We start from the raw sequence: 57,671 nt of genomic DNA, 5'->3' as shown, positions 1-57,671 counted from the left end.
GAAGGCCGACGCCGAGCGCGCCCAGGCCATGCTTCAGAACTCAGGGGGCCAGGCGGTCACACCCCAGATGTTGAGCAAGTTCGCCCGCGCCGCGCGCCAACATATCCGGCTTGAAGGCGGCGGCTACCGCCGTGACCATCTTCGCGCGCTCGCCCAGCGCGTTGAGGTCGCGGATGGCGAGGTTCGGATCATGGGATCGAAGTCCCGGCTGCTACAGGTGCTGACCGGGAAAAATAGCGTAAATTCAGTGCCCACTCAGGGACTGAAGTGGCGGAGGGAGCGGGATTCGAACCCGCGATACGGTTTCCCGTATACACACTTTCCAGGCGTGCGCCTTCAACCACTCGGCCACCCCTCCGGATTTCGCTGATCTGAGGAACCCTGAAATTTTGCTTCAGGCGGTGTACCTGCCGACGCAAAATTTTCAGTCTCTGAAGCGCATCAAATTGTTCATTCGATGCTGAAAAGCCGCGCTTGGCTCGGATTTTTTGAACAATCCTGCCCGGCGGCAAATCGCGAATGGCGCGCACTATAACCAGCCGGAGACGAAGCGCAAGCGGGAACTGATGCCGTTTTTTGAAGATTCTTGGTTAAAGTGTGCAGGGTTTCCGCGCGCTTCCAAAATCAAATGGGCAGGTTGAAGACGCGGTGGGGGACGAATTCCCCCTGTTCGATGGTTCCGACCGCGACGATCACATTGCTGCAGACCAGATAGACGGACCCTTCATGGGGGATATCATGGCCGCGCAGCAGAATGGACTGGCCGCGCCGTACCTTCGCCGCCGCATTTCGGTCCACGGCAAGTCTCGGCAATTCCGCGAGGCCGGCCTCAATGGGAAGCAGGCCATAACGCTCCGCAGCGCCTTCAAGCAAGGGCGTCAGCCCGATCGCATCGGATTCGAGGAAGGGACCGACGCGCGTGCGCCGCAATGCGGTGACATGGCCGTAGCAGCCGAGCAGGCGCCCGAGATCGCGGGCAATGGCGCGGACATAGGTGCCCTTGCCGCAGCGCGCTTCCAGCACGGCTGAATCGCCATCCATGCTGACGAGGTCGAGGGCATGGATGGTGACGGGGCGTGGCGCGAGATCCGGTGTTTCGCCGTCACGGGCAAGATCATAGGCGCGCTCACCATTGATCTTGATGGCCGAATAGGCTGGCGGCGTCTGTTCGATCGTGCCAATGAAGCGCGGCAGCAAGGCCGCGACTTCGCTTGGCTGCGGCCGGAGTTCCGATTGCTGCGTGACGCGGCCATCGGAATCATCCGTATCGGTCTCGATGCCGAAACCGATGGTGAAACGATAGGCTTTTTCCCCGTCCTGGACATAGGGCACTGTCTTGGTCGCCTCGCCGAAGGCGACGGGCAGGATGCCTGAGGCGAGCGGGTCGAGCGTACCGGCGTGCCCGGCTTTCTTGCCGTTGAAAATATGTTTCAGCCGCGCGACGGCATGGGTTGAAGTCATTCCGATGGGCTTGTCGAGGATGACCCAACCATTGACCTCGACGCGTTTGGAACGGGGAGCATTCATCGTCTTTGAATTCAACCTTGCTGTTGCGTGCTGGAACCAGCCGATGGCGCTGTTGCAGCGGTGCCGCGAAAGCGGCGATCCTGACAGGGAAACTCTGACGCTGTCTCTTCTGGAATGGCGTCAATCCATCCGCAGAGCGCAATCGGTTTTGCGCTCTGGTGCATTAGAGCCGTTCGGACATGTCCGAACGGCTCGTTGAAAACTGCCGTGTGTCGATGGTTGCAAAGGCACCGCCCCGCAGCCGCCGAAACTTGGTCTTAGTTGGGCGTATTGTGCGCCTCGCCTTCGGTCGCGTCGAGATCGCGTCGTACGTTCGGGGAGGCGAGCAGCGCATCGATCTTGTCGCCGTAATCGAAGCTTTCATCGGCTTTGAAGCGGATATCCGGCGCATAGCGCAGATGAATCCGCTGCGCGATTTCTCCGCGCAGAAATTTCTTGTGCCGGTCGAGCGCGGCGATGACGCTATTGATGTCCTTGCCGCCGAGCGGCATCACGAAAGCCGTGGCGAGTTTCAGATCCGGACTCATACGGACGTCAGGGACGGTGATGACATGGCCTTCGAGCACGGGGTCGTTGACCACGGAGCGGCTCAGAAGATCGGAAAGAGTGTGACGGATCAGTTCGGCGACGCGCAACATGCGTTGCGATGGGGCGCTGCCGTGCTGATGATGGGCTCTGGACATGGAAGAAACTCCCGTGTCGTCTCCGAAAGCGCGGTGTAACCGGCGCCGGCTCGGAGAAGATCATCTTTCAGGTGAACGAAATTGGGTCTGACTTGATCCGAAGAACGAAAAGCTTTGTTAAGAAAATGCTTCTACCACTTCTTCGAACCGAAACAGGCTCCTTCAATCGATCCGAAACGGATCAGTGAAACCGGCAACTGACGCTGGTCAGAGCCGTCGTAGCGGCCACGCGGGGAAGGCCCCGCGTGGGATAAGCGCCGCGGCACGGGATGCAATGATGCGCCTTTGCTCCCGGGAAAAACGGGAAAGGACATTCAAGGCTGATCGGATGTGTCTCGCAAAGAGTCTTCGCGAGCCCTTTGCATCCTGATCATTCCGCCTTGCTTGCCGGGCGCCTAGCAATGCCGTGTGTCGTGGACCGCTCCGGCAATACAATTCTCCGGATTTGAAGTCCAGTGAAGGCGCAAAGATTCAATCGCGTCTCGAACTGTCCTGCTTCTTTCGCCAAAATTCCAGGTATTTTCGATTGGAAGAGAATCGCTAAGCGGTTCAAACTCTTTGAAAATACTCTGGTTTCTTGAGTGAATCCGTTCGCGGACAGGCAAGCAATTCCGTCTGCCGCCCGGTTCATCCTGCTTCCATTATCGGGAGTGTCGGGGATCTTTCCTTAAGATGTGGTTAATCCCGGATTCTCGATTCGGATAGGTTACGCACCGGCGCGACCGATGGCGCGACCGCAAGGGCGGGACGGATGGAAGGTCCCTCCGTCCCGATTGTCTCAGAGCGACCGTTTGATCTCGTGCACGATGTAGCACTCGATCACATCGCCCGCGCGCATGTCCTGGTAATTCTCGAAGGCCATGCCGCATTCCTGGCCAGCCACGACATCCTTGACCTCGTCCTTGAAGCGTTTCAGCGTCGAAAGCTTGCCCTCGTGGACGACGACATTGTCGCGGATCAGGCGGACATGGGCACCGCGCTCGACACGGCCGTCGGTCACGCGGCAGCCGGCCACCTTGCCGACCTTGGAAATGTTGAAGACCTCGAGAATTTCGGCATTGCCGAGCATTTCCTCGCGCAATGTGGGCGCGAGCAGTCCCGACATGGCCGCCTTCACATCATCCACGAGATTATAGATGATGTTGTAATAGCGGATTTCTATACCTTGCTGCTCGGCAAGTGCGCGGGCCTCCTTGAGAGCACGCACGTTGAAGCCCAAAATCACCGCGCCCGCCGCCTGCGCCAGCGTGACGTCCGATTCGGTGATGCCGCCGACACCGGCATGGATGATCCTTGCCGCGACCTCGTCGGTATTGAGCTTTTCGAGCGTCGCGACGACCGCTTCGACCGAACCTTGCACGTCGCCCTTGATGACGAGCGGGAATTCCTTCCGGCCGACATTCTTGAGCTGGCTCATCATATCGGCGAGGGAGCCGCGCGCCAGGCCGCCGCGCACGGCCGCCTGTTCACGCCGCTGGCGCTCGCGATATTCGGTGATCTCGCGGGCACGCGCCTCGGTTTCGACCACCGCGATGCGGTCGCCCGCCTCGGGAGAGCCTGAAAAGCCGAGAACCTCGACGGGCATGGAGGGACCAGCGTCGCTCCGGTTGCCCCCCTTGTCGTCGATCAGGGCGCGGACATGGCCCCAATGGGTGCCGCCCACGATAATGTCGCCGACATGCAAGGTGCCGCGCTGGACGAGAATGGTCGCGACCGGTCCGCGTCCCTTGTCGAGCGAGGCTTCGATGACGGTGCCTTCTGCCGGGCGGTCCGGATTGGCTTTGAGATCGAGCAATTCCGCTTGCAGGGCGATCAGTTCGAGCAATTTGTCGAGATTGATCTTCTTGGTGGCGGAGACTTCCACTTCCAGCGTTTCACCGCCGAGCGATTCCACCTGAACTTCATATTGCAGAAGTTCCGACCGGATCCGCTCCGGCTTGGCATCCGGTTTGTCGATCTTGTTGATTGCCACGATGATCGGCACGCCAGCGGCCTTGGCATGGGCGATGGCTTCCGCTGTCTGCGGCATGACGCCGTCATCGGCGGCGACGACCAGCACCACAATATCCGTCACTTTCGCGCCACGGGCGCGCATGGCGGTGAAGGCGGCGTGGCCGGGCGTGTCGATGAAGGTGATCGGCGAGCCGCCCGGCGAGGTGACCTGATAGGCACCAATATGCTGGGTGATGCCGCCGGCCTCGCCGGAAACCACATTGGCCTGCCGGATCGCGTCGAGCAGCGACGTCTTGCCGTGGTCGACATGGCCCATAATGGTCACGACCGGTGGCCGCGGCAGCAGATGGTCCTCGGCATCGACCGTATCGAACAGGCCTTCCTCGACGTCGGATTCGGCGACGCGCTTGACGGTATGGCCAAGTTCCTCGGCGATGAGCTGGGCCGTATCGGCATCGATCACATCGGTGATCTTGGCCATCTGGCCTTGTTTCATCAACAGTTTGATCACGTCGACGCCGCGTTCCGACATGCGGTTGGCGAGTTCCTGAATCGTGATCGTCTCGGGCAGAATGACTTCGCGCGAGATTTTTTCCTTCGCCTCGCTGACATGGCCGCGCAGGCGCTGCTGGCGTCTGCGGAAGGCCGCGACGGAACGTGTGCGCTCCTCTTCCTCGCCTCCGGTTGCTGTCGCGACGGTGAGGCGGCCGCGAGATTTCTGTTCGGCGCCTTTGGTCGGCCGGGGCGGCACGATGACCTTGGTCGGCATGCCGGGACGGCGAATGACACGTTTAGTGTCTTCTTCCTCAAGATTGGGCGCGCGGCCGGGGGCCGCTGGCGCGGGGGCGGCCGCCGCCGCCGTGACGGGCGGCTTGCGGGCAACCGACGGGCTTGCGGCGGGAGCCGGTTCGCCGCCGCTGAGCCGCCGCTTGGCTTCCTGCTCGGAACGGCGTTTGGCTTCCTGTTCCTGCAGACGGCGGGCTTCTTCCTCGGCCTTGCGCGCCTCGGCTGCCGCGCGCTCCTCGCGCTCGCGGGCTTCTCTTTCCTCACGAGCCTTGGCTTCGGCAATGGCGCGCTTGCGATCTTCTTCCTCGCGGATACGAGCACCCGACAGGGCGCGCATGCGCGCCTCGCGCTCCTCCTCGGTCAGGGATCGAAGCACGACGCCGCTGGGCGTAGTGCGGCCTGCACCAGATTCGCCACGGCCCGATCCGCGGCCGCCGGATTGATTCCGCTGGGGACCGCCGGATCTCTGCCCACCTGGCTGGTTGCGCTGTTGTCCGGAGGCTGCGCCACCGCCACGCTGCTGCGATGATGCCGCGCCCGCTCCGGCTGAACGCTGGGCGCCCTGACCTGCTTGCGAGGCCGATGCACCGCGCGATGCGGATTGTTGCGGCGCAGCTGGTGTCCGTCCGGCAGCTTGCCCGGACGATGGCCTGGCCGCAGTGGATTGCTGGCTGGTTGGGCTCGGTGCCGCCGGGCGCGGGCCAGCAGCCTGCTGACCGGTTGTGGCAGCATCGGCAACAACCGTTGTGGCTTTCGGCGCGACACCTGCTTGCGCGGGAGTCGCTTGTGCAGAGGTGGCTTGCGAAGGTGTTGCTTCCGAACTCGCCGGCTGAGCGACGACGGCTTGGGGGGCCGCAGCTTGAGCGGAAGTTGCCTGGGCCGATGCGGCTGCCGGCGATGGCGCAGCCGCTTGGGTGCTTGGTGCCGGTGCGGCGGCCGGAGCCTGTGGCGGCACCGGTGCAGCCGGAGCCGATGCACCGGTGGACACCGCGCTCGGGGTGACCGAGGTGCCGGCCTTTGCTTGAGCGGCTGCGGCTTGAGAAGGCGCAGCCGGGGCGGAAGGCTGAGGCGGAATGGCTTGTGCGGGCCGTGCCGGTGGTGTCGCCGCTTCTGCGCGGTGCGGTGCGGCAGGAGCAGCCGCCTGGCTTTGCGCGGCGGCGGGAGCAGCAGCATCACGGGCTGCGTGGCCATCCCCACCCGGCGCGGTGGGGCGGCGCTTCACCTTTTCAACCACAACAGCTTTACTGCGCCCGTGCGGAAAACTCTGGCGCACGGTTCCGGCCTCGACCGGCCGCTTCAGCGACAAGGTCTTGGTTGGCGTCACGCTCAAAGTATTCTCGCCCGAATTCTTCGATTCACTCATTCGTCTTGCGTCCCGGGGCCGCGCCCATTCAATTTCATACCGCCGGAAAATTCATCTGTCCGTCTCTCGCACCGAAACCCGCTCATGACCTCTTCATAGGGAATGCGGGATGTTTCGACGCCGGGGAATTCGCCGACCTTACCTTGAAGTCCAGTTCGGAAAAATCGTTCACGTTTCCTGGTTCGGCTCGATTCCTTCCTGCGAGACTGTGTCGTTCAAGGTTTTGTCTGTCAAAATGCCTGTTTCCAATCGGTTTTCGAAGATTTTCCGCTCCGGCGGCGGCCTTCCCTCCAGGGAGACTGCGGCGCTATGGTCCAGGCGATAGTTTTCCCATTTTTGGCAGCGTTTGAGAAAAGCTTCGCTCGCCGGACCTTTCACCAGCGCAGCATGTATCACATTTGACCGCCCTAATGCCAAATCCAATTGCTGGGATGTGAAGAGTTTGATTTGTGGAATTGGCTTTGTGGCTTGCGCGGCATTCATTTGCCGGCGCATGACTTGGCCGAGTTTGCGAATTCCATCTTCGCCACCGTCCACCGCATGGACGAGCATGGCGGCTGTTCCATTTTGCAGCAGGGCTTCGACCTTGCTGAATCCGCAGGTGACGAGACCGGCCTTGTTGGCGAGCGATAAAGCCTGGAGGCAGTCGCGTTCCAGGAGCAGGGCGATTTCCTCGCTGAGAGCCGGAGAAGTCTTGACCTGTGCCTTGAAACCTCGGGCGAAAGCCTGTTTGCGAACGGCTTCGGCGACGGCCCGGGCGGACGCCGTGACATAGACGCCGCGACCCGGAAGCTTGTAGCGGAGATCCGGCACGACCTCAGCCTGCGGCCCGACAACGAAGCGGATCATGGCTTCGGGTGTGCCCTTGGTTCGGGTCACGATACAGGTGCGCTCTGGTCCGTCCGCCGTATCGGCGTGCAAAACTTTCCCCAAGGATTTCTCCTGCTTTTCAAGTCTGTCTTCAATTCATCGGAAGCATCCGAACGAAAGTGGTGAACGATAGTGGGGCAACCTTGTGTGGCGTAAGCCACGCGTACCTTTACTGAAGCAAAGGTACGGCTGCCTTATTGCAAGGCCAGGCAAACCTTGACGGCTCGCCTGAAACCCCATTCCATCCGCGGCGCATCGCTTGGCGATTCAGCCGCACGAAAAGTTCAATATACCACCATCCCGAAGGATAATCTGGTACATTCTCGCAAATCATTGGAAGGAAATGATTTGCGAGAACGGAATCCGCAATCCCGGCGGCATTCGGGTATATTATACCAAGTCTTCCTAATCCCTGGCTGTCGGGATCAGAGCGGTCCGGCGGGAAGCCGCCGTCCTCCAGCCGCGGATGCCGAATCCCGGCGTCCTCCTCAGGGAGCTACGCTTGTCGAGATTTGGTATTCTGAAATATTCGGAGCAGAGACAAAAGTTTGCCTCATGCTCTAGAGCATCGGACTTTCAAATAAAATCCTGTCCGACGCTTTCTCTTTTCGAAAAAGCATCAAATTCCTCCGAAAAGTGGTAGTCGCTTTTCGGTTTGATACTCCAGTCAGTACCACGGGAAAATTCCGTCAGGTCCTCTGTAGAGCAAGAATCGAGCAATGTCCTAAAGCGACTTGCGTGGCGAAAACCACGATCAATTTTGCCGTTTCAAGGCAAAATCAATTGCTCAATTTCAAGTCTAAGCAAACTTTGGAATGTTTGCTTAGAGCGTTTCTGAATGACCCAGAAACGCTGAGCTCAAAAAATTAAAGCATTTTCAGGGTAATGGAACCGCCAAGCGATTCAGCATTATCGAAAAATGTTCTAATGCAGGCTCTGTTCGTGCGTTTCGGCGACGCTATCACCCTCGTCCTGCTCGTCGGTCTTGGGCATGGCGTCGATCCACCCGGCCTTTACACGCGCGCGCATGATAAGGTTTTCGGCTTCCTCGCGCGAGAGTTCGAATCCATCGAGGAAGCCCTGATGGCGCGTCGTTTCGCCATCCTTGCGTTCGGTCCAGCCGACGAGATCGTCGGTGGCGCATCCGGCGAGATCCTCGACGGTCTTCACGTCATTTTCACCGAATTTCACCAGCATGGCGTTGGTCACGCCATCAATGTCGAGGAGTTCGTCCGAGACGCCGAGTTCACGCCGACGCGCTTCATGTTCGGCCTCGATGCGGGCGAGATAGGCGTTGGCGCGTGCCTGAATCTCGATCGCCGTCTCTTCGTCGAACCCTTCGATCATGGCGAGTTCGCTCGGCTCGACAAAAGCCAATTCCTCGACGGAACGGAACCCTTCCGAGGCAAGCAATTGGCCGACCACCTCGTCGACATCGAGCGCGCTCATGAACATCGCCGTGCGCTCGGTGAATTCCTTCTGGCGGCGTGAAGATTCCTCTGCCTCGGTCAGGATGTCGATGTCCCAGCCGGTCAATTGGGATGCGAGGCGGACATTCTGGCCGCGGCGTCCAATCGCCAATGATAATTGGTCATCCGGCACGACAACTTCAATACGCGAGGAATCCTCATCGAGCACGACCTTGACCACTTCCGCCGGTTGCAAGGCGTTGACGATGAAGGTCGCGGCATCGGGAGACCAGGGAATGATATCGATCTTCTCGCCCTGTAATTCATTGACGACGGCCTGCACGCGCGAGCCGCGCATGCCGACGCAGGCGCCGACCGGATCAATCGACGCATCGCGCGAGATCACCGCGATTTTGGCGCGAGAACCGGGATCACGCGCGACCGCCTTGACCTCGATCACGCCGTCATAGATTTCCGGCACTTCCTGGCGGAACAATTTGGCCATGAATTGTGGATGGGTGCGCGAGAGAAAGATCTGCGGTCCACGCTGTTCGCGGCGCACGTCATAGACATAGGCGCGCACGCGGTCGCCGGGCCGGAACACCTCACGCGGGATCATCTCGTCGCGGCGGATGGTCGCTTCGCCGCGGCCAAGGTCGATGATGACATTGCCATATTCGACCCGTTTGACCACGCCATTGACGATATCGCCGATGCGGTCCTTGTATTCCTGATACTGGCGATCACGTTCGGCTTCGCGCACCTTCTGGACGATGACCTGTTTCGCCGATTGCGCGGCGATGCGGCCGAAGTCGAAGGGCGGCAAGGTTTCGGCGATCCAGTCGCCGATTTCGGCAGCGGGGTTCCGCTTGCGGGCCTCTGCGAGCGTGATCTCGACCGCGTCATTCTCGACATCTTCCACGACATGCAGCAGCCGCGAAAAACGGATTTCCCCGGTCTTGGGATTGATTTCGGCGCGCACCTCGGTCTCCTGACCGTAGCGCGAGCGCGCGGCTTTCTGGATCGCATCTTCCATGGAAGCGAGGACGATTTGCCGGTCGATCGATTTTTCGCGGGCCACCGCGTCGGCGATCTGCAGAAGCTCGAGCCTGTTGGCGCTCACAGCCATTGTCGTTTCTCCTATTTGGGCGCGGGCTTGCGGGATGCGTCGTGTGACGTGTCTTTTGGCGCTTTCGTTCCCCTCTCACCGTTCTGGTCCGCTCGCGTGGCGCGAGCCGGCTGCCGGGCGAGATCGCGCTGGCCGGTTTTGCTCTTCTTGAATTCCGTTCGGACGCCCGCGGGCACGAGTGGCTTGATTCTGCCGCCCGCAGGGGACGCCTTCGCCTCCGCCGGCGCACGATGTTGTGCGAAACGGCCGGGACCCCGCCGTGGCGGAGCAGGGGGAGCATCGGTTTCATCCCCGCCCATCTCATCGTCGCCTTCGTCTTCCCCGCCGCTTGCGGCTTGAGCCGCCTTGGCGGCGCGTAATGATTCCCGAATGAGCGCCTCGGTCAGTACCAGCCGGGCTTCATTGAGATCAGCGAGCGGGATGAGGACGCCGGGGTCTTCCTCGGGTTTCGCATCGGTCCGGGTCAGACGCAAAAGCCCTTTGCCGGTTCTGCCCGGTACCGTCTCGTCAACTGGAACCTCGATCGCCTCGATGAGCCCGCGGAAGCGCCGGCGTCCGTCAAGGCCGTTCTTGAGTTCGATCTTGGCTTCCTCGCCTCGCGCCCGCACGAAATCCGATAGACGGACCAGCGGCCGGTCGATGCCTGGAGAGGAGATTTCGAGATGATAGGCCTGTTTGATGACATCTTCGACATCGAGAACAGGCGACAGCGCTTCACTGGCCTGTTCGCAGGCATCGACATCCATCGTTCCGTCCGGCCGCTCGGCCATGATCTGCACGGTCGTTCCGTTCTGGCCGGAAATCTTCACACGCACGAGGCGCAGACCAAGATCAATGAGAACCGGAGCAGCGACGGCGGCGACTCGGGCGGCAATCCCCGTCTCCTCAATGAGGCGGGGCTCCCGCAAGGCCTGGCCGGCCTCGAAAAGAGGGGTTCCTCCGGCAGTGGCCGGAACGGAAGCCTGAACTTTATCGTCGAGTTCCAAACGCGGTAAATTCCCTGAAGGTAGTGTCATCTTCGATTGTTCGAACGGATGCCGAGTTTGCAACCGGCTTCCTGGTGAGCGGTCCCGTCCGTAATGCCACGGAGCGTTCACGCAGCTGGAACAGGCGGCATCGAATGGAGCCCAACACCATGCAGCGGTCCGGCAGGCTGTAGCGATCGGAGGCTTTCCCGGTTTCGCCCCATCTTCTGCGTGGCAAAAACCGAATTCCTCTCAGCACCGTCGGAACCGTCGAGGAATTTCGCCGGCTACGCCCGTGCTGCATTTGGGCTGATGCCCATTCTCCGTTCGTCGTTCCTACATTGGTTTCTCCGTCGGGAATGCCACCGCTTACGCGTTGGATACGACGGAAAAGGTTCTTGGACCTGTGAAGCCGACCTTTAATTATTTTAACGCACATTTTGTTTTTGGGCGACTGAAAAGCCGTCACATCATGGGCTTGTCGGAGGCAACCGGAACTGAGACCTCTCGATTTGTAGCGGGATGGATTCCAAGCCGCCGGACGTCACTTAAGAGCAGGAGGTCATAGGTCCCGCCTGCCACGAGATGGGCTTCTGTGCCACGGACACGAAATCCAAACGGCACGAGAAGAATGATGAGCATAAAAAAGAGCGGGTCCGGAAGAACCCACTCTGCAAAAGAGTCTGAAATGATCAAATTTACACATGCGATACTGATGAAGCAGAAATAGCGGCAAACCCTGCATGTTGCAAGGGGGGGTTCCCATCCCGTTGTTGAAGAGGCCGCGTTCAGTCCTGCGGCTTTAGTGAGCTCCGCGATCGAGCGCGCTCGATCGCTAAGGAAGCACTCCTCACCGCCTATGCCGTCCTTTCCTCGTGCGAAATTCGCGCTTTGTGCGGGGCTGGCACGAAGGAGATGGGGAAATACCGCCTGACTGGAGGTCAAGCGGGCGATGATGGGCCGCGCCGCCAGGGGTCTGCTTCAACCGGGAAGCGGCTTGCCGTGGCGCGATTTGCGGCTCATATTTTGAATTAACCTTTTTCGAGGTCCCCCCAGAGAGTTTTTCCAAGGTGTTTTTCCTGAGCAAACTTTTGCAGGTTTGCTTACACTCAAAACGTCAGGCAACCTTGATTGCGCTTTGCACGAGCACAATCGTTTGGGCTTGTGCTACTACGAAAGGGCGGCTTGGCGAGGGGGGCTTTTTGTAACCTCCGTCAAACGTGCAAATCCTACGTCGGGCAGACGGGCGGATGCCTTTGTCCTCGCGCAATGCGCCGCCGCTGCCCACGCCATCCAACTCCGGCCTTGAACCGGACGTTTTGGAGAGAATCGATGTTTATCCAGACTGAAGCCACGCCTAATCCCGCGACTTTGAAATTCCTGCCCGGGCGTCCCGTCATGCAGCTTGGCACGCTCGACATGCGTGATGTCGAGGGCGCGCGGCAATCGCCGCTCGCCGAAGCCCTTTTCGCGCTCGATGGCGTGAGCGGCGTGTTCTATGGCGCAGACTTCATTTCGGTCACGCAAAAGGACGCCGATTGGCAGGATCTGAAACCGGCCGTGCTCGGTGCGATCATGGAACATTATCTTTCCGGGGCGCCACTCCTGACGCCGGAGGCGGAACTCACGGCGCATGGCGACGGTGAGGAATTCTATGCCGAGGCCGATGCGGCGACCGTCGAGACGATCAAGCAGCTCATTGAATCCCATGTCCGCCCCGCCGTGGCCAAGGATGGCGGTGATATCAAATTTCGGGGCTTTCGTGACGGCACTGTCTATCTGGCGATGAAAGGATCATGCTCCGGCTGCCCGTCCTCCTCGGCGACCTTGCGGCATGGCGTTCAGAACCTCTTGAAACATTACGTCCCGGCGGTCGCGAGCGTCGAACAGATCTGAACCGTTGATCGGCGTGGAAACAAAGGATAGAGCGTTTCAGATATATCGGCCGTTTCCACGCCTTTTCCGCTGGTTTTTGCAAAACAAGGGTTCTTTTTGCGGGATATGCGCTAAACTTGCTGCACCCTCCGGAATCAGCCCTGAACTATCGGACACGAACTACGCAGCATGAAAATTCTCGCCATTGATACCGCGCTCCCTGCTGCTTCCGCTTGTGTCCTTGATGCCGACGATCTCGCGCCTGAATCCTTCGAATCGATTCCCATGGAGCGCGGTCATGCGGAAGCCTTGCTGCCACTGATCGACCGCGTGATGGCGCGGGTCGATGGCGGTTTCGCGGCCATCGACCGCGTTGCCGTGACTGTTGGTCCGGGCTCCTTCACCGGGCTTCGGGTCGGCATAGCGGCTGCGCGTGCCATCGGGCTCGCCTGCCGCGTTCCCGTCGTCGGTGTCTCGACGCTGGCGGCTCTGGCCGCACCGCTCATTCTCGCGGACGAGCCGGGAACCGTGGGTGTTGCGATCGATGCGCGGCACGGTCAGGTCTATTTCGCGGGTTTTGGTGGGGATGGGCGCGCCTATCTGGCGCCGCGCATCATGAGCGTGAAGGATGTCGCCCGCGCTCTCGGCAATGGTCCGGCACGGCTCGCAGGTTCTGGCGCGGCAGCCGTTGCCCAGGAGGCGCGAGCCAAGGGGTTGAATGTCGAGATTATCGGCAATAGCGTCGCGCCCGATATCGCCTATGTCGCCCGGCTCGGCCTGATCGCCGATCCCGCACATGCGCCGGCGCGTCCCGTCTATCTGAAGGCGGCCGATGCCAAGCCGCAACAATCGAAAACCGTGCCCCTCGCCGATCAGGCTGAGCAAACCCCCCCGGCGGAAGCGGCGCACCCTGCCGAATCGGCCACGGTCGACGAGCCCGATAAGCCCTCTAGCGAACCTGATAAAGTGGCGGATGCGGGGACCGATTAACGCGCCCGTCAGTTCTTCCGGGAGGGGACACAGAGCCGGCCATGATCTGGGCAAGGCTGGCTTCGCTGGATTGCCGCCCGCTGTGACCAGCGAACAGGAACCGCTTGGACAGCCATTTGGACGATCAACTCATCATTAGGCGTCTCGACAGGATGCACGCCTCCGCCTGCGCTGCCTTGCATGCGACGGGTTTTTTGCACCCTTGGGCGGAAGCCGAGTTCGAATCCCTGTTGCTGGCTCCGGAGGTTTGCGGAGGCGGTCTTTTTCTGCCGGATGCCATGGGACAATCCGTGCTTATCGGTTTCGTCCTGTCGCGCCATGCGGCCGATGAAGCCGAGATCCTGACCATCGTGATGGCACCATCCCATCGTGGGCGTGGCCATTCCAACGCCCTTCTGCAAGCGCATATCGAGGCCGTGGCGCATATTGGTGCCACCTGTCTGTTTCTTGAAGTCGATGTGGACAATGCGCCGGCGCGCGCCCTCTATGGCCGTCATGGCTTCGAAAAAGTCGGCGAACGCAAGGGCTATTACCGCAGGCCGGATGGCAGTCGGTCGACGGCGCTGGTTCTGCGCAGGAATTTCGTCTCCGCGCCGGACAGCGGGAAAAGCAAATGACAGGGGATGGATTGGACTGTTTGGGGAAATTGACATAAGATAATGCTAGCAAAGTGCTAATGCCGGAAAGAGGCTGAAACGGCAGTCGGAAACGGTAAAGGCATTGTTGCGCGGAAGGTGAGGGCGAGCCCGTTCAGGCAGGACTTCGTTGCTCCCCTACGCAGACTTGCAGTCAGGCTTGCGGGCAGCCTTGCCCAGGTAAGCCGGTGTTTCGAATTTCAGGCAGCATCGCGTTTGCTCCACAACAGCAAACGCGATCGTGGCTTCGTCACGTATGGCTGCTTAGGCAGGAAAGGCCCAAGGCGAAAGCGCGTGCAGAATAATGGCAAAGCCGAATTTTCGGCGATCGCGGGGATGGTGCCGGACGCGAATGATTCGCGGCGTGGCGATACCCATGAGCGGCAGAATGAGAGGCGAGAGGGAGGGCAGGCTGGCCGCATGTCGCCCGACCAGACCCTCGAGCCGGCGCGTGTGGCTTCCGGCAACAGCCGCAAGCTGTTCGTCAAATCCTATGGCTGCCAGATGAATGTCTATGACGCCTCGCGCATGGCTGATCTTCTGGCGCCGGAAGGCTATGACGAAACGACTGTCCCGGACGATGCCGATCTCATCATCCTGAACACTTGCCATATTCGTGAGCTCGCCTCGGAAAAGGTTTTTTCCGAACTCGGCAAGCTGCGCCTTTTGAAGGCGGCGCGGCAGTCAGAGGGCAAGCCACCGGTTCGGATCGTTGTCGCGGGCTGCGTCGCGCAGGCGGAGGGCGAGGAGATTCTCCGCCGCCAGAAGGCCGTCGATCTCGTCGTCGGACCGCAGACCTATCATCGTCTGCCCGATCTTCTCCGGCGCGTCGAGGGAAAACCGGGCCTCGTCGATACGGATTTTCCGGCCGAGGATAAATTCGATCATCTCGTTGCGCCCTCACCGGAAAAGACTGCCGTTCGCGGCGTGAGTGCCTTTGTGACCGTGCAGGAAGGCTGCGATAAATTCTGCAGTTTCTGCGTCGTTCCCTACACGCGCGGGGCCGAGGTCTCGCGGCCGGTCGAGGCTGTCCTTGCGGAAATTAAGGGGCTCGTCGCGGCCGGCGTGCGCGAGGTGACGTTGATTGGCCAGAACGTCAATGCCTATCATGGCTTTGATGCGGCAACAGGCGCATCCGCTTCGCTCGCGACCTTGATCGCCCGCGTCGCGGCTTTGCCGGAGCATGTGCGTATTCGCTACACCACGAGCCATCCAAACGATATGGGCGCCGATCTCATCGCGGCGCATAGCGATGTCGTGGCCTTGATGCCGTTTCTGCATCTGCCGGTTCAGGCGGGCTCGGACCGGATTCTCGCGGCGATGAACCGCCGTCACACGGCGCGTGACTATCTGGACCTCGTCGCATCCATTCGCGCGGCGCGACCGGATATCGCTTTATCCTCCGATTTCATCACCGGCTTTCCAGGCGAGACCGACGCCGATTTCGAGGCGACGCTGGCGCTTGTCGAGGAAGTGGGTTTCGCCAGCGCCTTTTCCTTCAAATATTCGCCGCGCCCCGGCACGCCCGGCGCCGACCGGTCCGATCAGGTTCCTGAGGATGTGAAGGCTTTGCGGCTTGCGAAGCTTCAGGTGATGCTCGAGGACCAGCGCCAGGCGTTCAACCGGGCGACGGTCGGGCGGGTGCTGCCTGTCCTGTTCGAGAAGCCCGGCCGGCATGCCGGGCAGATCGCGGGCAAATCACCCTATCTTCAGGCCGTTCATGTGGAAGGCCCGAATGTCTTGATCGGACGCGTCGTACCGGTTGAAATTCTCGAGGCCGGACCCAATTCTCTGCATGGAAGATTAATTCCGGGGCAGGACGCCACCGGAAGCAGGGATTGGGAGCAGGATATCAGGGGGCTCGACGCAGCAGTGGTGGAGGCATCGGTTTGAGAATTTCGGACCGGCCGGCTTCCTTTACGCGGGGTGACGCCAACCCGAGAAGCGATGGGCGACGGCCTGTTCCCCAGGGCACGGGGCAGGGTGCGGCTCAAGGCATGCCACAAGGAGCGCAGCAGGCAGGGCAGGTGGCCGAAGTCACGCTCGCCTTCGACGATAATCGCTATGCCCTTCTGGTTTTCGGTCATTACGACCAGAACATCGCTCAGGTGGAGCGCAGGCTCGGCGTCAGCGCCCATGCCAATGGTAATCACATCACGATCAAGGGACCGCGCGGTGCCTGCGAGCAGGCGCGTCATGTGTTCGAGATGCTTTACGAACGGGTCAAGCTTGGCCATCCGGTCACGCTTGGCGATGTCGATGGCGCCATTGAAGAAGAATGGGCACAGGGGAATCTTTTTCCCGGTGAATCCGAGACTGTCCGGCCGGGTTTCGAGCAGATCTCGATCCGCCGCCGCGGCGTCGTGCGCGCCCGCACGGAAGCGCAGGATCATTATCTGCGGACGCTCAAGCAATCCGAACTCGTCTTTGCCGAAGGACCTGCCGGAACGGGCAAGACCTGGCTCGCCGTAGCTTTCGCCGTCTCACTTCTGGAACAGGGCAGGGTAGACCGCCTGATCCTGTCGCGTCCGGCTGTCGAGGCCGGTGAGCGGCTCGGCTTTCTCCCCGGCGACATGCGCGACAAGGTCGACCCCTATCTGCGGCCGATTTTCGACGCGCTGAACGATTTCATGGATCCACGCCTGCTCGAACGCGGCCTGCAGACCGGCATGATCGAAGTCGCGCCGCTCGCCTTCATGCGCGGGCGCACCTTGAGCAATTCCTGCATCCTACTCGACGAGGCGCAAAATGCGACCTCGATCCAGATGAAGATGTTCCTCACCCGCCTCGGCGAAAATTCGCGCATGATCGTGACGGGGGACCCGACGCAGACCGATTTGCCGCCCGGACAAAAATCCGGCCTCAGCGAGGCGATCACGCTTCTGTCCTCGCTCGAAGGTATCGGTCATGTCGTGTTTCGGGAGGCCGATGTCGTGCGTCATGATCTCGTGCGCCGGATTGTCGGCGCTTATGAAGCCGCCGCGCGCGTCGAGACGGTGACGGAAAAAGGTTTTGGACGGAGATAGGAATCCGCGCGATCGGTTTGAATCGCTTGATTTTTGATGATGAGGCAGAGCTGGAGACGATGACATGGTGCCGCTGATCGAAATCGCGGTCGAAAGCCCGCGCTGGAGCGAGGCGGGAGGCGAGGGCGACGACCCCCTCAGTCTTGAAGGTCTCGCTGAAACGGTGATCGGCGCGGCTGTTGCCCGCACCGCGCCCGACTTGCATGAAGAGGCTGAAATCAGCCTGGTCTTTTGTGACGACGCCTTTATTCGAGGACTCAATCAGCAATGGCGCGGGCTGGACAAGCCCACGAATGTTCTCTCTTTTCCGACCGATGAGGCGTTGAGCGAGGCGCGCCTTTTGGGCGATGTCATTATCGCCTTTGAAACCACGGAGCGGGAAGCTCTGGAGGAGAGCAAGCCGTTTCGCGCGCATCTTTCCCATCTCATCATCCATGGTTTTCTGCATCTTCTCGGCTTCGATCATGAGACGCCCGAGGAAGCCGAAGAGATGGAAACGATGGAACGGGCGATCCTGGGGGATCTCGGCATAGCGGATCCCTATCAGGGCGCGCTTCTCGCCGAAGAGCAGCACGCGGCCGCTGTTGCGCCGGCGCGAGGCGAGAGCAAGGTTTGCGACCAGACGATCGAGGCGGCCGGCGAGAGATGAGCGAACGCGATACCTTTGCGGGCGAGGCGACCGCGCCTGAACGTTTGGCGCCACCCCGTCCCAATCTGATCGACCGGCTGCGCATTCTGTTCGGCCTCGGTGGACCGAGCATTCGGGATGATTTGCAGGACGCTTTGAGCGATACCGCCGGTGATACGGACATTTCACCGCAACAGCGCACGATGCTGAAGAATGTCCTCGCCATGCATGAAGTGCGTGTCGAGGACGTCATGGTGCCACGCACGGACATTATCGCTGTCTCTCTCGACACGAGCTTGGCCGAGGTTCTGGACACATTCCGCTCGGCCGGCCATTCGCGCCTGCCGGTGCATGGCGATACGCTCGATGATCCGCGTGGCATGGTGCATATCCGCGATTTCATCGATTACCTCGCGGGGCTTGCCCTGCCTGCGGCGGGAGAGAGCGGCGCGGGGGCGATCGCCGCCACGGCCATGCCGGTCTCCACCTTCGCGGGTCCCCATGCCCGCGACATCGGGACGACCACGCTTGCCGAGGCCAATATTCTGCGGCCGGTGCTTTTCGCGCCGCCCTCCATGCCGGCGCTCGACCTTCTCGTGAAAATGCAGGCGACACGCACGCATATGGCTCTGGTGATCGACGAATATGGTGGCACCGACGGCCTCGCCTCCATCGAGGATATCGTCGAGATGATCGTCGGCGATATCGAGGATGAGCATGATCTCGACGAGACGCCGAAGATCGAGGAGACGGAGGAGGGCGCCTTCATCATCGATGCCCGCGCCTATCTCGATGCCGTCAGCCTTGCGACGGGGATCGATTTCCAGGCGCTCGATATCAGCGAATCCTTTGATACGCTTGGAGGCCTTGTCACAGCCCTCATAGGCCATGTGCCGGCGCCTGGTGAAATCGTTGAAGAAGGACCGCTGACGTTCGAAATTCTTGAGGCTGACCGTCAGAAGATCGGCCGAGTCAAGATTTCCGGCGCGCCCGGTGCGCGAGCGGCGCTGACGCATGAAGGTGGCAAGGCCTGAGGCCCGTATGATCGGCAGGAGAGCGGAACCGCCAAAAATGGCGTGCAATCCCGCCGGTCGGCGGGTGACATGATCTTGGAACAAGCGACGGATTGCAGAAAATGCATCCGTCGCCTCATGAAGCCAATGGGGCAGGCGATATTCAAAGGGTGATGCTCAAGGAAAGCCGGATCAAGTGAACGCTATCGCGCAACAGGAGAGCCGCATGACATCCGGCGGAGGCTTGGCGCGACTTCTCGCGCTGGTGCTCTCGGTCAAGGGACGGCGGCGCGCGTTGCTGGCTTTTCTCGCGGGCGCCAGCGGCGCGGCGGCGATGGCGCCGCTGAATTTCTGGCCGGGTATGGTCTTTGCCATGAGCATGGGCCTGTTGCTGGTCGATGGGGCCGCCCCGCCCGCCACAGCAACCGCCGCGATGCGGAAAACCGCATACAAACGGGCTTTCTGGATCGGCTGGATTTGGGGCTTCGGCTATTTTCTCGCCGGCCTCTGGTGGCTCGGCGCCGCCTTTCTCGTGGAGGCGGAGGATTTCGCCTGGGCTTTGCCGCTTGGTGTCATCGGCGTGCCGATGGGCCTTGCTCTATTTCCGGCTTTTGGTTTTGCCTTCGCGCGGTTTCTATGGACGCCGGGGCCTGGTAGGCTTTTCGCTTTCGCGGCCGGGCTTGGCGCTTCGGAATGGTTGCGCGGCCATGTGCTGACGGGTTTTCCATGGAATGCGTATGGCATGGTGCTCGGTGGGCATCTCGCCCCGGCACAGGCGGCCGCATTGATTGGTGGCGAGGGACTGACGATCCTCACCATTCTTCTTTGCGCCGCGCCGGCTTTGTCGTTCCCGGGCAATCCGTGGAACGGTGGCGCAAGAAGCCGCAAAGCGTTGCTCACGCCGCTCGCCGCTGCTCTTTGCGGCGTGGCGACACTCGTGGGCTTCGGCCTGTTACGGCTCGAAAGCCATCCCACCCATTATACCGAGGGTGTCGAACTCGCGATCCTGCAACCGAACGAACAGCAGGGGCCGAGTTTTTCGCCGGAGAACAAGGACGCCATCATCGGCCATTATCTCGCTTTGTCGCAGCCGGTCTTCGACGCGGCGCGGAGCGATAGCAAGGCGCGGCTCCTGATCTGGCCGGAATCGGCCTTTCCCTTCATCCTCTCGCGGGATCGCGATGCTCTTCTGCGCATCGGCGGCCATCTCACCCCCGATCTCTGGCTGGCGACGGGGGCGGCGCGCCTCGATACTGATGACAAGGAACGGCGTTATTTCAATGCGCTTCAGGTGATTGGCGAAGGCGGCCTCATCATCGATAATTACGACAAGGTCCATCTTGTCCCCTTCGGTGAATATTTGCCGCTGGACGGTTTGCTGCGCCGGCTGGGCCTGCATAATTTCGTTCACGTTCCGGGTGGTTTTACCGCTGGAGAGGCGCGGATGAGACCGCTTTTCGTCCCTAATCTTCCGCTCGCGGCTCCGCTCATCTGTTATGAGGCGATCTTTCCCGGAACAATTGTTCCCATTCAGGTACCCTCTGCGGAACGTCCCGGTTTCATGCTGAATGTCACCGACGATGTCTGGTTCGGGCATACGGCCGGCCCTTATCAGCATTTTGAACAGGCGCGGTTGCGGACGATAGAAGAGGGGCTCCCCCTTGTGCGCGGCGCCAATACCGGCATTTCGGCGATTGTTGACCCGGTCGGCCGGATCGTCGCCTCCTTGCCGCTCGGGGCCGAGGGATTGCTGCGGGGGCCTCTGCCAGAGCCAATCGCGCCGCCGCTTTATGGCCGCCATCCGGGTCTTATGCCGGTGCTGGTCTGGCTGTTCGTCCTTGGCGTGGCCTATGGCCTGCGTCCCTGGCGGAAACGTCCGCTGGAAACGATGGGCGCTTAACATACCACTATTCCAAAGGGATAAGGGTGTACCCCGCAATGCCCGTGGAATTCGGGTATACCAAGTCCTATTGATCCCAACCTGTCGGGATCAATGAGGTCCGGCGCGGAGCATCGATCGCCGGACTTCGCAATTGTTCAGAAGCTATCGTCTCCGGCGGAGTTTTCGCAAAACTATCCGGCCGAATGGATTGGCGTGGCGGTGAAATGAAAAGCGGAGACCGCTTTGCGGGACGATGCAACGCGCTTGCAGAATTAGAGAATGGTGTCGATTTGACAGGGGGGAGCCAGAGGGTTCGCCAAGCGATTCGAAACACATTGAAAACGTTCTAATTTCCAAAGTGGAGTAGTTCCGGTATTCGAGCGCGCCGTCGAAGCAGATTTTTACGAACGGCAATGGCGTTGGCGCGCGGTTCCGGCCAGATTTGGTGGAGTGAATTGATCAAGGTTGAAACCTTTTGATCCACTGAGGAATTAATTCCGACAGCAGTTTCACTTCGAATAGAATCTCGGCCTTATTGAAGAGGCTTGAAAATGCTCTAGTTTCTTAAGTGGAATTGTTTCGAAACAACAGAGTTTCTGATGATCTCTGATGCGTTCTGGGATGGTAGCTGAGGATGTCCTACCTAGGATAACGGACAAACGTGTTATAAAACGTCATGAAAAATTATCCAATTCGGCAGGGAGGCGAGCATGAGCAGTTCTTTGTAAGCTCCTGCGTATTGAAATTTTTCCCCATCACAAGCCATAGTTTATACAGGCATACGATTTCTTTCATTAGACTAGGGGCTGTGAAAGAGATTATATAACTATTATTAGATGTCCCAATACAGAGACATACGGGCCTCGTGCATGGTCAATTCAACCAGTTGTGTATGCAGCTTTTACTTGTTCAACTTTAGCGTACATAATGCAAAACATCGGATGGTCAAGCTGAAACAGATCCGATACTATCGTTTTGATGGATGAGGTCTCATTGATTCCATAATGTTCTGACTGCTTTGCGCAGGCGATCGGGCGTCGTTTCCACAAAATCGGTTCGGCCTCCTCGTAGACGGGCAGCAGGTCCGCTCATCGAACAATTCCCTAGAGTGAGAAGTGACGAATTTCGTGCGCGTGCGCGTATGTTCGTGAGAAGGGTCATAAGTGCGTGAAAAAAATTCCCAACCCGATCGATTGCCATGTGGGTGGCAAGGTCCGCATGCGGCGGGTCATGTTGGGCATGAGCCAGGAAAAATTGGGAGAGGCACTGGGTCTGACCTTTCAGCAGGTGCAAAAATATGAAAAGGGCACCAATCGAATAGGCGCGAGCCGTCTGCAGCAGATTTCGCGCATTCTCGATGTTCCCCCAGCTTTCTTCTTCGAAGGGGCTCCTGCCTTCGAGGGAATGCCGCGTGCCGACACGACGCCGGCGCAAGAGGAAGGATCACCTTCCTATGTGACGGAATTTCTCTCCACTCCCGAGGGATTGAACCTCAATCTGGCATTTCGCCGGATCAAGGATCCGAAAATCCGCAAGAGAATTGTCGAGCTTGTCATGACGCTCGCCGGAGACGACGAGCAGACGGCGGGGGGAAGCGCCGGGAGTTGATGCGTCCTCGCGTATAGGCCGGTTTTGGGGACCTGCGCCTAAAGATAGAACTCCGACACAGTCCCGCATAAACGCAGGCATGATGCTGCCTCGTGTCCTTCGTCTTTTGTCCAAACCTTGCCGCGTCCTTGATCTTCCTCCTGATTTCTTCCTTGGCTTCACCTGCTGCATTGGCTCTGACCGGGGCCGTTTCAATGTGACGTGGGCGCAACAATCAGTTTCTGCGCGTTCTCTATAACGAACGAATTGATGGAATCGGCTTGACCAAACGAACGAATTACCAGACAGTGCCGGCCATTAAAGTCATCTCTGGCGCAGCAGAGTTGAGGAGAAATCTGGGTGGCACGCGCAAATTATCTTTTCACCAGTGAATCGGTGTCCGAAGGTCATCCCGACAAGGTATGCGACCGTATTTCGGACGAGATCGTCGATCTTTTCTTTCGTGAGGGGGAAAAGGCGGGAATCGATCCCTATCAGATCCGCGTCGCCTGTGAGAATTTGGCGACCACCAATCGTCTGGTAATTGCCGGTGAGGTACGCGGCCCGCAACTGTCCGAAGAACAGATCATCGAAACAGCGCGTAATGCAATCAAGGATATCGGTTACGAACAGGCGGGATTCCATTGGCAGAATGTCGATGTCGAGGTCTTGCTGCATGCACAATCCGCCGATATCGCACAGGGTGTGGATTCCGCCGGCAACAAGGATGAAGGTGCTGGTGATCAGGGTATTATGTTTGGCTATGCCTGCCGTGAAACACCCGAATTGATGCCGGCGCCGATTTATTATTCCCATAAGATTCTGGAAGTCCTCTCCGCCGCCCGCAAGAACAAGATCGGCGACGCTGCCAAGCTCGGTCCCGATGCGAAAAGCCAGGTCACTGTTCGTTATGTGAATGGCAAGCCGGTCGGCGTAACCCAGATCGTTCTGTCGACGCAGCATGTCGATGAGACCTTGTCCTCGGAAGATGTTCGGGCGATCGTCGAACCCTTTATCCGCAAGACCTTGCCGGAAGGCTGGATCACCGAGGAGACGGTCTGGCACGTCAATCCGACCGGTAAATTCGTGATCGGGGGTCCGGATGGGGACTGCGGCCTGACCGGCCGTAAAATCATCGTGGATACTTATGGTGGTGCGGCACCCCATGGCGGTGGCGCTTTTTCCGGCAAGGATCCGACCAAGGTTGACCGGTCGGCGGCCTATGCCGCGCGTTATCTCGCCAAGAATGTCGTTGCTGCGGGCCTTGCCGAGCGTGTCACGATCCAGCTCGCCTATGCCATTGGCGTTGCTGAACCTTTGTCGGTCTATGTCGATACGCATGGCACCGGAACCGTGGCCGAGGAAAAGCTCGAAGCTGTGCTGCCTACGCTCATGAGGCTCTCGCCCCGCGGCATCCGCGAACATCTCCAGCTCAACAGGCCGATCTATGCGCGGACCTCGGCCTATGGCCATTTCGGCCGGGCGCCGGAAGCTGACGGGGGCTTTTCCTGGGAGCGGACCGACCTCGTGGACAAGTTGAAGGCCGCAATCGCCTGAGGCATTTTCGTCGATTTCCATGCCAATTGTCATGAACGAAGATGAGACGCCACCCGCTTCCGGATCGGAAGCGGGTGCTATATTTGAGACGACCCTTTACGGTCGCCGGCGCGGTAAAAGACTGCGGTCCTATCATTCCGCCTTGATGCGGGACCGATTGCCGGATTTCGCATTCGACGCTTCGCATCCGATCCAACGGATCGAGGATGCCTTTCCGCATGCGCCGAAGGACATCTGGCTGGAAATCGGTTTCGGCGGCGGCGAACATCTGGCCGCCGTCGCAGCGCAGCATCCGGAACGGGGTTTCATCGGCTGCGAGGCTTTCCACAATGGCGTCGCCAAAATGCTGGCGCTGATCGAAGCGGATGCCTTGAGCAACATTCGCCTTTTCGAAGGCGATGCCCGCAAGGTTCTCGATGTGCTGCCGGCGCAGAGTCTCGCCGGCATATATTTGCTCTATCCAGATCCCTGGCCGAAGCGGCGCCAGCGCAAGCGCCGTTTCATTTCGGATGCGATGCTGGAAAGTCTCGCCCGTGTGCTGCGGCCGGAGGCGCCTTTATGTTTCGCGACCGATATCGACGATTATGCCGGCTGGACATTGGCGCGTATTCTTCGCTCGCCCTTTTTCGATTGGCCGGTGCAGGAAGCGGTTCAGTGGCGTAAACCCTGGGAAGGGTGGAGCGGCACACGCTATGAGGCCAAGGCCGTGCAGTTCGGGCATCATCTCGCTTATTATACTTTCTTGCGCAAACGGCTGGCTGAAGGGATCGTCTGTGGATCAGCTGCCGCCGAGGCATGATCTCTCGCATCTCATACGAGATAAAAAATAATTATATAGCGAATCGCGATTCCGGGGTAAGGTTATTTTACCTTAGCTCTTCGCCTTGGCATCACACGGCTTTTATCGTTCGAGCTGCGCATCGATCGAGATCGTAGGGTGCAAGGCGATCGTAGCTCTTGCGGGAGCTGTCGCGTGTCTGTTTCGCCTTTGCCCGTCCCCAGCGTTCCGGGTCAGATGGCACCGGCTTATTTTCCGGTGCCGCATCGTGGCGCGGCCTTCCCCGGCCTGGAACCCTCTGGCGAGCAGGCGGCTCTGCCGGTGGAGCTCGGTTTTCTGGCCGGAGCGGGGGTGCCACTTGGGCATCTCATCGAGGCTGGACGGCACGCGCGTGATCAGAATGTTGCCCCGGAGCGGGCGCTCTTCGCGATGGGGATGATCGACGAGGTCTTCTATTATCAGGCGCTCGCGGCTCATCTCGATCTCGCCTTTGTCCGCGGTCCCGTGCGGCTTGCCGAGGATTTGCGTTATCCGCGTGACCTTTATGCGGGATATGCGCGGCTTGACGCGGATCAGGATGATCCCGGCGGCAGTCGTGGTTTCCCGCCTCGCCCGGTGGTGCCCGACTGTTTTCTCGCGGCGCCGCGTGACATGTTCCTGCGCGAATTGCTGGAGATTGGACCGCGCCACATGGATGCGGTGCCGCGCCTGCTTTTGACGACACCCGCGCATTTTTCCTATCTCGTGCGCCGGGCGGCCTCTTTGCAGATCGGACTCGAGGCGAGTTTCGGACTCTCCGATTTTGACCCGGACCTTTCGGCGAGAACGATGCCTCTCCAGCAAGCGACATTACGCAGGCTGATCGCGCCGCCAATTGCCGCCGGTGGTTTTGGCCTCAAAATCGTCGCCTGCGGATTTGCCGCCTCCTTTTGTCTTGCCGTGTTGTTTTTCGGCTTGCTGCTCATGCGTCTCGCCGCGGCCGCAACGAGCCTTGGCCTGCGTCCCCTCTGGCGTCCGGTCCTCGCCGATGCGGTCCTGCCATTTTATTCGATCGTCATAGCCTTGCATCGCGAGGCGCGCGTCGTGCCGCAGCTTGTCGATGCCCTGGAGCGTATCGACTATCCTGCAGCCAAGCTCGAGATCAAGCTCGTCATCGAGGCTGATGATGAGGAGACTCTTCGGGCCTTGCGGGCCGTCGATCTCTCGCCGCGTTATGAAATCATTGTCGCCCCGCGTGGCGCACCCCGCACCAAGCCGCGGGCGTTGAATGTCGCCTTGCCGCTGCTGCGCGGTGTCTTCGTAACGGTCTTCGACGCCGAGGATGAACCCGATCCCCTCCAGCTCCGGCATGCGGCGGAACGTTTTCTGGCCAGTCCGCGCCGGCTCGCCTGCCTGCAGGCGCGGCTCGTTATCGACAATATTGAGGATTCCTGGCTCACCCGCCTTTTCGCCATCGAATATGCAATTCTGTTCGATGTCCTGCTTGAAGGCATGTCGGAACTGCGCCTGCCGCTGCCGCTCGGCGGCACGTCCAATCATTTCCGCACTGATGTGCTGCGGGCCGTCCGTGGATGGGATGCCTGGAACGTCACCGAGGATGCCGATCTCGGCATGCGTCTCGCCCGCCATGATTACCGGGCGGCGACCCTCGCTTCAGACACTTTGGAGGAGGCGCCGGCCCATCTCGACGCCTGGTTTTCGCAGCGCCGGCGTTGGCTCAAGGGCTGGATGCAGACCGCTCTCGTGCTGATGCGTGATCCGCGCCGGCTTCTCGCCGAGTTGGGGCCGCGGCAGGGGGTTGCGCTTGTGTTGTTGCTTGTCGGCCTCGTTCTTGCGCCCCCGCTCTGGCCAGTTTTCACCATCATTGCCCTTGTCGAATGGATAGGCAATGGCCCGCCGCATCCGGAAAACTGGATTGATATCGCCGCCGCCACGCTGTTTCTTGCCGTCGCCTTTCTGGGCGTTCTTTCGACAGTCTGGATCAGCTGGCTCGGCGCGCGCCGTCGGCGTCTTGAGGGTTTCTGGATTCTACTGCCTCTGCTCCTGCCCTATAATCTTTTAATTTCCTTCGCCGCATGGGCGGCGCTTTATGATCTTTTGCTGCGGCCGTTTCATTGGCGCAAGACGGAACACGGACTTGCAAGACGCCGTATGTCGCGCCGCTATACCTCAGGCGAACTCGCCAAATGCGAAAAACACGAGCGCTTCGTGTGATCAATTCGGTGAGCTCCGGAGTCACCGGCTTGGGAGTCACCGGCTTGTTGATGGTTATGCCAAAGGGAGACGAGGCAGACTCATTGTCTTTTGGCCTTTGTGACTGCCGGACGGTGGCCTCCGACCAAGTCTTCTTGTCGCGTGAAACAGAGTCCGGTAGGGATAGGGAATAATCGCTGTCCGGCCTCTGTAATGTTGACGACTTTCAGTATCGTTTCCCCCGTTTTTGCGCTTATTCTTGCTGGATGGGTGGCGCGAAGGCTTGGCGTTCTTGGTTTACACGCGACGACAGAGTTGAACAGATTCGTCGCCTTTTTGGCGCTTCCCGCGCTTCTTTTCGATATTACAGCGCATGCTCATTGGTGTGACATCTGGCAGCCGGGATTCATTGCTGCCTTTGGCCTTGCCAATCTGCTCATTTTCGGCGCGATCCTGCTTTTGCGTCTGCGCGGGTGTCCGCTCGCGGATGCGGCGATCGACGGGTTGAATGCAGCCTATGGAAACACCGGCTATATTGGCTTTCCTCTCGCCATGGTTGCTTTCGGCGCCGCCGCAATGCCGCTCGCGCTGACCGCGGCAATGATCACGATCTGTTTCACCTTCGCCCTCGCCATCATTTTCATTGAAATCGACTTACAGAGTGAACAGCGCCCGGCTCATCTCGTGATGAAGGTCGGTGGAACACTCATGCGTAATCCATTGCTCGTCGCGCCTGTGCTCGGCGCCTGTTTTCCGCTGACTGGGGCGAGCCCACCGGCCTCCGCCGATACATTTCTGAAATTGCTTGGTGGTGCCGCTTCACCTTGCGCGCTTGTCGCCCTCGGTCTGTTCCTCGCCGAACCGAGACAATCGGTCGCGCGCGATAGGAAGGTGATGGTTGCCCTCGTCCTGACCAAACTGGTTGCCCAGCCAGTGCTTGCCTTTGTGTTGGCTGGTCCGGTTTTCGGCCTGTCGCCGCTTTCGACCCAGGTCGCCGTTCTGTTTGCCGCCTTGCCGACAGGAACTGGGTCGTTCATGCTGGCGAAAGTCTATGAACGCGAGGTGGGGACGATATCCGACGTCGTTCTTGTGTCGACGATCGTTTCCATCGGGACTCTTTCGCTTTATCTCGCGGCCATTGCGCCAGTGAGCGCGCCATGAGCCGAAGAGCTCAACAAATGGCGTGGATTGCGAGCCGTTTGCGCCCCGGAGCCTCATGTTGCTGGTCGCAAGCTTGCATGATGGCTCTTTGCAAGGGCCTTTCCGCCCTATAAGGATGGGTCTCGGGTCAGGATGAGGACCGGTACCGTTGGGCCGGTCTTGTCCGATGCCAAACCCGGTGTCGAGCCGAGGCTGCCGCAATCGACAGCCTCCAGATGCCCCCGTCTCCCGTCATGCTTTTTCCTGCGTGGCCTTTTTGGCCTCACCAGCGGAGTTTTTTCATGGAGCGTCCCCGTATTTTCGTTATTTTCAAGGAACAAGATATGCCCGCCTTGAATGCGCTCCTTGAAGGCAACAAGAACAACGAATTCGATTTCGATTACGACAAGAGCTTGCCGAGAACGCCGTTCCACAGCCCCGAGGCGGCCCCGCTCAAGGAAGAAATTACCGAACGCATCAAGGCGGCGACGCATCTTTTCTGCATTATCGGCAAGGACACCGGCAATAACGAGTGGATCAACTGGGAAGTGCAGACCGCTTCCGTCAAGGGCAAGAAGGTCATCGGGGCAAGGCTTCACATCAAGAACAAGAGCCCGGCGGCACTCCTCAATTTCGGATCGCTCACCGCCAAGGATTGTTCCTTCGATGCGCTGAAGGAAGCGGTCGAATTGTCCTATACGCGGTCTTTCTGATTATAGGGCCTTGCACATCAACTTGGTCGCCATGCGCGCTTGAGATGTGCGGCGCCTGAAAACTTTAGATCTGGTCAGATGACGCCTGTCGTGAAATCACAAGCGCAGGCTCTGGACTGAACGACAGTCTGGCCGAACCCGCCCGCGCTTGCTGCGCGGGCGCGCTGCTTTTATCAACCATGTTCCATTTCAACGGATAGAGGACCTCAATGTCTGCCGCCGCGCCGCTTTCCTTGCCCGAAGCACTCGCCTCGGCCAATGCCTGGCCTTTTGAGGAAGCGCGCAAGATCATCAAACGCATCGAGGTGACGGGGCAGAAGGAGGTTTTGTTCGAAACCGGCTACGGTCCCTCCGGCCTGCCGCATATTGGCACCTTCGGCGAGGTCGCCCGCACCACAATGGTGCGCCATGCCTTCCGGATCCTGACGGAAGACAGAATCAAGACGCGGCTCCTCGCCTTTTCCGATGATATGGATGGTCTGCGCAAGGTGCCGGACAATATTCCGAACAAGGAGCTCGTCGCCTCCGCGCTCGGCAAGCCGCTGACGCAGGTGCCGGATCCTTTCGGCACGCATCCGAGCTTCGGCGCGCATAATAATGCGCGGTTGCGGGCCTTTCTCGATTCCTTCGGTTTCGAATATGAATTCGCATCCTCGACGGAATATTATACGTCTGGCCGGTTCGATGCCGCGCTTCTGCACATGCTGGCGCATCTCGACGCCGTCATGACGATCATGCTGCCGACCTTCCGTGAGGAGCGGGCCGCCACTTATTCTCCCTTCCTGCCGATCCATCCGCGCACCGGCATTGTCATGCAGGTGCCGATCGAGAAGGCCGATGCGGGGGCAGGCACGATCGTCTGGCGCGATCCCGAAACCGGCGAGGCTTTCGAGACGCCGGTGACCGGCGGCCATTGCAAGCTGCAATGGAAACCCGACTGGGCGATGCGCTGGTATGCGCTCGGCGTCGATTATGAAATGGCCGGCAAGGATCTGATCGATTCCGTGAAATTGTCGGGCCGCATCGTACAGGCGCTCGGCGGCAAGCCGCCGGAGGGTTTCAATTACGAATTGTTCCTCGACGAGAAGGGCCAGAAAATCTCCAAGTCGAAGGGCAATGGCCTGACGATCGAGGAATGGCTGACTTATGCGAGTCCGGAGAGCCTGTCGCTTTTCATGTATCAGAAGCCGACGGCGGCCAAGCGTCTCTATTTTGACGTCATTCCGCGCACCGTCGATGATTATTTGAGCTTCCTCGACGCCTATCCGCGGCAGGCGTTCAAGGAACAGCTCGGCAATCCGGTCTGGCACATCCATTCGGGCGAGCCGCCAGCACCCGAGACATTGACGCATGATAATCAGGCGACGACGATCTCCTTCGGCATGTTGCTCAATCTCGCGGCCGTCGCCAATAGCGAGGATCCGGCGGTGCTTTGGGGCTTCCTGCGCCGCTACGCGCCCAATGTCTCGCCGCAAAATCATCCGCGCCTCGACAAGCTGGTTGGCTATGCGGTGCGCTATTTCCGTGATTTCGTGCGTCCGTCCAAAACCTATCGAGACCCCGACGCTGTCGAGACGGAAGCCCTGAAATCCGTGCTCGTCATGCTGGAAGGCTTGCCGCAGGATGCGAGCGCGGAGGTGATCCAGACGGCGCTTTACGATGTCGCTCGGGCCATCCCGCGCTATCAGGATTTGAAGGCGAAGGGCGCGACGCCGGAACGGCCGGGCGTTTCCAACGACTGGTTCTCCATGCTCTATGCGGTCCTGCTCGGCGAGGCGCGTGGTCCGCGTTTCGGTTCCTTCGTCGCGCTTTATGGTATCGCCGAGACGCGCGCCCTGATCGAAAAGGCGCTGCGCGGCGATCTTTCGCGCGAGCATGCCCTTTTCTTGCAAAGCCAGTAAGTTCGCGGCGCGGATGCCCTTTCGCGCCGCATTCTTGCAGGAGATCTGTCCATGGCTTTTCCAGAGCCGCTAGAAGCCGGCGCGGATTGGGCCGACGCCAAGGCTGTCGCCATTCTTCTGCATGGCCATGGGCAGACGCCCGAGACCATGCGCGACCTTGCCGCTGAAATCGCCTGTCCGCAGGTCCGCTATATTCTGCCGGGCGTTGAGGGTGGTTTGTGGTATCCGAAAAATCTGCTTGAGCCCTATGAGGACAACGAACCGGCGCTCAAGGCGGCGATCGCTCATTATCTGGCGATCATCGAGAGCCTGAAGGCACGCGGCGTCGAGCAGGATCGCATTGTGCCCGGCGGCTATGCGCAAGGCGCCTGCGTCACTGCTGAATTTCTGGTGCGCAATCCACGCTCTTATGGCGGCGCCATCCTGCTCACCGGCGGCCTGATCGATGTGGCGGCCATCGGCCGGAGGCCGGGTTCCGGGCTTCTGGCGGTGCCGGTCTATATTTCGGGCAGCGAAATGGATGCGATCATCCCCGTCGACCGCGTGCGCGGCGTGATCAAGACTTTGCAGGCGGGCGGCGCGCTCATCCGCTCGCATGTCTTCACCGATCGGGCGCATGAAATCAGCCCGGAGGAGATTTTCGAGGCGCGCAAGCTTTTGGAGGATGTCAAAAAGGCTGCCGAACCCTTATGACAAGCCTGATCAGAGGATGCATGAGGACAGTGGAATGGCGCTGATTTAAAAGATCGTTCCCAAGGATTTATGGCAGGCCTCCGAGGACAAGGGCCGCTTCGATGGCGCCCCCGCCGATATGGCCGATGGCTTCCTGCATTTTTCTTCCGCCGAACAGGTTGCCGAGACCGACGCGAAATATTTCAAGAACCAGGAGGATCTCATCCTCGTCGCGGTCGATACCGAACAGCTTGGGGAAAAGCTGCGCTGGGAGGCCTCGCGTGGCGGAGCCCTGTTTCCGCATCTTTACGGCTCCATGAAGCTCGATGCCGTGGTTTTTGCCAAACCCTTGCCGATCAAGGACGATGGCACGCATGATTTCACCGGGCTGCTCGACGCGCCATCCGGTGAAGCCGCCCCAAAACCATGAGCCACAAATGAACGTCGGCGCGATGCTTCAACGCCTGCTTTTCTGCCTCGATCCCGAACAGGCGCATCGCCTGGCGCTGTTCGCGCTTGCCCATCTGCCGGCGCCAAGCCACGGCAAGCCTGATGATCCCATGCTCAGGGTCGAGGCTTTCGGCCTCTCCTTCAGCAATCCGCTCGGGCTTGCCGCAGGCATGGACAAAAACGGCGAGGTGCCGCTTGCGGTGCTGCGACTGGGTTTCGGTTTTACCGAAATCGGCACCGTCACGCCGCTGCCGCAGCCGGGCAATCCGCGCCCGCGCCTGTTTCGCCTGACGAAGGATCAGGCGGTCATCAACCGCTTCGGTTTCAACAGCGAAGGCCATGCACGAGTGCATCGGCGCCTCGCGCCGGTCTTCGCGACGCCTGGACGCCGGGGAGTGATCGGCATCAATATCGGCGCCAATAAGGAGACGCTCGACCGCGCCGCCGATTACGTCAAGGGTATCCATGCCTTTGCCGATTGCGCCGATTATTTCACGATCAATATTTCCTCGCCGAATACGCCGGCTTTGCGGGATTTACAGCAGGCGATGGCGCTCGATGATCTGCTCGCCCGGGTGCTTGCCGCACGCGATGAGGAGGCAGAAAAACACGGCCGCCGTCCCGTGCTCGTCAAGATCGCGCCCGACCTCACCTTGAACGAACTTGACGAGATTGTCCAAGTTTCCAGACAGCGCAAAATCGACGGGCTGATCATCTCCAACACGACGCTCTCCCGGCCTGCCTCTCTGCGAGATAAAAGAGCGCATGAACAGGGCGGCCTTTCCGGCCATCCGCTGTTTAATTTTTCGACCCTCATGCTGGCGGAGACCTTTTTGCGTGTCGAGGGTCAGTTTCCGCTCATTGGTGTCGGCGGCATCGACAGTCCGGAACGGGCGCTTGCCAAGATTGAGGCGGGCGCGAGCCTCATCCAGCTCTATTCCGGCCTCGTCTATCAGGGGCCGGGCCTTGCGCGCCGCATCACCACTGCGCTGCCGGGCCTGTTGCGGGCTGCCGCCTATCCGACGCTCGCCTCTGCCGTCGGCGCGAAAGCCGAGGATTGGGCGGCCGGGAAACTGCGCGCGGATAATGTCCGGTAGCGCCAGGCAAGTGTCAGCCCGCGGCTGAGGAGAAAAACGAGCAGGGCGAGCCACAGCCCATTGTTGCCGAGACCGCGCAAGGCATAGAAACTGGCGAGATACAGCCCGAGTGCCATCAGCATCATATTGCGCATGTCTCGGCTCCAGGTGGCGCCGATGAAAATGCCATCCATCTCGAAGGCGAGACAGCCCGCAAGCGGCGTCAAAGCCGCATACATCAGATTGTCCCGCGCAGCATGACGGACAGGTTCATTCGTGCTGAGCATGTCAATGAACAATCCGCCGAATGTCATCACGCATACAAAGGCGACGACGGCGAAGAGAAAACACCAGAAGGATGTATAGGCAACGCTTTTGCGGAACCCGCGCGCATCCCCGGCGCCGAGTGATTGTCCCGCCATCTGTTCGGCGGCAGTGGCGAAGCCATCGAGGAAATAGGCGCTGGTCAGAAACAGGTTCATCAAAATCGCATTGGCGGCGAGGCGTACATCGCCCTGTTTCGCGCTTTGTGCGGTGAAGAAGCCGAAGGCGAACATCAAGGCCATGGTGCGGATCATAATATCGGCATTGAGCCGGAACAGGCTCAAAAGCTTGTCCTTCGCCAGCAGCATTTCCGGCGGGATGCCACGCAACGCCAGGCTTTGGCCGCGCAGCAACAGGAACAGGCCAAGCATCGCGCCGGAAAATTCGGCGATTAATGTTCCGAGCCCTGAGCCCTCGATCCCCATGCCGAGCCCGTGCACGAAGGCGACGTTCAGGATTATATTGAGAAGATTGATGAAGACCTGGACCGAAAGGGCGATATCGGTGCGCCCGCGTCCGGTAAAGGCGCCGACCGCCGCATAATTGATGAAGACGAAGGGTGCGGAAAAAATCCGGATGTCGAAATAGGCGCGCGCGCTTTGGGTCACCTCCACACTCGCGCCAAGCAGCGAGAAGCCGATGGTGGCAATCGGCTGTTGCAGCAGGATCAGCAGAAGGCCGAGGGCGCAGGCCGTGAGCAGTGCCCGCAACAAGGTGGCGTGCTGCTCCTGTGTATCGCCACGCCCGAGTGACTGCGCCGTCAGCGCCGCCGTACCCATGCGCAAGAAGCTGAAGATCCAGAAAGCGAAATCGAACAGCACGGCGGCTGTGGCAATGGCGCCGAGCAGCGCCGCCTGGCCGAGCCGGCCGATCACCATCGTATCGACAATGCCGAGCAGCGGTGTCGAGAGATGCGCAAGCGTCATCGGCAGGGCAAGCCGCACGACCGCCCAATGCGAGACGGCAACCTTGTGCCTATGCGCTCCGGCGTGTTCTGGGGCGTGCTCTACGGCGACTGGCGCCGGTTCAGCGGTCATCGCCGCGCATCGTCAGAAGCCGGATCACGAGCCAGAGCGGCACCACGATGATGGCACCCGCAAGAATATAATCGCCCATCGCTTGAATGGCGCCGAACCCCATCGACCAGAGCATATCGACGAGATGCAGAGCCGAACGCCAGACCTCGGCGGGGCGAATATCCGCCCACATGAGAAAGGCGCCGACGAGAAGCGAGAGGACGAGCAGACGAAAGAAGACGCCAATGGGCGAGCCGCCAAGAAAACGCGTGATCGGCGTCGAAGGCTGCGGCTGCCCGGCGGCGCTCTGGCCGGTCTGCCAATGCGGCGGGACGGAATTGGGAGAAGGTGTGGTCATGGGCTTAGGGGGAATTGCTCGATTGGCCGGCACAATAGACGATCGGGCGGTGCATGGCCAATGGGGTAGGGGTGAGTTTTGCTGAGGAGACGTTGAGGCGGAGAAGTGTGGGGTTTTTTAGGCGGGCGCTGTGCTTATTGGATGCATGATCTTGGACGGATGCAGCTCGACTGCCGCTCTCGGTCCATAAGTGAACTGCTAGGCGCATTGCTCAGCGACCGCTTCGCGCCATCTCAGTCATTCGCCATCAAGTTCGCCGTGCCTGAAAGCCTCCGTTGGTTCATGTCCGACTTATCTAGGGCGCAACATCGGCATCAGGGAGATTACCTGCCTAACTGCATTTGGCGACACTTTGGCAGAAGTCGGAGCTTGCAGTACGGTCCACGAGTCAGGCAAGCAGCCAAGATCGTCGTGCCGCCAGCGCTAGACAGGGAAAATTATTAGCTGCAAACAGACGCGAGACTGACGGCTGTGACGTCGGTACCCGCTATGCACAAAAAGGGCAGGAATTGGTTGCCGTTAACAAAGATCACTTTTTTCGTGCCGCGCTAGAGATCGGTCATAGTGGCGACAACGACACATTGCCTTATGACGTGGACGCGGCCTTTATCAAGGACAAGGCCGCCGATCTTGCAGCGATTTGCTTGGCCCTGTTCCAGGGCGTCGAGACGGGCGCCGTAGGGAAACCGGTAACCTTCATGAACGGGCTCGCGATCGTAACGGAACGCCTGCTCGTTCCGTCCGGACCGTATGGCTTCCGTATCACCACCAAGATCCACCCATTCTGGAACCTTTATCTGAATGGCTTGGGCCTAGCCATCGCGGAGGCGAATGAGGGGCAGCGAAGCGCCCGCGCGCACTCGTATAGGCTCGCCCCACAAGGACCGAGCTTCTTCGACCGAACCAGATCGTGGCGCGCCTATAAGTGTGCGACGTTGGATGAGCCTGATCTGAGTGAGGAGCGCGCTGTTGTTATCCAGACTGATGTCGCGAGCTTCTATGAGCACATTTACCACCATCGGCTCGAAAATGTCGTTGAAGACCTCGCGCCGAGGTCGACCCTGGCGATGCAGATCGATCGCATCCTGAGCAAGCTTGCGGCAGGCCGTTCCTTCGGTCTCCCAGTCGGGGGGCAATGCGCGCGCATTCTGGCCGAGGTGATGATGACGCCGATCGACCGGTCGCTGACCGATGCCGGGCTTATCTGGCACCGCTACGTCGACGACTATACCTTGATCTCCCGTTCGCAGCAGGACGCCTACAAAGCGCTCTCGGAATTATCGCATTCGTTGGCCGACTATGGCCTGTCGCTCAATCGTAGCAAGACGACCATCCTGAGCGCTAAACACTATAGAGACTTCGTTTCAGCGCAGTTGGGAGAGGGCGAGGATTCGAGCCTAGCTTTGCGGGAGCTTGACCTGCATTTTGACCCATACTCGGACAATGCGAGCGCCGAATATGAAAAGCTAAAACATTCGTTCGAGAAGATCGACATCTCCTTTCTGCTCGATCTCGAGCGGGCGAAATCGCAGCCCGACGCCTTCGTGCTCGCGCAGATCGGTCGTGCGCTCAAGTTTCAGGAGCCGTCTGTCGCGGTCGATCTGTGCGCGACCCTCCTCGACCCGAACAATCTGAACTCGTTCCGTGCCTCCTGGTCGAAAATCATGCGCGGAGTATATGCCGTCCGGTCAAACGACCAGTTCACATCGATTTTCGACGCGATCGACACTTTGCTTGATCGGATCCCGGCAGCGGGCAGTCATCTGCTCGTTCCCGAAGCCAATATGCTGCATTTCCTGCGCGCGATTCGGTTCGTTCGGACGGATTTTCGTGGTACTTTCGTCCGTCGGACCTACGATGCGACGAGATCAGCTTCGGTCCGGCGCGCTTGCATCGACTGCTGGAGGCATTGGGCCGACCGGCCGAACTTCACCCGCTTGCGCAACCAGTGGCAAAACCTTGGTGCCGGCGAGCAACGGATGCTTTGGTTGGCCGCAGGCGCGTTCGGCGACGAAGGCTTGAAGTCAAGGGACCAACTGCGTGGTTCGCTTGCGCAGGCTTGGCAATTGGGGATTGAGACCGGTGCGCCGGGCAGCTTTGCGGCTTGCTACGAAGATTGGGTCAAGCATGCCGTTTAGCCGACTACCGGCCCGTGATCCGAGGACCGTTGCGCGCGACATTCCCGGTGTTCTCGACATTCTCTTCCCGCGACTGACCGGCGGCCTTGTCAACGCACTGAACGCGGAGATGTTCTCCTTCACCGGTATCAGCCCGATTCCGAGCGAGATAGTCGACAAAAGCCGGCTGCTGAAGGCGATGATATTCGAACTCTCGATGGCACGCGCCGAAAGCGAGATTCGAGGCGGGGCGGTGGCGTCGTGGGATGAATGCTTGGCGGTGGCATCGAAGCGCCAGCGTCGCCATTTCGATGCGCGCATTCCGGAAAAGCTCGAGCCGAGCGATATCCTAGTCGCTGACTATGCCGCCCGCAATTTGGTGGCGATGCTAAATAGCGTCCAGAGTCAGCGGCCATCTGCGATCTTGGAGCATGCTCCCCTCATTCCCGGACTTGGCTGGGTGGCATCTGGTAGCGGGGATTTCGCGATTGGTTCGACGCTCATCGAGGTCAAGCACACCGAGCGCAACTTCGGCGCGGGCGACTTCCGTCAGGTGCTGATGTACGGGCTCCTGCGCTATGCGCATTCTATTGAGAATGACAGCGAGGTGTGGTCGGATGTTCTGTTACTGAACCCGCGGCGTAACGCAGCACTCCTGATAAATTATGATCATGTGTTCCGGTCGGCGTCCGCATCGTCGAACCGGGTCGAGCTCGTTGAGTTGCTGCGGTCTGCGGTCGGGCAAGAGTTCGATCGGCGCTAAAAGCTGCGGCTGCGCCGGAGCCGAACTTTTCGACGCCACAGATCTAAAGACAAGTTATCGAGGCCGTCAGCATGGGCCGTGGAGGGCCGGCGGTTCGAATGTCTCCTTCGGTGAGTTCCGATGTCACAAGCCGCCCGTCCGCTTTCGGCCCACTTGAGAAATCTAAGGACTGATCATTCGAAGTCGACAAGTGCCGCATAACTCTCTCGACCCATCAACAACCTTTCCAACGCCTCGATCCGGTCCGCCTCGGCGGCGGGTTTGTCCCAGCGGATGCGGCTGATGCGCGGGAAGCGCATGGCGAGGCCGGATTTGTGGCGGCTGGTTCTGTTGAGACCCTCGAAGGTGATTTCGAGCACGGGGCCTTTGACTGTGCCTTCCTTATCGGTGAAGCCGAAATAGGCCTTGCCGACGAGCACCGGTTGCGCCTCGCTGTCTCTCGCCTGCGGATGGCCGCGCCAGACCCCGAAAGTATAATCGGAATAGAGTGAGGAGCGTTTGCCATGGCCGCGTCGCGCATACATGAGCACGGCGTCGATGGTGAAGGGATCGCGTTTCCATTTGTACCAGAGATCCTTTGGGCGGCCCTGCACATAGATCGATTGCGCTTGTTTCAGTATCTTAAACTTATAGCCACTTCGTACGCTACTCTGAGCCAGCGGAACGTAAGTTCAACCCGCCCACATTTTCCTTTCTATAGAAAAGAAAATATACTATTCTTTCTTTAGTTGGGAGGCGGGATCAATGACAAACCGGCAGCTTCACAAGGCTAGCCCCCCCGCAGAAGGGCCAGTTCTCGCGAAAGCGGTGCTGCGGGCCGCCGAGCACCTTGGTCTGACGGCCAGGGTCCTGGGCGCTATTGTCGGCTTGTCCGAGCCTACGGTGTCGCGCTTGAAAAAGGGTGAGTTTGATCTGGAGCGTGGGACGAAGCCATTCGAACTGGCCGTCCTCTTGGTGCGGCTTTACCGTTCGCTTGATGCGATCGTCGGTGGGGATGATACCGTCGCCAAAGCTTGGCTGCGTAACGACAACATTGCGCTGGGTGGGAAACCGATAGATAAAATTCAAACCGTGTCGGGAATCGTCGATGCCATCGCTTATCTGGATGCCCGGCGCGCTATCGTCTGAGGCGCGGGTCTATCAGGGGCGATGCTGGCGGCTTGTCGAGGCCCAGTATCGCGTATCGACGCTTAAGCTCGTCGATACGCTCGAGGAGCAAACCCTTCTTGAGGAACTGATCGAGGAAACAAAGCCCGCCCTCCCGCCTGAATGTCGGCATCTTGATTATCTCTTTTCAACACCATTCCGATATGGAGCACTCTATCCGCATGGATCGCGTTTTCGCCGTGCCGGGCGGACTCCCGGGGTCTATTATGCTGCTGAAGAGGTCCACACGGCTGTAGCCGAAATGGCTTTCTACCGTTTGCTATTTTTCGCGGAAACGCCGCGTACTCCCTGGCCGTCGGATCCCGGCGAATATATGGCCTTTGCCGCTTCGGTAAGGACTGAACGAGCGATGGATCTTACCGTCGCACCATTCGAACAAGAGCGCGGACGCTGGACCGACCTCACGGATTATACGGCAACACAAAGTCTCGCGGAGGCCGCGCGCTCAGCCTCCATCGACATCATCCGCTACCATTCGGTTCGTGATGTGCCGACGGGTTTCAATCTGGCCCTTCTCACTTGCCGGGTCTTTGCTCTGCCCCGGCCTATTGAGCGACAGACCTGGCGTATCCGCTTGAGCGCATCGGGCATCCAGGCCATCTGCGAATTCCCGGAGATGCGCATCGGCTTCGATCAAGACGCTTTCGCGGCAGATCCCCGGATTGCGACTTTCAACTGGGACCGTTAGCCATGTCATTCCGCGAAGATATGAAACATGACGGGCTGTCACTTATTGATAGAATACAATTACAAGGCATCTCAAGGCATTGCGTCTCATTGATTACACCTTGTTGTGATCAATGAAATCCGGATAACACACCCTTAACCCACCTTTCCCCTCAACAACCCTTCCAACGCCTCGATCCGGTCCGCTTCGGCGGCGGGCTTGTCCCAGCGGATGCGGCTGATGCGCGGGAAGCGCATGGCGAGGCCGGATTTGTGGCGGCTTGATCTATTGAGGCCCTCGAAGGCGATTTCGAGCACGAGGCCTTTGACTGCGCCTTCCTCATCTCTGCCATGGTCGATGACACGGACCGGGCCGTAGCGGTTCACTGTATGCGCGCGGACATAATGATCGAGCTGGCGTAATTCCTCATCGGTGAAGCCGAAATAGGCCTTGCCGACGGGCACAAGCTGCGCCTCGCCCTCTCTTGCCTGCGGATCACCGCGCCAGACCCCGAAAGTATAATCGGAATAGAGCGAGGAGCGTTTGCCGTGGCCGCGTTGCGCATACATGAGCACGGCGTCGATGGTGAAGGGATCGCGTTTCCATTTGTACCAGAGGCCTTTGGGGCGGCCCGGTACATAGATCGATTGCTCCTGTTTCAGCATCACGCCTTCAATCGCCTCGGCGTCCTCGCCCGCGCCATGGCTTGCGGGATTGGCGCGGGCAGCAGCGAGATCCTCGAAAGTGGTGAAGGGAATTTCCGGCGAGAGGTCGAGACGGTCGGATTGCGCTTTGGAGACAAAAGTTTCGAGCCGGGTACGGCGTTCCTGAAAGGGGAGGGGGCGCAGATCCTCGCCCGCTTCGGACAGAAGATCATAGGCGCGGATATGGGCGGGAAAATCAATGAGCAGTTTCGCGCTCACCACTTTGCGGTTGAGCCTTTGTTGCAGGACGGAAAAGGGCTGAACGCGGCCTGCCCGCAGGATCAATAATTCGCCATCGAGGGCGAAACGGTCGCAGGGAATGAGATCGAGCGCGGCGCAGAGATCGGGGAATGTATGGGCGATTTCCTCGCCCGTGCGTGTATAGAGCCGCGTAACCCGCGCGCCATGATCATCCTGGCCGATGACGACTTGTATGCGTATACCATCCCATTTCCATTCGGCGCGGAAATCCTCCGGCTTCAAAACCGTGAAATCCTGACCCTCGATCGCATGGGCCAGCATGGCGGGATGAAACGGGGCGGGATCCTTCGCATCCGGCCGGCCCTCGCGGCCTTCGAGCCAGGCGAAGAGATCGAGATAGGGAGGGGCAAGCCCATGCCAGACGGTTTCGATTTCATCGACCTGCCTGCCGCCGTAATCGGCGAGCGCGGTCTTGGCGAGCCGTGCCGAGACGCCAATGCGCAAAGCGCCGGTGACGAGTTTCAACAAAGCCCAGCGGCCGGTCTCGTCGAGCGCATCGAGCCAGGCGGCGATCCGCCCCGGCAGATCGAGCTTGCCGCCGGAAAGACCGTGGATGACTTCCGACAGCAAAAGTGGTGGATGGTTGGAGCCGGGCCGTGTGTCGGAAGGTGGCGCGGGCCAGAGCAGAGCGATGGTTTCGGAAAGATCGCCGACGAAATCATAGGAGAGATCGAATAGGACCGGATCGACGCGTGTGGCGATCAAAGCCCGCAACAGGCCGGGTTTGGCCTGTTTGAACTGCAAAGCGCCGGTGAGTGCCGCCAAAGCATAGCCGCGTTCGGGGTCCGGCACATGGGCGAAGAAATCACACAGGATGCGTAATTTGGCGTTGCGCCCGTGTTCGTAGCTCAGCCGGTCGAGCAGAAGGGTGAAATCCTTCACGCCGAACCATCTCCAGATGGCTCGGAGGTGGAGTCCTCCTTCTCCTCGTCGCCATAGCCCAGAAGATGCAGAGGTTCGGCGGAAAGGCCGCGGCCTCGCGCCCAATGCACGAGGGCTTCGGCCTCGCCATGGGTCACCAGCACTTGCTCGCAGCCTGTTTCGCTGATCGTCGTCAGAAGCCCATCCCAATCGGCGTGGTCGGAAATGACGAGCGGCAGTTCGACGCCGCGCTGGCGCGCGAAGGCGCGGATGCGCATCCAGCCGGAGGCGAAGGACAGAACGGGATCATCGAATTTGCGCGCCCAGGGATCGCCGAGCGCCGAGGGCGGGCAGAGGATGATTGCGCCTTTCGTCTCCTTGCGGCGGGCGGGATCGAGTTTTTCGATTCTGCCGAAGTCGAGCCCTGTCTGTTCGTAGAAGCTTGTGAGTTTTTCCACCGCGCCATGCAGGAAGATGGGCGCGGCATGGCCTGCCTCGCGCAGAAGCGCGAGACAGCGTTGCGCCTTGCCGAGCGCATAGGCGCCAAGAAGATGCGGCCGCTCCGGAAACAGATGCAGCGAGGCGAGCAGCCTTTCGATCTCGCCCATGCTGTTTCTGTGGTGAAACACCGGCAGGCCGAAGGTCGCCTCAGTGATGAAGGTGTGGCAGCGGATGGGTTCAAAGGCAGGGCAGGTGGGGTCGCGCTCGCGCTTATAATCGCCGGACACCACGAGAATGAACCCATCCTTCTCGAGTCGGATCTGCGCCGAGCCGAGAACGTGGCCGGCTGGGTGAAAACTGATTTGTACCCCACCGAGATCGAGCGTCTCGCCATAGGCGAGGGCCTGAGTGGCCCCGGCATGATCGGCGCCATGGCGCAGGGCCATGAGGCCGAGGGTTTCAGCCGTTGCTAGCACCTTGCCGTGGCCGCGCCTTGCATGATCGGAATGCGCATGAGTGATGAGGGCGCGCGCCACGGCACGGGTCGGATCGATGTGAAAATCGCCGAGCGCGCAATAAAGGCCAGCCGGAGTTGTGGCGAGGAGATCGGAAGCCCGCATGGGCGGCTGCCTCTCCCGATGAGGTGAGGAAAGGGTAAGGAGGGAGAATGTTGTGAAAATAATGGATCGGCAGCACCTTTCAAGCAGCCCGAAGGGGGCGGCGGTTTCCCCGTGCCCGGCTCGATCCAGCAATGTGTTTTGAGGGAAATGAACTCACACCAAAGACCTTTGCAAAAGAGGCTTTTCTGTTTTGCAAAGATCTGTTGCGGATATGGCGGGTTTTACTCGGCGCAGACCAGACCGCGTGTCACATAAATGCGGCCATCGGGGCCGGTGACTTGCGAGATGGTGACGCAATCTTCCTCATTGCCGTGACCCGCGCGCGACAGGCGCAAAGACGGACCTTCACCGAGCGGCGCATAGCGACTGGCCACCTTGGCGACGCTGCGGCCGGTAATGAGCTTGGGCTCCGAGGCGGCGGGCGCTTCTTGCGAGAAGGCAATTCTTTGCAGAATCTGCGGGAGATGCGCGACATCGATGGCGGGGATTGGAAGGACCGGCACCGGAGCCGCGACGACGGCCGCCCCCAGGCAGGCGAGAGAAATACCGGCCATCGTCACGGTAAGGAATTTTCGTCCCAAAGACTCTCGTTTTCTGATCATCGTCTTCCCTCTGAAATCGTCATGCGAAGGCACAATTTCCGGATTTCCGTGGTTTTTCGCGCGAGGGGGGCGCTGTTGCGACTACGCAACAGACAAACTCTAAAATGGTTTTGATGAAAAAGAGTTTCAGCACCCCACAGATAAAAAGCCTGTGAGGTAACTTTTTAGAAAGGATTCATCCGACTGGCCATTCATCTGGCCATTCATGCGGCTTGTGCCTGCAGCCTCCGACTCTGGCTTTCCGCGTCGCGCTGAAGACGTGGTGATGCATCCCATCCAGAAAACAAAAAGCCCGTCACGCGTTCCGGCCTACCGGGCGCATGACGGGCTTGTGATGCTGATTGGCGCTCCGATGTCGCGGAGCCGATGCAAGGCAGGTGGCGAGAGTCTTTCGGCTCAAGCCTTTGGATGCTCTCGATGCGATCAGCGGCAGACGCTGACCGTGCGATAGCCGATCATATAGCCTGCGGTATTGTAGACAGGTTGACGCTGCGGATAGCAGCCGCCATAGCCACCATAACCGTAATAGGCGTTGGATTGCGCGGCCGCCGCGCCGATGGCTGTGCCGAGGGCCAGACCACCGATGGCGCCTGCCGCTACCGGAGCCCCCCAGCCGCCATACCAGCCGCCGTCATGCCAGGCTACGCCGCCACCATGCCACCCGCCGCCGCCATGCCACCCTCCACCGCCGCCACGCCAAGCGACGCCGCCGCCATGCCAGCCCCCCCGCTGGGCTGCGGCAGGCGCGGCATCGATCAGGGAGACGCTTGCCACCCCAAGAGCCAGCATCAACGCCGTCGCGCCACGTGCAGCAATTTTCCTGAGAGAGGGTTTGAGAAAGGGGGGTGAATTGGTAAGCATGATCGTCCTTTCGAGCATGGCGCCTCCCGTCGAAACGGGCCGGGCGGGACCGGAAAGGATGCCGCCGGGGCGCATATCTCTATTGTCTCAAGATAGGGATTCGACGCTGAATTTGGTGTGAATGATTCCGTAATCAATTGAAGCGATACGAATGGATGCCGGATAGTCCCCGGGAATAACGCCAAAATGACGCTGAGGATTAAGCGTTGCGACTATCCTGAAGATATTCGGAAGAAAGATTTACAGAGAGTTTGAAACGCGCGCTGTATCTTTTCCGTTCGCAATGGCTCCAGGATCTTGTGGGCGTTTTGATCCTGACGCGCCAGAGAGAGCCAGAGAGAGAATGTGACGAAAGCGCGTGATGGTATTTCATTCGTTTCAAGAGGCAATGAATGGCCTTGCTGAAAGCCCAGCGGTCTAGCGGGGATTATCTTGCGGATCGCCGCTTCGCCTATGCGCAAGCCGCCGCCGCTGACAATGATCTTGATGCCGCACGTGATCTCGTCCTGCAGACGTTGGAACTCGCGGAGACTTTTGCACCTGCCTGGTTTCTGCTGGGTGAAATCTATGAGCGGTGCGATGATCGCGCGCATGCCATTGAGGCTTATACGCGCGTGCTTGCCTGTGATCCCTCCGATGAACTCGGCGCTGCACTGCACCTCGGCCGGCTCGGCGTGCCGCCGCCGGCTGCGGCCTCACCGCGATTCGTCGCCAGCCTTTTCGATCATTATGCAGATACCTTTGATACGCATCTCACGCAGCAATTGAACTATCGCGGTCCCTTGCTCCTGCGGCGGGCTTGGGAAAGGTTAAGCAAGGAACGATCGGGCGGCAGCATGGCCGGACGGGTGCTCGATCTCGGCTGCGGCACCGGTCTCGCAGGCCTTGCCTTCAGGGATTTCGCGCTGTCTCTTGCCGGCGTCGATCTTTCCCCGCGCATGGTCGAGGCCGCGCGGGAAAAAGGGATTTACGATCGTCTAGCCGTCGCCGCACTCGAGGATTTTCTGGCTGCCGAACCGGAAGCGCAAGCCGATTTGATCATCGCGGCGGATGTCTTTGTCTATATTGGTGATCTCGCACCGGTTTTCCGTGCTGCCCGGCGGGCCCTCAAAACGGGTGGCACCCTTCTCTTCACCGTGCAGGCGGCGCAAGGGAGTTTTCAAGCGGATATTCAAGCAGTTTCTCAGGGTGCGCCTTATGAAATTGGGTCCGATCTGCGTTTTTCCCACGCCGAATCCTACCTGCGTGAGGTGATCGCGGCCACGGGTTTGACCCTCGCGCTGAAAGAGGATGTCGCGACTCGGGAGGATGCCGGGCGCCCCATGCCAGGGTATCTGATGGCGGTGCGGGCGTGAGGCGTGCGTGCGTGATCTCGCTTCTTTTTGAAGGCTGGAGGCGGCGGCGCGGTAACGTCCTGCTTCAATCGTCGTGCACCGCCTGATATTCCAATGGTCTTTCCAATGCCTATATGAGGCACGGATCCACCGAAAGGTCATTTTGCGGAACAGTCGGCAAACTGGCCGTTTGCTCCCTCATCGATCGTTGTTTCTAAAGAGCAATTTCAGAACCGGGCTCTCATGCAGGATAATGAAGCGAATCGCTTTACCGCGCGCGCAGCGCGTTATGCCCGGGTCGGGGTCAATGTCGGGGGTGTTGCGGCGCGGATCGCCGGCGCGCGCCTAACCGGAGCGAAGGGTGCGGGTGAGGGAAATGCGCGGGCTCTAGCCTCTGCGCTCGGGGGGCTCAAGGGGCCTATGATGAAAGTCGCCCAGATGATGGCGACGATTCCCGATATTCTACCGCCTGAATATGTCGAGGAATTGCAGAAGCTGCAAAACGAGGCGCCGCCCATGGGAGCGGCTTTCGTCAAGCGGCGTATGCAAGGGGAGCTCGGCCCAGATTGGCAGAAGCGTTTCGCGGCCTTCGACCTGCATCCGGCGGCGGCAGCCTCGCTCGGGCAGGTGCACAGGGCGCGGGCCTTGGACGGCACCATGCTCGCCTGCAAGCTGCAATATCCGGATATGGCCTCGGCGGTCGAGGCCGATCTCAAGCAGCTCGAGATTCTTTTCGCCATGCACCGGCGGATGAATCCCGCAATCGATACACGCGACATCGTGAAGGAAATTTCAGAGCGTGTGCGCGAGGAACTCGATTACACGCGTGAAGCCTGCCATGCCGCACTTTATAAGGAGATATTGCGGGATCGCCGCGAGGTGCGGGTACCGGGCATACATCGCGATCTCTCGACCCGGCGTCTTTTGACGATGGACTGGCTTGATGGCCGTAAATTGCTCGACTTCACCCGGCATCCGCAGGAGATCCGTAACCGGATCGGCGCGGCCATGTTCAACGCCTGGTGGGTTCCCTTCATCCATTATGCAGTCATTCATGGGGATCCGCATTTCGGTAATTACGCGGTTTTCGATGAGGGTGGTGAGCCCGGAGGTATCAACCTCCTCGATTACGGATGTATCCGGATTTTCCGGGCAGGTTTCATCGATGGTGTCCGGGAATTATATACAGGCTTCCTCACCCATGATTTCGAACGGACGGTTCACGCCTATGAAATCTGGGGCTTCAAGGGCCTTTCCCGCGAAATCGTCGAGATTTTGAACGTCTGGGCGAAATTCATGTATGGGCCTCTGCTCGACGATCGCGTCCGCACTGTCGCTGATGGCGTCTCGCCAGCTCAATACGGACGCAAGGAGGCTTTCACGGTGCATCAGGCGCTCCGCAAGAAAGGCGGCGTGCGCGTGCCTCAGGAATTCGTCTTCATGGATCGGGCGGCGGTTGGTCTCGGAGGCGCTTATCTCCATCTGGGTGCCAAGCTCAATTTCTACAGGTTGTTCAATGAAGCGCTTGCGGATTTCGACAGGAAGACGGTCGAACGCCGGCAAGCCGAAGCGCTTGCCCGGGCAGGGCTACCACCACCCGCGTGAGCCCTAGTGCATCATATTCCTGTGCAGCATTGAATGAATTCAAGCGGCTGGAAAATTATTAAAAATTATTTTATAATTTGCCCTGAAGAAATTTTCTTCGTTCAATCAAAAGAAATTGAGGAAACTTTTCCAAGGCGGCATGCGTTGATTTAGGACGATTCGTCTCATGGCAAATTCGTGGCGGATTTAGGCCGTGCTTCGGGCAAGCTTGGGCTTGTCAATTTTCTGTCATAAAAGATTCATCCTACTGTTAAGCTGAGCCGGTAAACGCACCCCTATCTTTCGTTGGATCAGGGACGCGTTCTCACATGCACTCTCGACTTAAAAGCCTTGCCTTGACGCTTTGTGCGTCTAGTGCCTTGGCAAGCTTCCTTGCCGCGCCCGTGCATGCGCAAGATGCGGCCATGGCCGCCAAGATCGAAAAACTCGAAGCGCAATTACGGAAATTGGAACATCAGCTTGCGGTTCAGGATCGCCGTGAGCGTGCGACCGCGGCTGAGGTCCATAAAGTGACCGTCCATCCGGTCAATCCGCGCGAACATGCGGGGCGCGTTGGTGGCGCTTCCCCCGCCCATAATTATGTTCCCGTCGAATTCGGACCGGATCATTCGCTGCGCGCGCCTGATGGTACGTTGATCAGCACTGACAAGATTTATTACAAAGGCCTGACGATCACGCCCGGCGGCTTCTTCGAACTCGACGGCATCTTCCGCAGCCGCAACCAGGCTTCCGATCTCAACACGTCCTGGGGTGCTATCCCTTACGGTAACGTCGCCACGGGCCATACGAATGAATACCGTCTCACCGAGCGTCATAGCCGTTTCTCCCTCCTTGTCGAGGGTGACATCAACAAGGACATTCACCTTGGTGGCTATGTGGAAATGGACTGGCTCGGCGCTGCCCAAAGTGCCAACCTGAACCAGACCGACTCGTTCCAGCCGCGTATCCGTAATATGTATGCGACGGTGGATTTCAAGGAATATGGCCTGCACGGGCTGTTTGGACAAAGCTGGTCTTTGATGACGCTGAATGCCCATGGCATGTCGCCGCGCAAAGAACAGCCGCCGATGGTCATTGATGCGCAATATGTGCCGGGCTTCAATTTCGCTCGCCAGCCGCAATTGCGCCTCGTCAAGGATCTCGGCAAGGATTTGTTCATCGGTGTTTCGATGGAAAATCCGCAGACGACCTTTGGTGGCAACGATCCCGGCAATATCGCCTATAATATTACTGGCGGCAGTGGCTTCAACAACGTCAACAAATTGTCGCTCAACAACATTCCGGATTTCATCGGCAAAGTGGCCTGGGAACCGGTCCTCGGGGATCGTCAGATCCATATCGAAGGTTTCGGTATCTATCGTAACTTCTACAGCTACAACACTGCCACAGGCGTAAAGAGCAACGTCACCGGCTGGGGTGGTGGCGGTGGTATCATCGTTCCCGCCATTCCGAAGACTCTTGATCTTCAGTTCTCCGGCTTCGCCGGCCGCGGTATCGGCCGTTACGGCGCTTCCGGTCTGCCGGACGTCGCGATCCAGGCCAATGGCACATTGACCGCCAATCCCGAAGTCATGCTGCTTGCCGGCGCGATCCTGCATGCGACGCCGACCCTCGACTTCTACGTCTACGCGGGTCAGGAACAGCAACTCTCGCCGCGCTACAGCTTTAGTTCCAATGGCACGCCCTACGGTATCGGCAATCCGCTTTACAACAATTCCGGTTGTAACATCGTCGGCTCTTCGCTCTGCAGCAATCAGACGAGTTCGATGCGTTCGCTGGCCGCCGGTTTCTGGGATAATTTCTACAGCGGCAGCTTCGGTCGTCTCCAGGGTGGCGTCCAATATTCTTACACGCAAAGAACCGGTTATGCGGGCATCGGCGGAACACCGAAGGCCGATACCAGCATCATCATGACCAGCTTGCGTTACTATCCTTTCTAATCGAAGCATCATCAGTGATCTGATTTGGAAAAGGGCGGAAGCAATCTTCCGCCCTTTTTGTTGATGGTAATTCGTGACGAATTCGTCACAAACAAAACCCCGCTTCTTTCAGAAGCGGGGTTTTGTTTGTGCGTTTCGCGGATTGCTGCGGGCTTCATGAGTTTCCTCCCGAAGCCCGCGGAATTGGTTTCGTTTAGCGCACGATCACATTCTTGAACTGCCAGGGATCGTCGAGATCGAGATCCTCTGCGAATAATTGGGCGCGATCGACGAGTGGCGTCCAGTCCGTATATTCACCAATGACCGGGCCGAGATAGGGGCGCTGGACTTCGAGACAACGCTGGAAATCCACTTCATCTGCCTCGACAATGCCTTCGTTCGGATTCTCCAGAGCCCAGACCATGCCGGCGAGAACGGCGGAGGTCACCTGAAGACCAGTGGCATTCTGATAGGGCGCAATGCGGCGCGTCTCCTCGACGGAGAGTTGAGAACCATACCAATAAGCGTTTTTCGCATGGCCATAGAGCAGAACGCCGAGTTCATCGATGCCGTCGACGATTTCATTTTCATCGAGAATATGGAATTGCGGCTGGGGCTGCCATTGCGCGCCGGCCATTTCATCGAGCGAGAGGACTGCATCATCCGCTGGCCTGTAAGCATAATGGCAGGTCGGCCGATAAACGACATGGCCATTGTCCCGCACCGTATAATAATCGGCGATCGAGATCGATTCATTATGCGTGACGAGAAAACCGTGTTGGGCGCGCGCTGTCGGTGTCCATGAGCGCACACGCGTGCCGGCGCCGGGGCGCATCAGATAGATTGCGCAGTCGGGACCGAAATCATGTCGCTTGCCTTCCGGGGGCATATGTTTCTCATGTGAGCCCCAGCCGAGTTCGGCCGGCTGCAATCCTTCCGAGATGAAACCCTCAACCGACCATGTGTTCACGAAGACATTCATCGGCTTCGGCGTCTTGGCGCGTTGCGTGTCGCGCTCGGCGATATGAATGCCTTTGACACCGACTGTCTGGGCGAGTTTTGCCCATCCCTCGCGGCTTGTCGGCGGTGTCGCATCGAGCCCGGTATCGGCCGCTACATTCAAAAGGGCCTGTTTGACGAACCAGGAAACCATGCCCGGATTGGCACCGCAGCAGGAAACCGCCGTCGGACCTTTGCCGAAAGCGCGCTTCTGATCCATGACCTCCTCGCGCAATGCGTAATTGGAGCGCTGCGAAAGGGTGAGACGCGGGTCACTGTAAAAGCCGAGCCAGGGTTCATCGACCGTATCGACATAAAGTGCGCCGACTTCCCGGCACAGCCGCATGATCGCGGCCGAGGAGACATCGACGGAGAGATTGACGCAAAAGGCCTGACCACCGCCCTCGGTCAGGAGCGGCTTCAGGAGATCGACAAAATTCTCGCGCGTGACGCCTTTCTGGATGAAGCGGACGCCGCGCTCGTCAAGCAATTCCTTATGCTTCTCGCGCGGGTCGATGACGGTGAAACGGGCGTGATCATAGTCGAAGTGACGTTCGATCAACGGCAGCATGCCTTGTCCGATCGAACCGAAGCCGATCATGACGATGGGACCTGTAATCTTGGCATGCACGGGCCATTGCGACATTTTGGATCTCCAGAGAATGCGATGCGGTTTGCGCATCGGCTTCATTGAAACCATGAGAGCGGGCTCAGAATGGCCGAGACATTCGAGTCTCCGGCCGGAAAGCGGCCATTCCTTTACAGGATTATAGTGTAGCGCATCTTTCCATTGGCCAGATCCGGACAGGCGTCCGGAGCAATCGTCTGTATATCGTGGTTCATGAAGATGAACCACGTTTAAGCAAGCGCGATGACGATCGGAAAGGATCGGTTCAGGAAGCCGGAAGCATCGCAAATGGATCCGCAAACGCCCGACCTGAAGTATGTTCTGTCAATGCAGAAGGCGCGGAAAATTGGTTCGCTTATGCAAGAGCGGGAAGCAGAATCCAATACTCTGTCTCGATGAGAAGGACTCATTGAGACATGGCCTCGGCGATGATGGGACGGTGGCTTTGCGCCGGTTCTCCTTGATTCCAACAATTCGCATCAAGGAGACTTGGTAGAGCGGTTGCGGTTAATCGTGTGCCGTTCCGGGAATCTGGAGGCGAGCCAATGAAATCGTCGCGCCTGCCGCCTGGACACCAGTCCGAAAGATCATTGTCATTTCGGATTGAATTGGTGCTTGTTCACGAGAGCATCGGAAAGGATCGAGCCTGAAAGTCCGACGCTCGCGCGGGCCGGGCAGCAGGCGCGCGACCGGTGGCCACCGGTCATGCCGCCTGCTGCCAATCGGAGGGTGCGAGGGCAGGCGGGAGCGAGGTTCCGAAACGCAGATCGTTTGCAAAGGGGAAGAGAAGCGCACCGGTTGGCAGCACCAGCCCTTCCGCTTGGGCCAATGCCGCGTCGGAAAGTTCGAGACCCAGGAAACGAGCCCGATCGACCGGGCCCGGCAGGTCAAGTCTTGTCGTCAAATTCGGCGAAAAGCCGAACTTTGCATAATAGGGCGCATCGCCGACGAGGAGAATCGCGGCATGGCCGAGATCTTTCGCGCGGCGGATTGCCTCGCGCATGAGCTTGCCGCCAAGGCCAAGGGAGCGATGTTCCCCGCTGACCGCGAGCGGGCCGAGCAGCAGGCAGGGCACGAGGCCAGCAAGCACGTGCCAAAGCCGCACCGTGCCGACGAGCGTCTCACCATCCTTGGTCACTTCTCGGGCGACGAGCGACAGGCCAATCGCTGGATAGCGCCCCTCCCTGAGCCTTTCGCTGGTCTTTTCGAAACGTGCCTGGCCAAAGGCCTGATCGAGCAGGGCTTCGCGCGCCACGACCTCATCCGGACGTTCGTCGTCGATCACGATCGTCGATGACATCTCGAGACTGGCGGGGTTAAAGCCGGCAAATCCGGGGAACGGAAATTGCTGCGGAGTTTTGTCGAAAAGGCACTCGTTCAGGAGGAGCGAGGTCATCATAAGCCTCCATGGCCCGGCGAAGGGGCCAGATTGCGCGTGACGACCCTCGTACCGGCGCGTGGAATGCACGTGCCAGCCGTTCGGGACTGGAAAGGGTAAGTGGAAGTGTTCTAGACGCCCATTGCGGTTCAAAAGAAGGGGCGTCTCATCATAAGGATTCCGAATGAATGATTCGGAAATCCCCTATCGTCCGGCGCAAACTCACGATGATGGCAATGGTTCGCCGGATTTTGGAAGATTATTCCATTTCCAGGACCGGTAGGCGGTCCTGGAGAAACTCAGATCACATAGGATTTGAGCGGCGGGAAGCCGTTGAAACCGACCGAGGAATACATGGTCGTATAGGCGCCGGTTCCCTCAATCAGCACTTTCGAACCGATTTCGAGGCTGACGGGAAGCATATAGGGGTCTTTTTCATAGAGCACGTCGACGGAATCACAGGTCGGACCCGCAAGCACGCAGGGTTCGAGCGTATCGCCGTCGAAAGCGGTCTTGATCGGATAGCGGATCATCTCGTCCATGGTTTCGGCGAGTCCATTGAACTTGCCGATGTCGAGATAGACCCACTTCACCTTGTCATCGTCGGCTTTCTTGGAGATCAGCACGACTTCGGCTTCGATGATTCCGGCGTTGCCGACCATGCCGCGACCCGGCTCAATGATGGTTTCCGGGATCTTGTTGCCGAAATGTTTGCGCAGCGAGTTGAAGATCGCCTCGCCATAGGCTTTCACCGCCGGCACGTCGCGCAAATATTTCGTCGGGAACCCCCCTCCGAGATTGACCATCTGCAGCACGATGCCGCGTTCCGCGAGATCACGGAAGATCTCGGCGGAGGAGCGCAGGGCGGAATCCCACATCAGCGGGTTGCGCTGTTGCGAACCGACATGGAACGAGAGGCCATAGGCCTGCAGGCCGAGCCGGTGGGCGTGCTCCAGAACACGGGCGGCGAGCTCCGGTGCGCAGCCGAATTTGCGGGAAAGCGGCCATTCGGCGCCTTCACCATTGCAAAGGATGCGGCAGAACACGCGCGAGCCGGGAGCAACGCGGGCGATCTTCTCGACCTCGGCCTCGCAATCGACCGCGAACAGGCGCACGCCGAGCGCATAGGCGCGGGCGATGTCACGCTCTTTCTTGATCGTATTGCCGAAGCTGATCCGGTCGGCCGAAGCACCGGCGGCGAGAACCTGTTGAATCTCCACCACGGAAGCGGTGTCGAAGCAGGAGCCGAGGCCCGCAAGCAGCTCAAGCACCTGCGGATCGGGATTGGCCTTCACGGCATAGAAGACGCGCGTATCCGGCAGCGCCTTGCTGAAGGCATTGTAATTGTCACGCACGACGTCGAGATCGAGGACGAGGCAAGGGCCATCTTCCGTGCGGGAGCGGAGAAATTCTTGAATGCGATCGGTCATCGCGGCATCCCTTCGAAGGGCGTGCGGAACACGCCAGAAGAATAAGCTTCGGGGTGCATGGCGATGCTCCCACGGCCGCGCTGTGGAGACGCGGACGCGCAAAGTTGACCCGCCATACGTGACAGCAGGACGTTTCCGCGCGAATAATCACGCAGACCGCCAAGCAGTCAGATGCTGCGCCGTTGGGGCACTAGATTCCGATCACAGACGATAAAACGCCTGCAGGAAAATAGAGCCTTCGATTGGAATGGAAAGATTTCCCTTCCGCACACCCGGCAAGATAGACAAGCCTCTTCGGTAAGTCAGCTTTGGAGGCTGACAGAGACGAAAAAGCCCGGTCCGTCGTTGCTTTAAGTCGCGTCCCCCGTTTGGCGGGGTTCGCCGGTTCGCCTCCGGCTGTCGATCCTTTAGTGATGGTGCACCGGCCTCTTGTCCGGATTCTCCATCAATCGACCACGACCACAGGCACGTGCGATTTGGGCAAGCGCAAACATAAGCGATTCGTGCAGAAACACAAGAACTTTCTGAAAAAAATACTTTGCGAATGGGTGCCGCCGGCAAGATCAGGCGAATCCATGCCTCGTGTCATTGCTTGCGCTGATCCTGATCAGCGAGGTTCTGCGGCCATGCACGTATCCGCCGTATGAAATGCTTGCGGCTTACGGCAAAGCTCGATACCTCTCGATCTCGGTCATGGCGGACATTGTTTCGCTATAAAGGCAAAGCAGCATGGCTGCTTCCCCCAGGAGTTTCGAGCTTCGTGCGATGGACGGGCTCGATGTCCTGCATATCCATTGTCAGCAGGATCTTCTTTAGGCTGGGGGTTTTTCTCGGCCTGCACGGTCTGCTCCCCGCATTTCCCACGAGCGTTTTCCCGCAACGCTTGCCCAGTGCCTTTCCCTCCGTTCGGACTTGCAAGTTCATCCCCATGGCAGAATTTCCTCCGGCTGATTTCCCTCGTCGCCGTTTCGTTCAGGGCTTTGCCGCTTCCACGGCCTTGCTGAGCTTCGGAGCGCCTCATCTTGCTGCCGCCGCCAATAACAATGCCTCAGCCGCGCCGCAGCCATCAACGCCACCGTCGCGTTTCGAATTTGACGATGTCGTCCGCCGCGCCCGCGATCTCGCCGCGGCACCTTTCGATGCCCGTCCGCCGAGCCTTCCGGATGCCCTGGCGCAGCTCGACTTCGACACCTGGCGGGACATCAAGAACCGGCCGGATAAAGTGTTCCAGCTCTCGCCGCAGAGCGCATTCCGGATGCAATTGTTCCATCTGGGTCATCTCTATAAGCGCCCGGTGATCGTCAATACGATTCGCGACGGCATTCCGACGCCCATTCCCTATGCCGCCAATCTGTTCGATTACGGCCGCGCCAAATTCGACAAGCCGCTCCCTGTCAATCTGGGATTTGCCGGCTTCAGGCTCTATTTTCCGCTGAATTCTCCGAAAAGCTCCGATGAAATCATTTCCTTCATCGGTGCCAGCTATTTCCGCTTCGTCGGCCGCAGCGAGAGCTGGGGACTTTCAGCGCGCGGGCTTGCCGTCGACAATGGCACGGATCATGAGGAATTCCCGTTCTTTCGCGAATTCTGGATCGAAGCGTCGCGCGACCAGGGCGATCATGCGACCATCTATGCCCTGCTCGACAGTTCGGCGGCGACTGGGGCGTTCCGATTCGAATTGCGGCCCGGACAGAACACCGAGGTTGCCGTCTCCACGACTCTCTTCATGCGCAAGACGGGCGTGAAGCTTGGTCTAGCGCCTTTGACCTCGATGTTCCTGGCCGGCGAGAACGAACATCGTTTCAAGGACGATTTCCGTTTCGAACTGCATGATTCCGATGGTTTGCAGATCCATACCAACAATGACGAATGGCTCTGGCGGCCGTTGCGTAATCCGCCAACGGCGCAAGTCACTTCCTTTCCCGCTCGGGATTTCCGTGGGTTCGGCCTGATGCAGCGCGACCGGACCTTCGATCATTACCAGGATCTCGAACTCTCCTATCAGTCGCGTCCGAGCTATTGGGTCACGCCGCGCGAGAATTGGGGTGACGGCCATATCGATCTGCTCGAATTGCCGACATCCGACGAGACGAACGACAATATCGTCGCCTCCTTCATGCCCAGCGACAGTCTCGATCCTGGCAAGCCTTTTTCCTACGGCTATACAATCACCTCCTATCTCGATGCGTCGCGGCTGTCGCCAAACGGCCGCGTGGTCAATACCTTCCAGACAATCGCCCGGGCGCTTGGCTCCTCGGAACCGGTGGTCGCCAACTCCCGCAGGTTCCTGGTTGATTTCGCCGGCGGTGATCTCGCTTATTATCTCGATGATCCCTCGCAGGTCGAAATCGTGGCCTCCACTAATAATGGACAGATCATGCGGACCTTCCTGATGCCGGATCCGATGATCAAAGGGTTTCGCGCGGCGCTTGATGTCGTGCTTGAACCAGGCCAGACGGCTGATTTGCGGCTTTTCCTGCGCTCCGGTCCGCGTGTGCTGACGGAGACGTGGGTCTATAGCTGGACGCCGTAACAATCAGAGCATTTTCCCTTTGGACGGAATCGCTTCGCGTTTCAAAGGCATTGAAAATGCTGTCTGTTTTTTGACAGAGCGCTTTCGGAAACCTCCGAAAGCGCTCTCGGCAGTATTGAGAGAATCGGTGTGGGTATTAGAAAGGCGAAACGCGCCGATATCGATCAATTGGAAGCGATCGAAAACAAGGTCTTCGTCTATGACCGGTTGTCGCGCCGTAGCTTGCGCGATTACATCGCCTCGCCGCGCGTCGAAATGCTGGTCGCGACGCAGGGCCGCGAACTCGCCGGTTACAGCCTCGTCGCCTTCCGTAAAGATTCTGTTTTTGCGCGCCTTTATTCGCTCGCCATCGCCCCGGAATGGAATGGCAAGGGGCTGGGGCGCGCGCTCCTTGAAGCCAGTGAAAAGGCCGCGCGGCGCCGTGGCGCCACGGCAATGAGGCTGGAAGTGCGGGCCGAGAATCAGCCAGCCATTGCTCTCTATATCAAGGCTGGCTTTGAGTGTTTCGATAGAATCGATGATTATTACGAAGATGGCGCAACGGCGCTGCGGTTTGAGAAATCCCTGCGGATCAGGCGCTGAAGCTGCACGATCATCATGGAAGCGGCAAAGTGTCCGCATCCGGTGGCTCACCGAGCCGGGCGAGATCAAAAGCGGCGACATCCTGCAGCAATTCGATGAAGGCGGTCGCTGCGTAATCGAAGCAGCATTCGCCCTTTTCGGCTGTTGCCGCCGCGGCATTGCCCATGGCGCCGCTTGGTGAAAGATCCTGGCTCATCCAACCGAAACCGGTCGGCCTGCCGGTCCTGAGCCAGGTGAAATCCCGCTCGAGCGCCTCACTGGCGGAAGGAAAATCAGCGAGCGCCTCGCGCCTGACGAGATCCGGCCGCAGCGCCAGCATTTGTGAGGTCTCGATATCGCCGGCATGAATGCCGAGGCGCTTCTCCGTGTCGGAAAACAAGCCGTCGGGCAGGCCGAAACGGTGCATCGTCGCCATGACGACGAAGAGACCAAGACGGGCGCGCAATTCATGCGCCACCATGTCGAGCAGGGCGACATTGCCGCCATGGGCATTGGCGAGCACGAGTTTGCGGCAGCCGGCCCGGTAGACACAGGTGCCGAGTTCCGTCCAGGCGCGCAGTAGGAGATCGGGCGGCAGGCTGAGCGTTCCCGGAAAATCGATATGTTCGACGGACAGGCCGCAATTTTGCACGGGCAGAAACAGGACGGGCAGATCGTCCGGCAATCTCGTGGCGACACGGGCAATATATTCTTCCAGGAGGAATGTATCGACACCCAGCGGTAGATGCGGCCCATGCTGTTCCGTCGCGGCGACAGGCAGCACGGCGATGACGTCATGCATCGGATAGGACTGGAAATCGGTCCACGTCATTTCAGCCCAGAAACGGGTAGGCAGCATCATATCGCGCTCGGCATTGACTGAAGCTTCGGCTTCAAGAGGAAGACTGGCGCATCTTGAGGCCAGCGCGTCAGGATGCGTGTCCAGCATCTAGCCGAAACGATGATTGCGCAAGAGGGGGGACGCCCGGACCAGACGCCGCCTGAAAGCCCATGAGGGATCTTGAGGGATAAAGAGGAACGAGGCCAATTAGAGATCGTCAAGTAGAGATCAAGTAAAGACCAAGTGAAGGTCGAGCGAAAGCCGAGCATTCCAACCGCACCTTTTTTGCGATAAAGAAGATCGATTACTCTTCGCTGAGAACCGCCCACCGCGTCGCGCCGAAGAGGATGTGCTACCGGTTCGATAGTCCAATTGATGTTGCAGGGGACAGCAGGCGTGAAAAGATTGATTGTCCTCATCACCCTCCTGATTGTGATGGTTGACGGCTGTGGATGGGCGGCCGATGGCGTGCAGCCATACGACCATTTGGACAAAGTGACCTTTGCGACCAATTGGCTTGCCGAGGCCGAACATGGAGGATTCTATCAGGCCCGCGCGGATGGAACCTATGCACGTTACGGTCTCGATGTCACAATTCTGCAGGGAGGGCCACAGGCCAATAATCGCCTGCTGCTTGCGGCAGGCAAGGTGGAATTCAACCTCGGCGCCAATCTGATCGAGGCTTTCGATGCGGTGCAGGGCAACATTCCCATCGTCGCCGTCGCTTCCCTGTTCCAGAAGGATCCTGTGATCTTGATGTCGCATCCAGGTCAGGGGCGCGATCATTGGGAGGATCTGCCGAAGGCCACCGCCTTCATCGGGCGTGAGGCTCTGGTCTCGATGTTTCAATGGCTGCGCATCGCCTATGGCTTCCGGGAAG

At 59.3% G+C, this 57,671-nt stretch carries 44 protein-coding genes, 1 tRNA gene and 2 pseudogenes (2 of these 47 running past the window's edge); 29 read left to right on the top strand and 18 right to left on the bottom strand.

What is annotated here, in order from left to right:
- Positions 1-298, top strand: a pseudogene (locus DL88_RS19840) (recombinase family protein) (its annotated part extends 1,322 nt beyond the left edge of the window); the annotation flags it as partial.
- On the opposite strand, the gene DL88_RS08435 reads toward DL88_RS19840, so the two are convergent.
- From DL88_RS08435 to rimP, 7 genes are all read right to left on the bottom strand, one after another.
- Positions 269-358: transfer RNA gene (locus tag DL88_RS08435), tRNA-Ser, on the bottom strand. The pseudogene DL88_RS19840 and the gene DL88_RS08435 overlap by 30 nt on opposite strands.
- A 266-nt stretch (positions 359-624) precedes the next feature.
- Positions 625-1,527 carry a tRNA pseudouridine(55) synthase TruB gene (truB, locus tag DL88_RS08430; RefSeq protein WP_034994598.1) on the bottom strand — a complete coding sequence of 301 codons (903 nt, stop codon included), beginning with the start codon at positions 1,525-1,527 and terminating at the stop codon, positions 625-627.
- Between the two features lie 257 nt (positions 1,528-1,784).
- Complete coding sequence (gene rbfA / locus DL88_RS08425) at positions 1,785-2,210, bottom strand: 30S ribosome-binding factor RbfA (protein WP_034994597.1); 426 nt, start codon at positions 2,208-2,210, stop codon at positions 1,785-1,787.
- Between the two features lie 778 nt (positions 2,211-2,988).
- On the bottom strand, positions 2,989-6,312 hold the full coding sequence (gene infB / locus DL88_RS08415; protein ID WP_034994593.1) for a translation initiation factor IF-2: 3,324 nt from the start codon (positions 6,310-6,312) through the stop codon (positions 2,989-2,991).
- Positions 6,313-6,480: 168 nt separating this feature from the next.
- Positions 6,481-7,245 (bottom strand): RNA-binding protein, encoded by a 765-nt coding sequence (locus tag DL88_RS08410; protein WP_051955753.1) that lies wholly within the window; start codon positions 7,243-7,245, stop codon positions 6,481-6,483.
- Positions 7,246-8,106: 861 nt separating this feature from the next.
- Positions 8,107-9,720 (bottom strand): transcription termination factor NusA, encoded by a 1,614-nt coding sequence (nusA, locus tag DL88_RS08405; protein ID WP_034994591.1) that lies wholly within the window; start codon positions 9,718-9,720, stop codon positions 8,107-8,109.
- Between the two features lie 11 nt (positions 9,721-9,731).
- Complete coding sequence (rimP, locus tag DL88_RS08400) at positions 9,732-10,736, bottom strand: ribosome maturation factor RimP (protein WP_084705065.1); 1,005 nt, start codon at positions 10,734-10,736, stop codon at positions 9,732-9,734.
- 1,281 nt (positions 10,737-12,017) lie between these two features.
- Between rimP and DL88_RS08390 the strand changes: the two genes are divergently transcribed.
- From DL88_RS08390 to DL88_RS08305, 18 genes are all read left to right on the top strand, one after another.
- Complete coding sequence (locus DL88_RS08390) at positions 12,018-12,581, top strand: NifU family protein (protein WP_034994587.1); 564 nt, start codon at positions 12,018-12,020, stop codon at positions 12,579-12,581.
- A 168-nt stretch (positions 12,582-12,749) separates the two neighbouring features.
- Positions 12,750-13,550 (top strand): tRNA (adenosine(37)-N6)-threonylcarbamoyltransferase complex dimerization subunit type 1 TsaB, encoded by an 801-nt coding sequence (tsaB, locus tag DL88_RS08385; protein WP_245270703.1) that lies wholly within the window; start codon positions 12,750-12,752, stop codon positions 13,548-13,550.
- 116 nt (positions 13,551-13,666) lie between these two features.
- On the top strand, positions 13,667-14,167 hold the full coding sequence (locus DL88_RS08380; protein ID WP_034994724.1) for a GNAT family N-acetyltransferase: 501 nt from the start codon (positions 13,667-13,669) through the stop codon (positions 14,165-14,167).
- Positions 14,168-14,605: 438 nt separating this feature from the next.
- Entirely contained in the window at positions 14,606-16,078 is a 1,473-nt protein-coding gene (miaB, locus tag DL88_RS08375; protein WP_084705064.1) for a tRNA (N6-isopentenyl adenosine(37)-C2)-methylthiotransferase MiaB, read from the top strand.
- A gap of 104 nt (positions 16,079-16,182) precedes the next feature.
- On the top strand, positions 16,183-17,211 hold the full coding sequence (locus tag DL88_RS08370) for a PhoH family protein (protein ID WP_034994585.1): 1,029 nt from the start codon (positions 16,183-16,185) through the stop codon (positions 17,209-17,211).
- A 64-nt stretch (positions 17,212-17,275) separates the two neighbouring features.
- Positions 17,276-17,860 carry an rRNA maturation RNase YbeY gene (gene ybeY, locus DL88_RS08365; RefSeq protein ID WP_051955752.1) on the top strand — a complete coding sequence of 195 codons (585 nt, stop codon included), beginning with the start codon at positions 17,276-17,278 and terminating at the stop codon, positions 17,858-17,860.
- Positions 17,857-18,873: a hemolysin family protein gene (locus tag DL88_RS08360; RefSeq protein ID WP_034994583.1), complete on the top strand. Its 1,017-nt coding sequence runs from the start codon at positions 17,857-17,859 to the stop codon at positions 18,871-18,873. Before ybeY ends, DL88_RS08360 begins: the two co-directional genes overlap by 4 nt.
- Positions 18,874-19,078: 205 nt before the next feature.
- The gene (lnt, locus tag DL88_RS08355) at positions 19,079-20,752 is read left to right on the top strand and encodes an apolipoprotein N-acyltransferase (protein ID WP_034994720.1); all 1,674 of its coding nucleotides are present in this window, start codon (positions 19,079-19,081) and stop codon (positions 20,750-20,752) included.
- 1,149 nt (positions 20,753-21,901) lie between these two features.
- Complete coding sequence (locus DL88_RS08350; protein WP_034994582.1) at positions 21,902-22,342, top strand: helix-turn-helix domain-containing protein; 441 nt, start codon at positions 21,902-21,904, stop codon at positions 22,340-22,342.
- Positions 22,343-22,681: 339 nt separating this feature from the next.
- Positions 22,682-23,878, top strand: a complete 1,197-nt coding sequence (metK, locus tag DL88_RS08345; RefSeq protein ID WP_034994580.1) for a methionine adenosyltransferase — start codon at positions 22,682-22,684, stop codon at positions 23,876-23,878.
- A gap of 31 nt (positions 23,879-23,909) precedes the next feature.
- Complete coding sequence (gene trmB, locus DL88_RS08340) at positions 23,910-24,677, top strand: tRNA (guanosine(46)-N7)-methyltransferase TrmB (RefSeq protein WP_051955765.1); 768 nt, start codon at positions 23,910-23,912, stop codon at positions 24,675-24,677.
- A gap of 174 nt (positions 24,678-24,851) precedes the next feature.
- Positions 24,852-26,870: a glycosyltransferase gene (locus DL88_RS08335; protein ID WP_156971003.1), complete on the top strand. Its 2,019-nt coding sequence runs from the start codon at positions 24,852-24,854 to the stop codon at positions 26,868-26,870.
- Between the two features lie 192 nt (positions 26,871-27,062).
- Positions 27,063-28,010 carry an AEC family transporter gene (locus DL88_RS08330; protein ID WP_034994578.1) on the top strand — a complete coding sequence of 316 codons (948 nt, stop codon included), beginning with the start codon at positions 27,063-27,065 and terminating at the stop codon, positions 28,008-28,010.
- Positions 28,011-28,291: 281 nt separating this feature from the next.
- On the top strand, positions 28,292-28,702 hold the full coding sequence (locus DL88_RS08325; protein WP_034994577.1) for a TIR domain-containing protein: 411 nt from the start codon (positions 28,292-28,294) through the stop codon (positions 28,700-28,702).
- Positions 28,703-28,911: 209 nt separating this feature from the next.
- Complete coding sequence (locus DL88_RS08320) at positions 28,912-30,603, top strand: lysine--tRNA ligase (protein ID WP_034994576.1); 1,692 nt, start codon at positions 28,912-28,914, stop codon at positions 30,601-30,603.
- 51 nt (positions 30,604-30,654) lie between these two features.
- A complete protein-coding gene (locus DL88_RS08315; RefSeq protein WP_034994574.1) occupies positions 30,655-31,296 on the top strand; it encodes an alpha/beta hydrolase in 642 nt (213 codons plus the stop codon).
- Between the two features lie 52 nt (positions 31,297-31,348).
- On the top strand, positions 31,349-31,705 hold the full coding sequence (locus tag DL88_RS08310; protein WP_245270711.1) for a DUF952 domain-containing protein: 357 nt from the start codon (positions 31,349-31,351) through the stop codon (positions 31,703-31,705).
- A 7-nt stretch (positions 31,706-31,712) separates the two neighbouring features.
- Positions 31,713-32,822, top strand: a complete 1,110-nt coding sequence (locus DL88_RS08305; protein WP_156971002.1) for a quinone-dependent dihydroorotate dehydrogenase — start codon at positions 31,713-31,715, stop codon at positions 32,820-32,822.
- Here the strand turns inward: DL88_RS08305 and DL88_RS08300 are convergent.
- Both DL88_RS08300 and DL88_RS08295 read right to left on the bottom strand, forming a co-directional pair.
- The gene (locus DL88_RS08300) at positions 32,741-34,162 is read right to left on the bottom strand and encodes an MATE family efflux transporter (RefSeq protein WP_084705059.1); all 1,422 of its coding nucleotides are present in this window, start codon (positions 34,160-34,162) and stop codon (positions 32,741-32,743) included. The genes DL88_RS08305 and DL88_RS08300 overlap by 82 nt on opposite strands.
- Positions 34,152-34,499, bottom strand: coding sequence for a DUF6460 domain-containing protein (locus tag DL88_RS08295; RefSeq protein WP_051955750.1), 348 nt, complete (start codon positions 34,497-34,499; stop codon positions 34,152-34,154). The genes DL88_RS08300 and DL88_RS08295 overlap by 11 nt, the downstream gene beginning before the upstream one ends.
- A gap of 341 nt (positions 34,500-34,840) precedes the next feature.
- Between DL88_RS08295 and DL88_RS08290 the strand changes: the two genes are divergently transcribed.
- Both DL88_RS08290 and DL88_RS08285 read left to right on the top strand, forming a co-directional pair.
- Positions 34,841-36,637 (top strand): RNA-directed DNA polymerase, encoded by a 1,797-nt coding sequence (locus DL88_RS08290; protein WP_245270702.1) that lies wholly within the window; start codon positions 34,841-34,843, stop codon positions 36,635-36,637.
- Complete coding sequence (locus DL88_RS08285; protein ID WP_034994571.1) at positions 36,627-37,379, top strand: hypothetical protein; 753 nt, start codon at positions 36,627-36,629, stop codon at positions 37,377-37,379. Before DL88_RS08290 ends, DL88_RS08285 begins: the two co-directional genes overlap by 11 nt.
- A gap of 173 nt (positions 37,380-37,552) precedes the next feature.
- Here DL88_RS08285 and DL88_RS08280 read toward each other — a convergent pair.
- Positions 37,553-37,999: pseudogene (locus DL88_RS08280) on the bottom strand (ATP-dependent DNA ligase); the annotation flags it as partial.
- Positions 38,000-38,123: 124 nt separating this feature from the next.
- On the opposite strand from DL88_RS08280, the gene DL88_RS08275 reads away from it, so the two are divergent.
- Together DL88_RS08275 and DL88_RS08270 are read left to right on the top strand one after the other, a co-directional pair.
- Complete coding sequence (locus tag DL88_RS08275; protein ID WP_034994564.1) at positions 38,124-38,507, top strand: antitoxin Xre-like helix-turn-helix domain-containing protein; 384 nt, start codon at positions 38,124-38,126, stop codon at positions 38,505-38,507.
- Positions 38,467-39,234: an RES family NAD+ phosphorylase gene (locus DL88_RS08270; protein ID WP_034994562.1), complete on the top strand. Its 768-nt coding sequence runs from the start codon at positions 38,467-38,469 to the stop codon at positions 39,232-39,234. Before DL88_RS08275 ends, DL88_RS08270 begins: the two co-directional genes overlap by 41 nt.
- A gap of 134 nt (positions 39,235-39,368) precedes the next feature.
- On the opposite strand, the gene DL88_RS08265 is transcribed toward DL88_RS08270, so the two are convergent.
- The 4 genes from DL88_RS08265 to DL88_RS08250 form a co-directional block, all read right to left on the bottom strand.
- Positions 39,369-41,060 carry a cisplatin damage response ATP-dependent DNA ligase gene (locus DL88_RS08265; RefSeq protein WP_034994560.1) on the bottom strand — a complete coding sequence of 564 codons (1,692 nt, stop codon included), beginning with the start codon at positions 41,058-41,060 and terminating at the stop codon, positions 39,369-39,371.
- On the bottom strand, positions 41,057-42,100 hold the full coding sequence (locus DL88_RS08260; protein ID WP_034994559.1) for a ligase-associated DNA damage response exonuclease: 1,044 nt from the start codon (positions 42,098-42,100) through the stop codon (positions 41,057-41,059). The genes DL88_RS08265 and DL88_RS08260 overlap by 4 nt, the downstream gene beginning before the upstream one ends.
- Positions 42,101-42,321: 221 nt before the next feature.
- A complete protein-coding gene (locus tag DL88_RS08255; RefSeq protein WP_245270700.1) occupies positions 42,322-42,681 on the bottom strand; it encodes a hypothetical protein in 360 nt (119 codons plus the stop codon).
- A gap of 444 nt (positions 42,682-43,125) precedes the next feature.
- Entirely contained in the window at positions 43,126-43,581 is a 456-nt protein-coding gene (locus DL88_RS08250; protein WP_305953015.1) for a hypothetical protein, read from the bottom strand.
- Positions 43,582-43,955: 374 nt separating this feature from the next.
- Here DL88_RS08250 and DL88_RS08245 point away from each other — a divergent pair, with 374 nt between their 5' ends.
- The 3 genes from DL88_RS08245 (at position 43,956) to DL88_RS08235 (ending at position 48,442) form a co-directional block, all read left to right on the top strand.
- Entirely contained in the window at positions 43,956-44,918 is a 963-nt protein-coding gene (locus tag DL88_RS08245) for a class I SAM-dependent methyltransferase (protein ID WP_034994557.1), read from the top strand.
- A gap of 222 nt (positions 44,919-45,140) precedes the next feature.
- Complete coding sequence (locus DL88_RS08240; RefSeq protein ID WP_034994556.1) at positions 45,141-46,502, top strand: ABC1 kinase family protein; 1,362 nt, start codon at positions 45,141-45,143, stop codon at positions 46,500-46,502.
- A gap of 308 nt (positions 46,503-46,810) precedes the next feature.
- Complete coding sequence (locus tag DL88_RS08235; protein WP_156971001.1) at positions 46,811-48,442, top strand: hypothetical protein; 1,632 nt, start codon at positions 46,811-46,813, stop codon at positions 48,440-48,442.
- A gap of 193 nt (positions 48,443-48,635) precedes the next feature.
- Here the strand turns inward: DL88_RS08235 and DL88_RS08230 are convergent, their stop codons facing one another.
- The 3 genes from DL88_RS08230 to DL88_RS08220 all read right to left on the bottom strand — a co-directional run bounded on the left by DL88_RS08230 (position 48,636) and on the right by DL88_RS08220 (position 52,856).
- Positions 48,636-50,066 carry a homospermidine synthase gene (locus tag DL88_RS08230; RefSeq protein WP_034994701.1) on the bottom strand — a complete coding sequence of 477 codons (1,431 nt, stop codon included), beginning with the start codon at positions 50,064-50,066 and terminating at the stop codon, positions 48,636-48,638.
- 685 nt (positions 50,067-50,751) lie between these two features.
- Positions 50,752-51,348 (bottom strand): GNAT family N-acetyltransferase, encoded by a 597-nt coding sequence (locus DL88_RS08225; protein WP_169741548.1) that lies wholly within the window; start codon positions 51,346-51,348, stop codon positions 50,752-50,754.
- 377 nt (positions 51,349-51,725) lie between these two features.
- Positions 51,726-52,856: a type III PLP-dependent enzyme gene (locus DL88_RS08220; protein ID WP_034994552.1), complete on the bottom strand. Its 1,131-nt coding sequence runs from the start codon at positions 52,854-52,856 to the stop codon at positions 51,726-51,728.
- Between the two features lie 928 nt (positions 52,857-53,784).
- On the opposite strand from DL88_RS08220, the gene DL88_RS08210 reads away from it, so the two are divergent.
- Both DL88_RS08210 and DL88_RS08205 read left to right on the top strand, forming a co-directional pair.
- The gene (locus DL88_RS08210; RefSeq protein ID WP_034994549.1) at positions 53,785-55,389 is read left to right on the top strand and encodes an OpgD/OpgG family glucan biosynthesis protein; all 1,605 of its coding nucleotides are present in this window, start codon (positions 53,785-53,787) and stop codon (positions 55,387-55,389) included.
- A gap of 129 nt (positions 55,390-55,518) precedes the next feature.
- Positions 55,519-55,971, top strand: coding sequence for a GNAT family N-acetyltransferase (locus DL88_RS08205; RefSeq protein WP_051955746.1), 453 nt, complete (start codon positions 55,519-55,521; stop codon positions 55,969-55,971).
- Positions 55,972-55,984: 13 nt separating this feature from the next.
- Here DL88_RS08205 and DL88_RS08200 read toward each other — a convergent pair whose 3' ends face one another.
- Complete coding sequence (locus DL88_RS08200) at positions 55,985-56,809, bottom strand: creatininase family protein (RefSeq protein WP_034994698.1); 825 nt, start codon at positions 56,807-56,809, stop codon at positions 55,985-55,987.
- Between the two features lie 417 nt (positions 56,810-57,226).
- Here DL88_RS08200 and DL88_RS08195 point away from each other — a divergent pair, with 417 nt between their 5' ends.
- Positions 57,227-57,671: the 5' portion of an ABC transporter substrate-binding protein gene (locus tag DL88_RS08195; protein ID WP_051955763.1), read on the top strand. Its footprint extends 545 nt past the window's final position; the window shows 445 of its 990 coding nt (coding positions 1-445); it begins with the start codon at positions 57,227-57,229; its stop codon lies beyond the right edge, outside the window.

This window comes from Beijerinckia mobilis (assembly GCF_000745425.1).
Taxonomy (GTDB): Bacteria; Pseudomonadota; Alphaproteobacteria; order Rhizobiales; family Beijerinckiaceae; genus Beijerinckia; species Beijerinckia mobilis.
Note: the sequence above shows the minus strand (reverse complement) of the source record. Positions and strands in the feature narration are given on the sequence as shown.

Bases quoted from the DNA above. Each gene is read 5' to 3' on its own strand.
- truB (WP_034994598.1), bottom strand. From the start codon at position 1,527: ATGAATGCTCCCCGTTCCAAACGCGTCGAGGTCAATGGTTGGGTCATC.
- rbfA (WP_034994597.1), bottom strand. From the start codon at position 2,210: ATGTCCAGAGCCCATCATCAGCACGGCAGCGCCCCATCGCAACGCATG.
- infB (WP_034994593.1), bottom strand. From the start codon at position 6,312: ATGAGTGAATCGAAGAATTCGGGCGAGAATACTTTGAGCGTGACGCCA.
- nusA (WP_034994591.1), bottom strand. From the start codon at position 9,720: ATGGCTGTGAGCGCCAACAGGCTCGAGCTTCTGCAGATCGCCGACGCG.
- rimP (WP_084705065.1), bottom strand. From the start codon at position 10,736: ATGACACTACCTTCAGGGAATTTACCGCGTTTGGAACTCGACGATAAA.
- DL88_RS08390 (WP_034994587.1), top strand. From the start codon at position 12,018: ATGTTTATCCAGACTGAAGCCACGCCTAATCCCGCGACTTTGAAATTC.
- tsaB (WP_245270703.1), top strand. From the start codon at position 12,750: ATGAAAATTCTCGCCATTGATACCGCGCTCCCTGCTGCTTCCGCTTGT.
- miaB (WP_084705064.1), top strand. From the start codon at position 14,606: ATGTCGCCCGACCAGACCCTCGAGCCGGCGCGTGTGGCTTCCGGCAAC.
- DL88_RS08370 (WP_034994585.1), top strand. From the start codon at position 16,183: ATGCCACAAGGAGCGCAGCAGGCAGGGCAGGTGGCCGAAGTCACGCTC.
- ybeY (WP_051955752.1), top strand. From the start codon at position 17,276: ATGGTGCCGCTGATCGAAATCGCGGTCGAAAGCCCGCGCTGGAGCGAG.
- DL88_RS08360 (WP_034994583.1), top strand. From the start codon at position 17,857: ATGAGCGAACGCGATACCTTTGCGGGCGAGGCGACCGCGCCTGAACGT.
- lnt (WP_034994720.1), top strand. From the start codon at position 19,079: ATGACATCCGGCGGAGGCTTGGCGCGACTTCTCGCGCTGGTGCTCTCG.
- trmB (WP_051955765.1), top strand. From the start codon at position 23,910: ATGAACGAAGATGAGACGCCACCCGCTTCCGGATCGGAAGCGGGTGCT.
- DL88_RS08330 (WP_034994578.1), top strand. From the start codon at position 27,063: ATGTTGACGACTTTCAGTATCGTTTCCCCCGTTTTTGCGCTTATTCTT.
- DL88_RS08325 (WP_034994577.1), top strand. From the start codon at position 28,292: ATGGAGCGTCCCCGTATTTTCGTTATTTTCAAGGAACAAGATATGCCC.
- DL88_RS08320 (WP_034994576.1), top strand. From the start codon at position 28,912: ATGTCTGCCGCCGCGCCGCTTTCCTTGCCCGAAGCACTCGCCTCGGCC.
- DL88_RS08315 (WP_034994574.1), top strand. From the start codon at position 30,655: ATGGCTTTTCCAGAGCCGCTAGAAGCCGGCGCGGATTGGGCCGACGCC.
- DL88_RS08305 (WP_156971002.1), top strand. From the start codon at position 31,713: ATGAACGTCGGCGCGATGCTTCAACGCCTGCTTTTCTGCCTCGATCCC.
- DL88_RS08300 (WP_084705059.1), bottom strand. From the start codon at position 34,162: ATGACCGCTGAACCGGCGCCAGTCGCCGTAGAGCACGCCCCAGAACAC.
- DL88_RS08295 (WP_051955750.1), bottom strand. From the start codon at position 34,499: ATGACCACACCTTCTCCCAATTCCGTCCCGCCGCATTGGCAGACCGGC.
- DL88_RS08285 (WP_034994571.1), top strand. From the start codon at position 36,627: ATGCCGTTTAGCCGACTACCGGCCCGTGATCCGAGGACCGTTGCGCGC.
- DL88_RS08275 (WP_034994564.1), top strand. From the start codon at position 38,124: ATGACAAACCGGCAGCTTCACAAGGCTAGCCCCCCCGCAGAAGGGCCA.
- DL88_RS08270 (WP_034994562.1), top strand. From the start codon at position 38,467: ATGCCATCGCTTATCTGGATGCCCGGCGCGCTATCGTCTGAGGCGCGG.
- DL88_RS08260 (WP_034994559.1), bottom strand. From the start codon at position 42,100: ATGCGGGCTTCCGATCTCCTCGCCACAACTCCGGCTGGCCTTTATTGC.
- DL88_RS08250 (WP_305953015.1), bottom strand. From the start codon at position 43,581: ATGCTCGAAAGGACGATCATGCTTACCAATTCACCCCCCTTTCTCAAA.
- DL88_RS08245 (WP_034994557.1), top strand. From the start codon at position 43,956: ATGGCCTTGCTGAAAGCCCAGCGGTCTAGCGGGGATTATCTTGCGGAT.
- DL88_RS08240 (WP_034994556.1), top strand. From the start codon at position 45,141: ATGCAGGATAATGAAGCGAATCGCTTTACCGCGCGCGCAGCGCGTTAT.
- DL88_RS08235 (WP_156971001.1), top strand. From the start codon at position 46,811: ATGCACTCTCGACTTAAAAGCCTTGCCTTGACGCTTTGTGCGTCTAGT.
- DL88_RS08230 (WP_034994701.1), bottom strand. From the start codon at position 50,066: ATGTCGCAATGGCCCGTGCATGCCAAGATTACAGGTCCCATCGTCATG.
- DL88_RS08225 (WP_169741548.1), bottom strand. From the start codon at position 51,348: ATGTCATCGACGATCGTGATCGACGACGAACGTCCGGATGAGGTCGTG.
- DL88_RS08220 (WP_034994552.1), bottom strand. From the start codon at position 52,856: ATGACCGATCGCATTCAAGAATTTCTCCGCTCCCGCACGGAAGATGGC.
- DL88_RS08210 (WP_034994549.1), top strand. From the start codon at position 53,785: ATGGCAGAATTTCCTCCGGCTGATTTCCCTCGTCGCCGTTTCGTTCAG.
- DL88_RS08200 (WP_034994698.1), bottom strand. From the start codon at position 56,809: ATGCTGCCTACCCGTTTCTGGGCTGAAATGACGTGGACCGATTTCCAG.